49 protein-coding genes (2 of these 49 only partly in view) are annotated in these 57671 nt (G+C 59.9%); 30 read left to right on the top strand and 19 right to left on the bottom strand.

Going from position 1 to position 57671, the window contains the following annotated elements; genetic code table 11:
- Positions 1-1111, bottom strand: the 5' portion of a protein-coding gene (locus tag LRL22_RS01000; protein ID WP_111899658.1) for a beta-N-acetylhexosaminidase. 1553 nt of this gene lie to the left of the window's left edge; the window shows 1111 of its 2664 coding nt (coding positions 1-1111); its start codon is at positions 1109-1111; its stop codon lies beyond the left edge, outside the window.
- A gap of 121 nt (positions 1112-1232) precedes the next feature.
- The gene (nagE, locus tag LRL22_RS00995; protein WP_005334306.1) at positions 1233-2711 is read right to left on the bottom strand and encodes an N-acetylglucosamine-specific PTS transporter subunit IIBC; all 1479 of its coding nucleotides are present in this window, start codon (positions 2709-2711) and stop codon (positions 1233-1235) included.
- A gap of 273 nt (positions 2712-2984) precedes the next feature.
- Between nagE and nagB the strand changes: the two genes are divergently transcribed.
- The 3 genes from nagB to nagC are packed head-to-tail and all read left to right on the top strand — an operon-like array spanning position 2985 to position 6159.
- Complete coding sequence (gene nagB / locus LRL22_RS00990) at positions 2985-3785, top strand: glucosamine-6-phosphate deaminase (RefSeq protein ID WP_159143458.1); 801 nt, start codon at positions 2985-2987, stop codon at positions 3783-3785.
- A 9-nt stretch (positions 3786-3794) separates the two neighbouring features.
- Entirely contained in the window at positions 3795-4940 is a 1146-nt protein-coding gene (nagA, locus tag LRL22_RS00985; RefSeq protein ID WP_270904497.1) for an N-acetylglucosamine-6-phosphate deacetylase, read from the top strand.
- Positions 4941-4944: 4 nt separating this feature from the next.
- Positions 4945-6159: a DNA-binding transcriptional regulator NagC gene (nagC, locus tag LRL22_RS00980; RefSeq protein ID WP_005334312.1), complete on the top strand. Its 1215-nt coding sequence runs from the start codon at positions 4945-4947 to the stop codon at positions 6157-6159.
- 71 nt (positions 6160-6230) lie between these two features.
- Here nagC and LRL22_RS00975 read toward each other — a convergent pair whose 3' ends face one another.
- On the bottom strand, positions 6231-7847 hold the full coding sequence (locus tag LRL22_RS00975; protein ID WP_270904496.1) for a phosphoethanolamine transferase: 1617 nt from the start codon (positions 7845-7847) through the stop codon (positions 6231-6233).
- A gap of 230 nt (positions 7848-8077) precedes the next feature.
- Here LRL22_RS00975 and LRL22_RS00970 point away from each other — a divergent pair, with 230 nt between their 5' ends.
- From LRL22_RS00970 to LRL22_RS00930, 9 genes are all read left to right on the top strand, one after another.
- Positions 8078-9313, top strand: a complete 1236-nt coding sequence (locus LRL22_RS00970; RefSeq protein ID WP_040066103.1) for an HD-GYP domain-containing protein — start codon at positions 8078-8080, stop codon at positions 9311-9313.
- A gap of 353 nt (positions 9314-9666) precedes the next feature.
- Positions 9667-11337 (top strand): sensor histidine kinase, encoded by a 1671-nt coding sequence (locus LRL22_RS00965; protein ID WP_113738769.1) that lies wholly within the window; start codon positions 9667-9669, stop codon positions 11335-11337.
- On the top strand, positions 11334-12038 hold the full coding sequence (gene btsR, locus LRL22_RS00960) for a two-component system response regulator BtsR (protein ID WP_005350523.1): 705 nt from the start codon (positions 11334-11336) through the stop codon (positions 12036-12038). The genes LRL22_RS00965 and btsR overlap by 4 nt, the downstream gene beginning before the upstream one ends.
- A gap of 140 nt (positions 12039-12178) precedes the next feature.
- A complete protein-coding gene (locus LRL22_RS00955; protein ID WP_019445441.1) occupies positions 12179-13600 on the top strand; it encodes a carbon starvation CstA family protein in 1422 nt (473 codons plus the stop codon).
- A gap of 212 nt (positions 13601-13812) precedes the next feature.
- A complete protein-coding gene (locus LRL22_RS00950) occupies positions 13813-14151 on the top strand; it encodes a DUF3302 domain-containing protein (protein WP_042032410.1) in 339 nt (112 codons plus the stop codon).
- Between the two features lie 3 nt (positions 14152-14154).
- A complete protein-coding gene (locus LRL22_RS00945; protein WP_005344402.1) occupies positions 14155-15192 on the top strand; it encodes an HlyD family secretion protein in 1038 nt (345 codons plus the stop codon).
- 103 nt (positions 15193-15295) lie between these two features.
- Positions 15296-17056, top strand: coding sequence for a DEAD/DEAH box helicase (locus LRL22_RS00940; RefSeq protein WP_270904494.1), 1761 nt, complete (start codon positions 15296-15298; stop codon positions 17054-17056).
- A gap of 112 nt (positions 17057-17168) precedes the next feature.
- Positions 17169-18608, top strand: a complete 1440-nt coding sequence (gene dacB / locus LRL22_RS00935; RefSeq protein WP_270904493.1) for a D-alanyl-D-alanine carboxypeptidase/D-alanyl-D-alanine endopeptidase — start codon at positions 17169-17171, stop codon at positions 18606-18608.
- Positions 18609-18702: 94 nt separating this feature from the next.
- Positions 18703-18999 carry a GrxA family glutaredoxin gene (locus tag LRL22_RS00930; protein WP_224970215.1) on the top strand — a complete coding sequence of 99 codons (297 nt, stop codon included), beginning with the start codon at positions 18703-18705 and terminating at the stop codon, positions 18997-18999.
- A gap of 103 nt (positions 19000-19102) precedes the next feature.
- On the opposite strand, the gene LRL22_RS00925 is transcribed toward LRL22_RS00930, so the two are convergent.
- Positions 19103-19948 (bottom strand): endonuclease/exonuclease/phosphatase family protein, encoded by an 846-nt coding sequence (locus LRL22_RS00925; RefSeq protein ID WP_270904492.1) that lies wholly within the window; start codon positions 19946-19948, stop codon positions 19103-19105.
- Between the two features lie 107 nt (positions 19949-20055).
- Here LRL22_RS00925 and LRL22_RS00920 point away from each other — a divergent pair, with 107 nt between their 5' ends.
- Positions 20056-20280, top strand: a complete 225-nt coding sequence (locus LRL22_RS00920) for a hypothetical protein (protein ID WP_005344394.1) — start codon at positions 20056-20058, stop codon at positions 20278-20280.
- Here LRL22_RS00920 and yciA read toward each other — a convergent pair whose 3' ends face one another.
- From yciA to LRL22_RS00890, 6 genes are all read right to left on the bottom strand, one after another.
- The gene (yciA, locus tag LRL22_RS00915) at positions 20281-20685 is read right to left on the bottom strand and encodes an acyl-CoA thioester hydrolase YciA (RefSeq protein ID WP_005337875.1); all 405 of its coding nucleotides are present in this window, start codon (positions 20683-20685) and stop codon (positions 20281-20283) included.
- Positions 20686-20744: 59 nt separating this feature from the next.
- Positions 20745-21593: an NAD-dependent epimerase/dehydratase family protein gene (locus tag LRL22_RS00910; protein ID WP_270904491.1), complete on the bottom strand. Its 849-nt coding sequence runs from the start codon at positions 21591-21593 to the stop codon at positions 20745-20747.
- Between the two features lie 258 nt (positions 21594-21851).
- On the bottom strand, positions 21852-22766 hold the full coding sequence (locus LRL22_RS00905) for a hypothetical protein (protein ID WP_270904490.1): 915 nt from the start codon (positions 22764-22766) through the stop codon (positions 21852-21854).
- A 250-nt stretch (positions 22767-23016) separates the two neighbouring features.
- Positions 23017-26592: a pyruvate:ferredoxin (flavodoxin) oxidoreductase gene (gene nifJ, locus LRL22_RS00900; RefSeq protein ID WP_270904489.1), complete on the bottom strand. Its 3576-nt coding sequence runs from the start codon at positions 26590-26592 to the stop codon at positions 23017-23019.
- On the bottom strand, positions 26589-28235 hold the full coding sequence (locus LRL22_RS00895) for an NAD(P)-binding protein (RefSeq protein WP_270904488.1): 1647 nt from the start codon (positions 28233-28235) through the stop codon (positions 26589-26591). Before LRL22_RS00895 ends, nifJ begins: the two co-directional genes overlap by 4 nt.
- Before the next feature lie 176 nt (positions 28236-28411).
- Positions 28412-29164 (bottom strand): substrate-binding periplasmic protein, encoded by a 753-nt coding sequence (locus tag LRL22_RS00890; RefSeq protein WP_270904487.1) that lies wholly within the window; start codon positions 29162-29164, stop codon positions 28412-28414.
- 77 nt (positions 29165-29241) lie between these two features.
- Between LRL22_RS00890 and LRL22_RS00885 the strand changes: the two genes are divergently transcribed.
- Both LRL22_RS00885 and LRL22_RS00880 read left to right on the top strand, forming a co-directional pair.
- Positions 29242-31092 carry a hybrid-cluster NAD(P)-dependent oxidoreductase gene (locus LRL22_RS00885; protein ID WP_270904486.1) on the top strand — a complete coding sequence of 617 codons (1851 nt, stop codon included), beginning with the start codon at positions 29242-29244 and terminating at the stop codon, positions 31090-31092.
- 222 nt (positions 31093-31314) lie between these two features.
- Positions 31315-33027 (top strand): methyl-accepting chemotaxis protein, encoded by a 1713-nt coding sequence (locus LRL22_RS00880; RefSeq protein ID WP_075115480.1) that lies wholly within the window; start codon positions 31315-31317, stop codon positions 33025-33027.
- Between the two features lie 77 nt (positions 33028-33104).
- Here the strand turns inward: LRL22_RS00880 and htpX are convergent, their stop codons facing one another.
- The 5 genes from htpX to bioB form a co-directional block, all read right to left on the bottom strand.
- Positions 33105-33977, bottom strand: coding sequence for a protease HtpX (htpX, locus tag LRL22_RS00875; protein WP_069527876.1), 873 nt, complete (start codon positions 33975-33977; stop codon positions 33105-33107).
- Between the two features lie 110 nt (positions 33978-34087).
- Positions 34088-34765 carry a dethiobiotin synthase gene (bioD, locus tag LRL22_RS00870; protein ID WP_270904485.1) on the bottom strand — a complete coding sequence of 226 codons (678 nt, stop codon included), beginning with the start codon at positions 34763-34765 and terminating at the stop codon, positions 34088-34090.
- 60 nt (positions 34766-34825) lie between these two features.
- Positions 34826-35641: a malonyl-ACP O-methyltransferase BioC gene (bioC, locus tag LRL22_RS00865; RefSeq protein ID WP_270904484.1), complete on the bottom strand. Its 816-nt coding sequence runs from the start codon at positions 35639-35641 to the stop codon at positions 34826-34828.
- Positions 35634-36830, bottom strand: coding sequence for an 8-amino-7-oxononanoate synthase (bioF, locus tag LRL22_RS00860; protein WP_270904483.1), 1197 nt, complete (start codon positions 36828-36830; stop codon positions 35634-35636). The genes bioC and bioF overlap by 8 nt, the downstream gene beginning before the upstream one ends.
- Positions 36830-37915 carry a biotin synthase BioB gene (bioB, locus tag LRL22_RS00855; RefSeq protein WP_270904482.1) on the bottom strand — a complete coding sequence of 362 codons (1086 nt, stop codon included), beginning with the start codon at positions 37913-37915 and terminating at the stop codon, positions 36830-36832. Before bioB ends, bioF begins: the two co-directional genes overlap by 1 nt.
- A gap of 193 nt (positions 37916-38108) precedes the next feature.
- Here bioB and bioA point away from each other — a divergent pair, with 193 nt between their 5' ends.
- Together bioA and LRL22_RS00845 are read left to right on the top strand one after the other, a co-directional pair.
- On the top strand, positions 38109-39383 hold the full coding sequence (bioA, locus tag LRL22_RS00850; protein ID WP_270904481.1) for an adenosylmethionine--8-amino-7-oxononanoate transaminase: 1275 nt from the start codon (positions 38109-38111) through the stop codon (positions 39381-39383).
- Between the two features lie 176 nt (positions 39384-39559).
- Positions 39560-40372: a HAMP domain-containing protein gene (locus tag LRL22_RS00845; RefSeq protein ID WP_005350472.1), complete on the top strand. Its 813-nt coding sequence runs from the start codon at positions 39560-39562 to the stop codon at positions 40370-40372.
- Between the two features lie 9 nt (positions 40373-40381).
- Here the strand turns inward: LRL22_RS00845 and LRL22_RS00840 are convergent, their stop codons facing one another.
- Positions 40382-40726 carry a hypothetical protein gene (locus LRL22_RS00840; protein WP_005350469.1) on the bottom strand — a complete coding sequence of 115 codons (345 nt, stop codon included), beginning with the start codon at positions 40724-40726 and terminating at the stop codon, positions 40382-40384.
- 200 nt (positions 40727-40926) lie between these two features.
- Here LRL22_RS00840 and asnS point away from each other — a divergent pair, with 200 nt between their 5' ends.
- From asnS to LRL22_RS00820, 4 genes are all read left to right on the top strand, one after another.
- Positions 40927-42327: an asparagine--tRNA ligase gene (asnS, locus tag LRL22_RS00835; RefSeq protein WP_270904480.1), complete on the top strand. Its 1401-nt coding sequence runs from the start codon at positions 40927-40929 to the stop codon at positions 42325-42327.
- Between the two features lie 110 nt (positions 42328-42437).
- Entirely contained in the window at positions 42438-43193 is a 756-nt protein-coding gene (locus tag LRL22_RS00830) for a substrate-binding periplasmic protein (RefSeq protein ID WP_270904479.1), read from the top strand.
- Positions 43194-43566: 373 nt separating this feature from the next.
- The gene (locus tag LRL22_RS00825) at positions 43567-44910 is read left to right on the top strand and encodes an anaerobic C4-dicarboxylate transporter (protein ID WP_005337916.1); all 1344 of its coding nucleotides are present in this window, start codon (positions 43567-43569) and stop codon (positions 44908-44910) included.
- 171 nt (positions 44911-45081) lie between these two features.
- Positions 45082-45738, top strand: a complete 657-nt coding sequence (locus LRL22_RS00820; protein WP_270904478.1) for an adenine nucleotide alpha hydrolase — start codon at positions 45082-45084, stop codon at positions 45736-45738.
- A gap of 126 nt (positions 45739-45864) precedes the next feature.
- On the opposite strand, the gene LRL22_RS00815 is transcribed toward LRL22_RS00820, so the two are convergent.
- Together LRL22_RS00815 and dcuC are read right to left on the bottom strand one after the other, a co-directional pair.
- Positions 45865-47004, bottom strand: a complete 1140-nt coding sequence (locus LRL22_RS00815; protein ID WP_270904477.1) for a M20 family metallopeptidase — start codon at positions 47002-47004, stop codon at positions 45865-45867.
- Positions 47005-47138: 134 nt separating this feature from the next.
- Positions 47139-48515, bottom strand: a complete 1377-nt coding sequence (gene dcuC, locus LRL22_RS00810) for a C4-dicarboxylate transporter DcuC (protein ID WP_270904476.1) — start codon at positions 48513-48515, stop codon at positions 47139-47141.
- A gap of 285 nt (positions 48516-48800) precedes the next feature.
- Here dcuC and LRL22_RS00805 point away from each other — a divergent pair, with 285 nt between their 5' ends.
- The 8 genes from LRL22_RS00805 to LRL22_RS00770 all read left to right on the top strand — a co-directional run bounded on the left by LRL22_RS00805 (position 48801) and on the right by LRL22_RS00770 (position 56155).
- Positions 48801-49115 carry a hypothetical protein gene (locus tag LRL22_RS00805; protein WP_266134434.1) on the top strand — a complete coding sequence of 105 codons (315 nt, stop codon included), beginning with the start codon at positions 48801-48803 and terminating at the stop codon, positions 49113-49115.
- Positions 49116-49433: 318 nt separating this feature from the next.
- Positions 49434-49784: an ArsC family reductase gene (locus tag LRL22_RS00800; protein ID WP_005337930.1), complete on the top strand. Its 351-nt coding sequence runs from the start codon at positions 49434-49436 to the stop codon at positions 49782-49784.
- A 19-nt stretch (positions 49785-49803) separates the two neighbouring features.
- The gene (gene dapE, locus LRL22_RS00795; protein WP_270904475.1) at positions 49804-50931 is read left to right on the top strand and encodes a succinyl-diaminopimelate desuccinylase; all 1128 of its coding nucleotides are present in this window, start codon (positions 49804-49806) and stop codon (positions 50929-50931) included.
- Positions 50928-51617, top strand: a complete 690-nt coding sequence (locus LRL22_RS00790; RefSeq protein WP_216954216.1) for a M15 family metallopeptidase — start codon at positions 50928-50930, stop codon at positions 51615-51617. The genes dapE and LRL22_RS00790 overlap by 4 nt, the downstream gene beginning before the upstream one ends.
- Positions 51614-51760 carry a hypothetical protein gene (locus LRL22_RS00785; RefSeq protein WP_005337933.1) on the top strand — a complete coding sequence of 49 codons (147 nt, stop codon included), beginning with the start codon at positions 51614-51616 and terminating at the stop codon, positions 51758-51760. The genes LRL22_RS00790 and LRL22_RS00785 overlap by 4 nt, the downstream gene beginning before the upstream one ends.
- Positions 51761-52040: 280 nt before the next feature.
- Complete coding sequence (locus LRL22_RS00780) at positions 52041-53768, top strand: potassium/proton antiporter (RefSeq protein WP_005359340.1); 1728 nt, start codon at positions 52041-52043, stop codon at positions 53766-53768.
- A 43-nt stretch (positions 53769-53811) separates the two neighbouring features.
- Positions 53812-54915, top strand: coding sequence for a beta-N-acetylglucosaminidase domain-containing protein (locus LRL22_RS00775; RefSeq protein WP_270904474.1), 1104 nt, complete (start codon positions 53812-53814; stop codon positions 54913-54915).
- 31 nt (positions 54916-54946) lie between these two features.
- Entirely contained in the window at positions 54947-56155 is a 1209-nt protein-coding gene (locus LRL22_RS00770; RefSeq protein WP_270904473.1) for a cation:proton antiporter, read from the top strand.
- Positions 56156-56228: 73 nt separating this feature from the next.
- Here LRL22_RS00770 and LRL22_RS00765 read toward each other — a convergent pair whose 3' ends face one another.
- The gene (locus LRL22_RS00765) at positions 56229-56861 is read right to left on the bottom strand and encodes a LysE family translocator (protein WP_005344345.1); all 633 of its coding nucleotides are present in this window, start codon (positions 56859-56861) and stop codon (positions 56229-56231) included.
- 232 nt (positions 56862-57093) lie between these two features.
- Here LRL22_RS00765 and LRL22_RS00760 point away from each other — a divergent pair, with 232 nt between their 5' ends.
- Positions 57094-57671: the 5' portion of a methyl-accepting chemotaxis protein gene (locus tag LRL22_RS00760; protein WP_270904472.1), read on the top strand. Its footprint extends 1045 nt past the window's final position; only the first 578 of its 1623 coding nucleotides appear in the window; it begins with the start codon at positions 57094-57096; its stop codon lies off the right edge, out of view.

The raw sequence follows: 57671 nt of genomic DNA, 5'->3' as shown, positions 1-57671 counted from the left end.
GGCCAAGGTGCAGCACGTTGAGCTTCATGGCAGACATCTGGTCAACCAGCTTCTTCATGGTATCCAGACTGCGGAAGTGACGGGCCACGTCGGTCTGCATGCCACGGTATTCAAAGCGCGGCGCATCCTCGACGGTCATCGGGCTCACCAGCTTGTCATCAACACCCAGCAGGGAGATCAGGGATTGTGCACCCCAGAATGCCCCGTCGATGTCGCGACCCTGGATCACGGTGCCCTTCTGACCGATGGTCATGTCATAGCCTTCAGCCTGCTTGAGCTTGCTGCCGAGCTTGATGGTCACCGGGTAGCCGGTGTCGGAGAGGGTAACACCCAGCTTGGTCAGTTGAGCCTTCAGGGCCTCGGCGCGATCGCTCGGCAAGTCCAGGGCATTGAGTTTGATAGTAGAGAAGTCAACCTGCGGGCCAGCTTTGACTACCTGCTTCATCGGGGTCGGCAGGATCTGGTTGTCAATCTTGCCAGCCGGCAGCAGGGTGCTGGTCTGGTTGGCCGCGAAGCGGGTCTCGCTGTTCATCAGGATGTTCTTGTCATCCTTGGTACGCTTCCAGCCATCGGCCGGCATCGGCTTCTCGTAGGTGCTGGCATCATTGATGTTGCTCATGCTGGCCAGTACTTTCGGCTCGGCACCTTCGCTGGCGACATACCAGTTCGGCATGATGTCAGATTCGAACAGTACCCAGTATTCCACCACCAGCGGCACTTCGACCGTGGCATCCTTGGCAAAGCCCTGGAACTTCTCGGTTGGCGTCAAACGATAGAGATCGCCGGTCAGGTGAGTGATGGTGAACTGGTCGTTATCCACACGCTGGATACGACGAATGGAAGAGACGTAGATGCTCCAGTCTTTGGAGGTCACGTCCGCACCGGTATTGGTCAGGTGCAGCTTGGCAACGCCACAGCTCGCCCACTCGGAACCGAGTGCCTGACAATCGAGGCCAGCACCGGCACCGTCGTTGGTGACCACTTCATACTTGACCACCAGGTTGTTGGCGAGGGAGTCGACCACTGCCTGCTTGGCGGCATCGGCTGCCTGGACCTGGCTGACAAAAACGGTAGACATGGCAATGGCTAACAGAGAATGTTTCAAGTTCATAACTGCTGCTCTCATTTGAAGTAAAGGTTGGATTTTCTTGGCTTTTTTATATGGGGCCCCTGAGCGGGGCCCTTAGTTATGTCAACAATGGACTTAGACTTGAGGTGAGCGAGTCGCTCGATTAACGCAGGGCTTTCATCTCACCGGCGATGATTTCGGCCAATGGGCCCAGAATCACCTGCAGGTTCTGCTCACCGAGTTTGACCACACCGGCCGCACCCAAGGCTTTCAGCTTGCGCTCATCGACGATGCTGCGGTCTTTCAGAGTCAGACGCAGACGGGTGATGCAGGCATCGATGGAGACCAGGTTCTCTTGACCACCCAGCACTTCCAGGTATTGCTTGGCCAGCTCGGTACGGTTGGTAGATTGAGCGGCAGCCGGAGCACTCTCTTCGTCATCTTCACGACCCGGGGTTTTCAGGTTCAGCTTGGCAATCACTACGCGGAACACGGTGTAGTAGAGGCCGAAGAAGACCAGACCCTGAGGGATCAGCATGTACCAGTTGGTCGCCAGCGGGTTACGGCTGGAGAGCACCATATCCACCAGACCGGCACTGAAACCGAAACCGGCCATCCACTGCATGGAGGCAGCGATGAACACGGAGATACCGGTCAGTACGGCGTGGATGACATACAGTACCGGCGCAACGAACATGAAGGAGAACTCGAGCGGCTCGGTTACACCGGTGAAGAAGGAGGCAAAGGCAGCTGCAATCATGATGGAGGCAACTTTCTCTTTGTTCTCTTTCTTGGCGGAGTGGTAGATGGCCAGAGCGGCACCCGGCAGACCGAACATCATGATGGGGAAGAAGCCAGCCTGGTACATACCGACCACGCCTTTCACCTGCTCCAGGCTCTTGCCAGCGGCCAGAGCGGCATCGATGGTAGCCTGACCACCCAGGAAGTTCGGGATGTCGTTGATACCGGCCACGTTGAACCAGAACACGGAGTTCAGGGCGTGGTGCAGACCGATCGGGATCAGCAGACGGTTGAAGAAGGCGTAGATACCGGCACCGGTAGAGCCCAGGCTCACGATGGACTCACCGAAGGAGACCAGACCACCGTAGATTGCCGGCCATACGGCCATCAGGATGAAGGATACGACGATCATCACCACGGAGGTTACGATCGGTACCAGACGACGACCGGAGAAGAAGGAGAGTGCCTTGTGCAGCTCGACGCTGCTGAAGCGGTTGTACAGCTCAGCGGCGATAACACCACACAGGATACCCACGAACTGGTTGCTGATCTTGGCAAACGCGGCAGGAACCTGCTCCACCGGGATGCTCTTGATCTGGGCCACAGCGCCCGGGCTCAGCAGGGTGGTAACGACCAGGAAGCCGACCAGACCTGCCAGCGCAGCAGAACCGTCTTTATCCTTGGACATACCGTAAGCGACACCGACTGCGAACAGTACGGACATGTTATCGATAATGGCTGCGCCCGCTTTAATCAGGAAGGCAGCCAGCGCACTGTCACCACCCCAACCATTCGGGTCAATCCAGTAGCCAACCCCCATCAGGATCGCGGCGGCAGGCAATACCGCTACCGGCACCATCAGGGCACGGCCGATCTTTTGCAAATAACCGAGAATGTTCACGGTTCCTCTCCTTAGTTAATGTTTTTCTAGAAATTAAGTGCTTATCACGTTTGACGCATAAGCCATCAAGGCTTGATTGGCAGTCTAGGGCTTTTATTTCGCTGCGCAAATTAATAAACCGATAATCGTGATCGTTATCACCCAAACAAGATAAAGGTGGTGGATAGATGTGGCTTAGTTCGCAATCTTTATTTACGCTATAAAACAACTTGAATCCGTCTTAGCCAATTGCCACCGCCAAACCGGTCGCAACCCGACACAGAGGTATCCCATATGCGCCTGATCCCGTTGAAATCTGCCAGCCAAGTAGGCCTGTGGTCTGCTCGTTACATCGTTGACCGCATCAACGCGTTCAAGCCGACCAGCGATCGCCCTTTCGTACTGGGCCTGCCCACCGGTGGCACCCCGCTCAACACCTACAAGCGCCTGATCGAGTTGCACAAAGCCGGTGAAGTGAGCTTCCAGAATGTGGTCACCTTCAACATGGACGAGTACGTCGGCCTGCCGGAAGATCACCCGGAGAGCTACCACAGCTTCATGCACAACAACTTCTTCAGCCACATCGACATTCGTCCCGAGAACATCAACATCCTCAACGGCAATGCCGAGGATCTGGTGGCCGAGTGCAAGCGCTACGAAGACAAAATCAAGTCCTACGGCAAGATCCACCTGTTCATGGGGGGCGTGGGTAACGACGGCCACATCGCATTCAACGAGCCGGCCTCTTCCCTCTCCTCCCGCACCCGGGTCAAGACCCTGACCGAAGATACCCGTATCGCCAACTCCCGCTTCTTCGGTGGCGACATGGAGCAGGTGCCCCAGCTGGCCCTGACCGTGGGTGTAGGCACCCTGATGGATGCGGAAGAGATCATGATCCTGGTCACCGGTCACGGCAAGGCACTGGCCCTGCAGGCCGCGGTGGAAGGCAGCGTCAACCACATGTGGACCATCTCCACCCTGCAGCTGCATCCGAAGGGAATGATGGTGTGTGACGAGCCCTCCACCATGGAGCTCAAGGTCAAGACCGTTCGCTACTTCCAGCAGCTGGAAGCCGCCAACATCGGCCGTCTGTAAGGAGTCGTCATGTACGCATTGACCAACTGCACCCTCTACACCGGCAGCTGCGTGCTGACCGGCTACGGGGTGCTTATCGAGGGCGACAAGATTGTCGCCATCTCTCACCTGGCCGAACTGCCTGCGGACATCGATCAGATTGACCTCAAAGGCGCCAACCTGACTGCCGGTTTTATCGACGTGCAGCTCAACGGCTGTGGCGGTGTGATGTTCAACACTGACATTACGGTCGATACCCTGGCGACCATGCAGGCGGCCAACCTCAAATCCGGTACCACCAGCTTCCTGCCGACCCTGATCACCAGTCCGGATGCGGATATGAAGCAGGCCGTTGCGGTGACCCGTGACTACATGGCGGCACACCCCAACGAGGTGCTGGGCGTCCATCTGGAAGGGCCTTACACCAACCTCAAGCGCAAGGGGATCCACCCTGCCGCGCAAATTCGCCAGCCAGCGGACGAGATGATCGACTTCTTCTGCGCCAACGCGGATGCCATCACCAAAATCACCCTGGCTCCGGAGCGCAACGAGCCGGCCCATATCCGCCGTCTGGTGGAAGCGGGCATTCTGGTCTCGGCCGGTCACACTGCCGCCAGTTACGATCAGGCCATGGCCGGGTTCGATAACGGTATTCGCTTTGCGACCCACCTCTACAACGCCATGACCCCGACCCTCAACGGTCGCGAGCCGGGTGTTGTGGGCGCCATCTATGATCGCAAGGATGTCTACGCGGGCATCATCGTCGATGGCCACCATGTGCACTGGGCCAACGTGCGTCTGGCTCACAAGGCGCTGGGGGAGCGACTGGTGCTGGTCACCGATGCCACCGCAGCAGCCGGAGCGCCGGAAGGCTTTGAGAAATTTGATTTTTGTGGCACCACCGTCTTTTTACGCGATGGTCAGTGTGTCGACGAGAATGGTACACTCGGCGGTTCCTCCCTCACCATGATTGAGGGGGTGGAGAATCTGGTCAAGCAGGTCGGATTACCGCTCGATGAAGCACTGAGAATGGCCAGCCTCTACCCCGCTCGCGCCATTGGATGGGACTCACGTCTCGGTAGTATCCAGGTCGGTAAAGTAGCCAACCTCACTGTCTTCGATCAGGACTTCACGGTCCGTGGGACCGTGGTTAACGGACACTACACACAACAGTGACATCATGACTGGCGGACAAATAGCAAACGTAGATCTTATCAAGCAGGTCAACAGTGCAGCCGTGTATCGGCTCATCGACCTGCAAGGCCCCATCTCCCGGGTCAAGATTGCCGAGTTGAGTCAGCTGGCCCCGGCCAGCGTGACCAAAATAACCCGGCAACTGATCGAGCATGGCCTGATCAAGGAGACCTCTCCGCAAGCCTCCACCGGCGGGCGGCGTGCCATCTCCCTGACCACCATCAAACATCGCTTTCAGTTTGTCTCTGCCAAGCTGGGCCGCGGCTACCTGCAACTGAGTCTCTATGACCTCGATGGCAAGGAGCTCGACCAGCACGTCATTCAGGTGACCGAGATCGACCAGCAACCCGTGGTCGACATGCTGCTGCGAGAGATTGGCGCCTTTATCGATGCCAACCGCGAACGTTGTCGCAACCTCATCAGCATCGCGCTGACCATGCCGGGTCTGGTCAACCCGGAATCCGGCATGGTCATCTACACCCCCAAGTACCAGATCCGTAATCTGGGGTTGGCGAAGCTTCTTGAGAACCACTTCAACCTCCCCTGCTACGTGGGCAACGACACCCGCTCGCTGGCACTGGCCGAACACTTCTTCGGCGAGTCCCGCGACTGCATGGACTCCATTCTGGTGAGTGTTCACCAGGGGACGGGCTCCGGGATCATCACCAAGGGTCAGGTGTTCCTCGGTCAGAACCGCAACGTCGGCGAGATCGGCCATATTCAGGTCGAGCCGCTCGGCAAGCGCTGCCACTGTGGCAACTTCGGCTGCCTCGAGACCATCGCCTCCAACGAAGCGATCATCGACAAAGTGAAGGAGCTCATCAGCCGCGGTCACCAGAGCGCGCTGCAGGAGAAGCACATCACCATTCAGGAGGTGTGCAAGGCGGCGCTGGCAGGCGATGAACTGGCCCGCAGCGTGATCGAGAACGTGGGTGAGCATCTGGGACGGGCGGTGGCCATCACGGTCAACCTCTTTAACCCGCAGAAGGTGCTGATCGCCGGTGAAATCACCGCCGCCGAAGAGATCCTCTTCCCGGCCATTCGTCGCTGCGTCGAGCATCAATCCCTGCCGAGCTTCCACCGTGGTCTGCCCATCGTGAAAGCCCGCTTCCAGAACCAGCCGACCTATGGCGGCTTTGCACTGGTCAAGCGCGCCCTGCTGGAGGGAGATTTGCTGCAGATCATCATGGAGCAGAAGTAAGGCTCTGATCTTGCGAGATAACAAAACGGCAGCCAGTGGCTGCCGTTTTCTATTGTGTGCTTGCTGGCGGTTTATCCCGCCCGACACGGCTTGAACAGATCCAGCTTGTTGTCGTAAACACGGGTCTGTACATCCATGATCCCCAGCATGGAGTGAAAGAGGTTGTCATGGGAGAAGCGCTGGCTGCTCGCCTCCGCCGCCAGGCAACCCATATCCAGCTGGCGATCGGCCTGTAACTGAGGCGAGAACCAGGTCAGCAACGGCACCCGGGTCTGATCATCCGGCGCAAACTTGTAGGGCGTGCCGTGCAGATAGAGCCCCATGGCCCCTAGGGATTCACCGTGATCGGAGAGATAGACCAGTCCCACATCGTACTGGTTCTCCAGCGACTTGAGCTTGTCGATCAGCAGCCCCACCACCTTGTCGGTATAGCGGATGGTGTTGTCATAAGTGTTGACCAGCTCTTCGTTGCTGCAGTTTTCGATGTCGCTGCGCGGACAGTCCGGCATAAAGACGCGCTCGCTGGCGGGATAACGACGGAAATAGGTCGGGCCATGGCTGCCCATCAGGTGAAAAGCCACCAACTTGTTGCCCTTCATGCCGGCAATCTGCTGATCCAGTCCTTCCAGCAGCACCTCGTCATAGCAGGACTCCCCTTGACAGAGCGCAGGATAGGACTTGGGGATGATCTCGATGGTCGGTACATTGCGGCACACCCCTTTGCAGCCGCCATCGTTCTCTTTCCACAGCACCGAGACTCCGGCATGTTGCAGCACATCGAGCAGGCCATCACGGGAGCTGGCGAGTTGGTCATCGTAACCACGGCGCGTGAGGTTGGAGAACATGCAGGGCACCGAGACGGCGGTTGCAGTCCCGCAGGAGCGCACATCTTTGAACGACACCACCCCCTGCTCTTTTGCCGTAAAGCTGTTGGTCGCCTTGCCATAGCCATTGAGGGAGTAGTTCTGGCTGCGCGCCGTCTCCCCCACCACCAGGAACATCAGGGTCGGCTTGCTTCCCCGGGCCACCACCCTGGCATCGGTCCCCAACTGCTGGTAAGGGATCGGCGTAGCAAACAGCACATCCCGCCCATATTTGTAGAGGCCGTGCACATAGTTGGCAGGCACAATCTCTTTGGCCAGCGACTTGTTGTTGCGCCCGACCGAGGCGTAATCCTGATAATAAAGTGACGCGACGCCCCCGATAAACAGCAGAGAGATAGCCAGTGCACCGGCGCGCAAGGCCAACCCCTGATACCAGCGAGCGGGATAGCGGATCCGCAGTGACCAGAGCACCAGAACAGGCAGCAACCCGGTCAGCAAAAACCAGAGCGCAACGGAGCCGTTCAAATAGGCCTGCGCCTCACCGCTGTTGGTCTCTACTATGTTCTGGATCATGCCGGCATCAAAGATGACGCCATATTTGAGCATGGCGTAGCTGACGATGGAGCCGCTCAGGATCAGCACGGTAAAAAAGGGCTTGAGCACAAACCGGAACGTGAAGGGAATAAACACGGCATTAAGTGCCGCAACCAGCACCAGCGGGATCGAGATGACAAATCCGGCTTTGACATGGGTCAGTGCACTGAGCACCGTATAGAAATGCAAAAAGATTGGCCAGTTCAGTACCAGGGCGAAAAAAAGCACCAGCAACAGATTGGTCTGCAGTACACCGAGCGTTACACGCATAAACAACTCCTACATACCGGCCTGCAGCGCAGCGGGCCGGCCAAGCCAACAAAAACGACGGGGCCAGCGTAGGAAGTAAAACTTAAGCGCGAATTAAGAGGAGAAGCACGGCGCTCGTGCGCCCCATCACAGCACGGGGCGCTCCGTGGCCCCGAAATGGATTTTTAGTTGTCTATCCATCGGATTTTGCTAGCTTGTTGAGTAGGCATTCACGAAATGCAGGTTAACCGATGGCACTGATCCAAGCCTCGATAGAGCAATTGAGAGTAGGCCACTATATCCATCTCCCCACGGGATGGACCAACCACCCGTTTATGTTCAATACCTTCAAGATCAAGGATCAGCAGCAACTCGACATTCTCCGCCATCTTGATCTCACCCTGCTGATGGTCGACCCCGACAAGAGCGATCTGCCCATCGAGCCGCTGCTGCGCGGCGATATCCCGGATGCCGGGCCTGACCTTGACGAGCTGGAAGAGCTGATTGCCTCGGGCCCGCCCCCCTTTGACGAAAAGGCCTTTCGCCGCTCCATGCGCGCCGCCGACAAAGCCTTTGGCCAATCCATGAGCGAGCTGCGCGATGCACTCGGGGCGCTGAACCTCAAACCGGATGAGGGGCTGGCCAATACCGCCCAGATCGTCCGTAATGCCGCCTTCACCCTCAGTCAGCATGAAGGGCCTCTCGGGCTCCACCTTATTCGCAGCCCCCACACCGATATCCTGCTGCAACACAGCCTCAATGTGGCTTTTATTGCCATGCTGATGGCCCGCGAACTCGGCATGAACCCCATCGAGATTGAGGAGACGGGACTTGCGGGACTTATCCACGACATCGGCGAACTGAAAATCCCGAGCCAGATCACCCAAAAACGGGGGGATCTCAACAAGGCCGAGCAGAACTTCCTCAATATGCATCCCCAATACGGGCTGGAGATGCTGACCCAGCTCAACGCCTTTGAACCGAAAATCCGTCAGGTCGCCCATCTGCACCACGAGCGGCTCGACGGCAGCGGTTATCCGCTCGGGATCAAGGGCGGGGAGATCCCGCCGCTGGCGCGGTTGATCGGGCTGGTCGACTTCTACGACGAGCTGCTCCATCCCCGCAACAGCGGCAACCCGGCCGCGCCGAGTCAGGCCATAAGCCAGCTCTACAAGTTATCCCAGAAGAAGTTCGACCAAAATCTGGTCAAGTTGCTGGTCAAGGTGCTGGGGGTCTACCCGCCGGGATCCCTGGTGAAACTCTCCGACGAGAGCATTGCGCTGGTGCTCTCTACCGAACCCACCATGCCCCTCAAGCCGAAGATCCTGCCCTATATCAAGGCCCAGCGGCCGGAAGCGGTCGCCATGATCGATCTGCGGGAAGATGAACGCACCATCACTGCCTTTATCAAACAGGAGGAGCTGGATGAGGGACAGCGGCAGTTCTTCAATCTGACCCGCCGCTTCTGTTACTACTTTGCATTCTGAGTTATCCCCAGAAGCTGGGGATAACTCATTGGACAAACCGGAATAATTGCACGAATCCCCACCAACAGGTTGCCATCTGATCATGTATAAAAAACGCCCAACCAAGGGGCCGGGCGGAGCATGCCACCTCCGTGTGGCGTATCCAGTGGATACATTCATGCTCCATCCATCAATATCAACCCACTGCCGCTTACACAAATATCAATTTAACATGCTGATTTAATATGGTTTTATCCACTTGTTCTGGCAAACTGACGGCCCGTTGCGCCCAGTTGGGCCAGCAGAACAAGATCCTGATCACACTTATTCACGGGCTGAACATTTTTTCAGCTGGCTTATGAGGAGCGTTTTTTATGCAGTTGGTCCTCTCCTTGCTGCAACAGATGAGCGTCAGCCTGGTGATCGCCTATCTCTTCTCGAAAAGCCCGCTGCTGCGCCCGCTTGCCAACTATTCCGTGAGACTACCTCACAAAATACTGATATACATCATCTTTTCCAGCTTTTGTATCCTCGGCACCTATGTGGGCCTCGATATCGATGATGCCATCGCCAACACCCGGGCGGTCGGCGCCGTCTTGGGGGGATTATTGGGGGGGCCGCTGGTGGGCTTTCTGGTGGGGCTGACCGGCGGTCTGCACCGCTATACCCTAGGGGGATTTACCGATCTCGCCTGTGCCATCTCCACCACCTGTGAAGGGCTGCTCGGTGGCATAGTGCACTGGCGACTGATGCGCTCGGGGCGAACGGATGCCCTGTTTGAACCACGCATCGCCTTCTTTACCACTCTCTATGCCGAGATCATGCAGATGGTCATCATCCTGCTGGTGGCAACCCCGTTCGACAAATCCCTGCTGCTGGTGCGCACCATCGCCACCCCGATGATTCTGGCCAACTCCTGCGGCGCGGCGCTCTTTATCAGCATGATCCGCGACCAGCAGCGGATGTATGAGAAGTTCTCCCGGGTCTTCTCCGCCAAGGCGCTCAATATCGCCAACCGCACAGTGGGGATCATGAGTCAGGGCTTTACCCCGGAGGCGAGCAACAAGATTGCCCGCATCATTCAGGAGGAGACCGGCGTGGGGGCTGTCGCCATCACGGACACCGAGCAGATCCTCGCCTTTATCGGCACCGGCGAAGATCACCATCTGCCGGGTACCCCCATTGCGTCAGCCATCACCATGCAGGCCATCGCCCAGAACAAGGTGCTGTTTGCCGATGGCAACAGTCAGCCCTATCGCTGCAGTCTCTCCCCCGCATGCCAGCTGGGCTCGGTGCTGGTGATCCCGCTGCAGGGGGACAAAGGAGTGATCGGCACCATCAAGCTCTACGAGCCGAAGAAGCGGCTGTTTCTCAAGATCAACCACACCCTGGGGGAAGGGATTGCCAACCTGCTGTCACAGCAGTTGCTGGCCGGTCGGCTGGAGCAGCATCAGCGGCTGCTGGTGCAGTCCGAGTTGAAACTTATCCAGGCCCAGATCAACCCCCACTTTCTGTTCAACACCCTCAACACCATCAGTGCCATAACCCGGCGCGATCCGGACAAGGCGCGGGATCTGCTGCTGCATCTGTCGCTGTTCTTTCGCAAGAACCTCAAACGCCAGAGCGGCCTTGCGACCCTGCAGGAGGAGCAGGAGCACTGCCAATCCTATCTGGAGATCGAGCTGGCTCGCTTTGGTGATCGACTGACGGTGATAAACGAGATCCCGCCCCATCTGGCCACACTGCGACTGCCCAGCTTCACCCTGCAACCGCTGATCGAGAATGCCATCAAGCACGGCATCTCGACCCTGCTGGAGCAAGGGCGCATTCGCCTTTATACCGATGAGCAACCCGCCAGCGTCACCATCCATGTGGAAGATAATGCAGGCACCTGGCAAGCACATCCCGCTGGCGACGGTCTGGGCATGACCATTGTCGATCGGCGACTGAAAAGCGCCTTTGGCGAGCGCTATGGCGTGACTATTGCCTGCGAGCCTGAGCAGTGGACCCGGGTGTCGTTCACCATCCCCAAGGAGCAACCATGATCCGCACCCTGATAGTCGATGACGAACACTACGCCCGCGAGGAGCTGAGGCAGCAGCTGGCCTGCGATCCTGCCATCGAGATCGTGGGGGAAGCGGCCAACGCTATCGAGGCGCTGCCGCTTATTCAACGCCTCAAGCCCGACGTGGTGTTCCTCGATATCCAGATGCCCAAGCTGAGCGGCATGGAGCTGGTCGCCATGCTCGACCCCCTGCCCCGCATCGTCTTTGTCACCGCCTTTGACGAATATGCCATTCAGGCATTTGAAGAGAACGCCTTCGACTACCTGCTCAAGCCGGTGGAGCCCGCCCGGCTCGCCAAGACGCTCGCTCGCCTCAAGCAGGATATCTCCCCGCAGCCCATCGAGCGGCTGGCCCCGACTATCGAACATATTCCGGGCTATCTGCACAATCGGGTCAGATTGCTGCCCATCGCGCAGGTGGAATATGCCTTCTCCGATCTGGGCGGGGTCCATGTGGCCTGTCAGGGCGAGCTGTTTCACACCCAGCTCACCCTCAAATCGCTGGAAGAAAAGAGCCCGCTGCTGCGCTGTCACCGCCAGTATCTGGTCTCCCCCAACGCCATCTTCGAGATCCGGCTGCTGGATAACCAGCTGGCAGAGATTGTCACCCCGAGCGGCGCCCGGGTGCCGGTCAGTCGTCGCTATCTCAAGGAGCTCAAAGATCAGCTGGGGCTGGACTGAACCGCGGAGTGTGCGCCTGATCACAGCCGCCGACCACTCAGCGCGCCAAAGCGCCGCTCGGGGAGTTTCACCTGCCAGCCAGGCGCAACCGTTTTAGACTCGCTCTGCACACTAAAAAATAACAATGCAGGAGCGTAGCAATGATCTGGTTCTTCCTCTGTGTCGGCTTACTTGTGGCCGGCTACTTCATATACGGCAAATTCATCGAACGGATATTCAGCCCGAAACCCGAGCTGAAAACCCCCGCCATCACCATGGCTGACGGAGTGGACTATGTCCCGATGTCGGACAAGAAAGTCTATCTGGTTCAACTGCTCAACATCGCAGGCGTTGGCCCCATCTTCGGCCCCATCCTGGGTGCCCTCTACGGCCCGGTCGCCATGCTGTGGATCGTCTTTGGCTGCATCTTCGCCGGTGCGGTACATGACTACTTCTCCGGCATGCTGTCGGTACGCGCCAAGGGGGCCTCGGTGCCAACCGTGGTCGGTGAGCATCTGGGCACCGCCGCCAAGCACTTCATGAACCTGTTTGCCGTGGTGCTGCTGATGCTGGTGGGCGTGGTATTCGTGCTGAGCCCGGCAGGGCTGCTCGCCAACCTCACCTCCACCGATCTGGTCTACTGGATCGTGGCAATCTTTGCTTACTACATCCTCGCGACCATAGTCCCCATCGACAAGATCATCGGTCGCTTCTATCCCATCTTCGGCGCCCTGCTGGTCTTCATGTCGGTCGGCCTCATCGTTGGCCTGATCGCCTCCGGCAAAGGCTTCTACAACACCGGGATGGACTTCTCCAACCTGCACCCGACCGAACTGCCGCTGTGGCCGCTGCTCTTCATCACCATCGCCTGTGGCGCGGTATCGGGCTTCCACGCCACCCAGTCACCGCTGATGGCGCGCTGCATGCAAAACGAGAAATCCGGCCGCTTCATCTTCTACGGTGCAATGATCGGTGAAGGGATCATCGCCCTGATCTGGTGCACCCTGGGTCTCTCCTTCTACGACAGCACCGAAGCGCTCAACGCGACTATGGCCAACGGCGGCCCGGCAGCCGTGGTACACGAAGTCTCCACCAGCCTGCTCGGCACCGTGGGCGGCATTCTGGCCATCCTCGGCGTGGTGATCCTGCCCATCACCTCCGGTGACACCGCGTTTCGCAGTGCTCGCCTGATCGTGGCGGACTTCCTGAAGATGACCCAGAAGCCGCTGGCCAAGCGTCTGCTGATCGCCATCCCCATGTTTATCCTTGGCTTCATCATCTCCAAGGCTGAATTCGGGGTGATCTGGCGCTACTTCGGCTGGGCCAACCAGACCACCGCCGTCATCATGCTTTGGGCTGCGGCTGCCTACCTCATCAAAGAGGGCAAGCTGCACTGGATCTGCACCATTCCCGCCATGTTCATGACTGCTGTCGTGATCACCTATCTGGCCAACGCCCCCATCGGGTTCGGGCTGGAGATGGGGACCTCCACTATCATCGGCCTGACTGCAACTGCGGCCATTACCGTGGCCTTCCTGATGAAGTTCCGCCAACCACTGGTTAGCAATCCCAGTGAAGGGTGATGTCTGACTTGAGGTGGTAAAAAAGGGGGCCAAAAGGCCCCTTTTTAATTGACAAAAGAACCAATAAAACAACTCGTTATTCCCTTAAGCTCCTATACAGCACAAGCCCTTAAGATTCCGTGCGACCTGACGATAAATATGTGATTTTAAATTGCTTTCCCGAATATATGAATCAATGATAAAGCTGTGCTTAAAGCCAGTGGAGGTTATACATGTTCCTTGATTACTTTGCCCTTGGCCTGCTCGTCTTTGTCGCGCTGGTCATCTTCTACGGAATCATCGTGATCCACGATATTCCTTACGAAATCGCCAAACATCGCAATCATCCCCATCAGGATGCCATCCATGTTGCCGGCTGGGTCAGCCTGTTTACGCTGCACGTGTTGTGGCCTTTCCTCTGGATCTGGGCCACCCTCTACCGCCCGGATCGGGGCTGGGGCTTTAACCAACGCCTGCAAAAAGATGAAGATGATATCGCGGCCCTCAGAGAAGAGCTGGCTGAACTGAAGGGCCGTCTCAACCATATCGAACAGCAAGAGCAACAGGGATAAATCATGGACCTGCTACTGATCCTGACCTATACGGCACTCTGTGTAGCCATTTTCAAAATCTTCCGCATCCCGCTCAACAAGTGGACTGTTCCGACTGCCGCGCTGGGTGGTGTGGTGCTCATCGGCACCCTCATCATGCTGATGAACTACAACCACCCCTACTCCGAGATGGCGCGCAACTACTACCTCTCTACCCCTATCGTACCGCTGGTCAAGGGCCGGGTGGTCGAGGTGCCGGTGCAAGCCAACCAGCCGGTGAAGAAGGGCGATGTGCTGTTTCGCCTCGATGACGAGCCTTTCAGACTGAAAGTGGAGAGCCTGAGCGCTCGCCTCGATGCCAACAAGGATCAACTCAAGTCCATTGACGCCAGACTACGCTCAGCCAAACTGGACAGAGATCGCGCCAGTGACCTGATGCGCCGCGGCGTCGGCAAGCAGCGTGACCTCGACGTGACTCAGGCGAGCGTAGACGAGATCGCCGCCCAGATGGATCAGCAACGCGCCACGCTGGAAGATTTGCAGGCCCAGCTCGATGAAGCCAAATACCAGCTGGCCCAGACCGTGGTCTATGCCCCGAGCGATGGCCATGTGGTGCAGCTTGCCCTGCGTCCAGGCATGATCGCCACCCCGTTTATGTACCGTCCGGTGATGACCTTCATCCACAAAGATGAGACTGCCTATGTTGGCTGGTTCTGGCAGAACAGCATGCAGCGTCTGGCGGTGGGTGATGAGGCCGAAGTGGTGATCGACGGTATTCCCGGCAAGATCTTCAAGGGCAAGGTGACCGCCGTGATCCCGGCCATTGCCGCCGGTAACGTGCAGGCCAACGCTATGCTGCTTGACCAGAATAGCGCCATTCGTCCGGGTCGTATGCCGGTACTGATCTCCATTACCGACCCCGAATGGGCAAAGTATCAGGTAATCGCGGGTGCCAGCGGACAAGCCGCTGTCTATACCGAGTATTTCCACCATGTTTCTGTAATGCGCAAAGTGCTGCTGCGCATGGCAAGCTGGATGAATTACCTCTTCCCCTTCCACTAAGCACGCAATGTATTCAACGGGCCGGCATCATGTCGGCCCGCTGTTTTTTGGCGGCAAGATCCCTATAATGGCGCCATCCTGCCAAGCCCCGCGCCAAACCTGCATGTTCGTTCTAAGACCCTATCAGACCGACGCCGTCAACGCCGTCATCAGCCACTTTCGCAAACACCCGGATCCCGCCGTGGTGGTGCTGCCCACCGGGGCCGGCAAGAGTCTGGTGATCGCCGAACTGGCCCGCAAGGCGCGCGGACGGGTGCTGGTACTGGCCCACGTCAAGGAGCTGGTGGAGCAGAACCACGCCAAGTACGAGGCGTGGGGGCTCAAGGCCGACATTTTTGCCGCCGGTCTCGCCCGCAAGGAGGCAAGCGCCCAGGTGGTGTTCGGCTCGGTGCAGTCGGTCGCCCGCAATCTGGCGGCCTTCGACAGCGCCTTCTCGCTGCTCATCATCGACGAGTGCCACCGGGTCTCGCTCGATGACGACAGCCAGTACCATCAGGTGATCGACCACCTCAAGGCCGCCAATCCGGCCCTCAAGATCCTCGGCCTCACCGCTACCCCCTATCGGCTGGGGCTGGGCTGGATCTACCGGCGCCACTATCACGGCATGGTCAAGAGCCACGGCGAACGGCAGTTTGGCGACTGCGTGTTCGAGCTGCCGCTGCGCTTCATGGTGAAAAACGGTTACCTGACGCCGCCACGCATGGTGGATGCCCCCATCGTCCACTACGACTTCAGCAAGCTGGTGCCGCGGGAGAATGGCCTCTTCAGCGAGGCGGATCTCAACGGCGAGCTCAAGCGTCAGGAGCGGGTTACCCCCCATATCCTGAGCCAGGTGCTGGAGTATGCCTCCGACCGGCAGGGGGTGATGATCTTCTCCGCCACCGTCGAACACGCCCGGGAAATTCACGGCCTGCTTGGCGCCAGAGGCCAGCAGGCGGCCCTTATCACCGGTGAGACGCCGGGGCCGGAGCGCGATGCCCTCATCAACGCCTTCAAGGCACGCGAGCTCAAGTTTCTGGTCAACGTGGCGGTGCTCACCACAGGCTTCGATGCCCCTCATGTCGATCTTATCGTGATGCTCAGGCCCACCGAGTCGGTCTCCCTCTACCAGCAGATCGTCGGGCGGGGCCTGCGTCTCTCGCCGGGCAAGAGCGATTGTCTGGTGCTCGACTATGCGGGCAACAACTTCAACCTGTTCGCCCCCGAAGTGGGGGAGCCTCGCCCCCACGCCGGTACCGAACCGGTACAGGTGCCCTGCCCCGCCTGCGGCTTTGCCAACACCTTCTGGGGCAAGACCGACGAGGATGGCAAGGTGATCGAGCACTACGGCCGCCGCTGTCAGGGGCTGTTTGAAGATGACGAGGGCAACCGCGAAGAGTGTGACTACCGCTTTCGCGCCAAGATCTGCCCCAGCTGCGGTGCGGAGAATGACATCGCCGCCCGCCGCTGCCAGAGCTGCGATCAGCTGCTGGTGGACCCTGACGACAAGCTCAAAGAGGCGCTCAATCTCAAAGATTGCATGGTGATCCGCTGTGCGGGGCTGACCCTCACAGAAGGGCGCGGCAAACAGGGGGAGCGGCTGGAGGTGACCTATCACGATGAGGATGGATTGACCCTCAGCGAATACTTCGGATTTCACTCCCCGGGCGCACGGCGCTTGTTTCAACAGCACTTTGTGCGTCATCATTGGCCCGCCCCGGGGCTGGAGCCTGAATTTGCCACCCTGGCGAGCGTGCTGGCCGCGCAAAGCCAGTTCCGTCATCCGGATTTTGTCATCGCCCGCAAATCGGGTCGCTTCTGGCAGATAAAAGAGAAAATTTTTGATTATGAGGGCCGCTATCGTACCGCCAACTCGATGGCATGATGGCGACCGGCATACATGGCATGAATTGCGTTATCCCGTCGATCCCGCATCGGCGGGTTGAATTATCAGGGTCGGCACCACTGCCAGGCCCTTCGTCACGTTAGAGGATGTTATGCAGCGGCTGTTGATTGGTTTTTGTGCTCTCTTTTCTTCTCTGGCGGCTCACGCCGCCCCGCTGACGCCACCTCAGGGTGGCCAGTACGCCATCATAGTGCAGGGCAATAACGGCGTCGAGTTCGCCCGCCACGCGGATCAGATGATCGCCCCCGCCTCCACCATGAAGGTGCTCACCGCGCTGGCAGCTCGCCTCGAGCTGGGTGCCGATTTCCGCTTCGCCACCGATATTCAGGCCCAACCCGGTGCCAAACAGGGTGACACCATCAACGGCGATATCTGGATCAACTTCGTCGGCGACCCCACCCTCTCCCGCATGGATCTGCTGGCCCTGTTCAAACAGCTCGGCGTCACCAGCATCAAGGGCAATGTCTACGTCAACACCGGCGCCTACAACGGCTACGAACGCGGCAACGGCTGGTCGTGGGGGGATCAGACCCTCTGCTTCGCCGCTCCCGTCTCCTCGGTCATCATCGACAAGAACTGCGCCTACGGCACCATCACTGCCACCCAGATTGGCAAACCGGCGGTCGGCAATGTAGCTACCGGCGTCCCCATCGGCATCGGTGCCGACAACGTGGAGGTGATGAGCTATGGCGATATGGCGCGCCAGTTCTGCGCACTGGAAGTGGACATGGCCAAGGGCAACTTCTACGAGCTCAAGGGCTGCATCACCCCGAATAAAGAGCCGCAGGGTCTGCGTTTCGCCATCCACGATGTGGAGGCCTGGGGTTGGGACAATATCCGCTGGGCGATGAACCGGGCCGGTATCAAGCATGATGGCCTGCTGCGGGTCACCCACAAGGCCCCTGAAGGGGCTGAGACCCTCGGCACCCACTATTCGGTCTCCCTGCCGGTGATGCTGGCCAAGATGCTGAAGAAATCGGACAACCTCTATGCCGATACCTTCCTCAAAACCGTGGGCCGTCACTACTACAACAAGCCGGGCAGCTATCGCAGCGGCACCATGGCGGTGCGCGCCATCCTGACCAAGAACGGCATCGATCTGGGCAATGCCACCCTGGCTGACGGCTCCGGTCTCTCCGCTCACAATCTCATTAGCGCCCGTCAGATGATGTCGGTGCTCAACTTCATCCAGAAAAATGATGCCGAACTTGGCCTGATCAAGCTGCTGCCAAGCTCCCAGGTGGATGGCACCCTGGCGTGGCGCCGCAGCGTCACCGCTCCCATGATGAAGAACAAGGTCCACGCCAAGACCGGCACCATCACCGGCACCTCCAATCTGGTGGGCTTTATCGACACGGCAGGCGGCCAGCGCAAGGCGTTCGTGATGTTCCAGCGCGGCCTGTCCCAAGATCCGGCCACCCATGAGCGCTACCGCGCCAGCAAGGCGCCGTGGCCCTGGACTGTGTTCGAGAAGGGGGTGCTGGAGAGCATCTATCAGCAGCAGCCGATCCAGATCGCCGATGAGAGCTGAGCCAATAGGCCCACTCGAATCACGGTATCGATAATTTCGGCTTCAAGTCGCCACGAGGCAGGGCTATGCTGTTGCCTGCCTCATATCAACGGCCATACAAAAACGGCTTAAAAAACGGAGAGAAAATATGTTTGCAGTGATTTTTGGTCGCCCGGGTTGCCCCTACTGTGTCCGTGCCGTACAGATCGCCGAGCAGCTGACCGAACAGCGCGATGACTTCAAATTCCGCTACGTGGATATCCATGCCGAAGGGATCACCAAAGAAGATCTGGCCAAGAGCGCCGGCAAGCCGGTCAATACCGTGCCGCAGATCTTCCTGGACGAGCAGCACATCGGTGGCTGCACCGATTTCGAAGCCTACGCCAAAGCGAATCTGGGTCTCTACCAGTAATGCCTGCGGGTCATCCCGAACGGGTTGACCGCCAGAGCGTAAAAAAATCCGGCGCCATCAGGCGCCGGATTTTTTATGGGCAACACGCACACATCATCCCCGATCAGGGAGTCACAGACTGGGCGGCAAAGCGCGCGATGATGGGGTTGTGATCTGAGGAATCGGTCGCCGGTGAACTCACCTCAACCAGGTCCAGATTGCGGTAGTAGAGGTGATCCAGCGGGCGGCCGAAGGCGGTGCGGCGCAAATCAGGCACCGGCACGGCCTCTTGCAGACCCAGCTCGTCCACCAGCTTGTTCAGCCAGAACTGACGTTTGTCGCTCCAAGTATTGAAATCACCGGCCAAGATCACCGGCCCCTGATGGCGGCGCACCAAGGCAGTCAGGTCGTTGAGCTGCTCGCGGAAGGTCGCCATCCCCAGTTCGAAGTTGACCGCATGGATATTGATGACCATGACGCCGTCAGGATCGCCCTGCAGCGGATAGAGGCTCACCAGCCCGGATTTGGGGATGCGCAGCAAGGGCTCGGGGGAGCGCACACCACAGACGAACGCCTGCGGGGTCTTGGCCACCGTCATCACCCCAAACGAGACGCCGCCCTGGGTGAAGGCTTGCAGCTGTTGCCACTGGAAATCACCGGCCCGCAGCCACTCGAGCATATCGGGACGGGTGGCCGACTCTTGCAGCAGCACCAGATCCTGCCCCTTGGCATAACTGTCCATCCCTTCGCGCCAGTTTTTGCGCTGACCCTTGTAGAGATTCCACACCGTCACCCCGAACTCACGGGGCAGCGCCGTGGTCGCCAACGCTACCAGCGGCGGACGCTGGCAGTCGAGTCCCGGCACAATCCCTTGAGCTGTGACCAGATGGTTCTGATCCGGCACCTCAAAACAGCCTACCAACCCCAGGGTCAGCAGGGAGGTGCCAAGAATGCGATAACTATTTTTCATTGGCTAACAACCGCCCGCCTTTGCTTTTTGTTGCGACCATCACAAACGTCATCCACGCCGACTAAGCTGATAGTCCCTGTTCCACCCAACCAGAAGGACCTTGTCTCATGGCGAAAGAACTTCGGTACAACGTGACGTTTTATGATCAACAAGGAAATTGTCATCAAGTGGAGCTGTCCACCGTCTATCAGATAAGACGGGACCCTCAATGCGATCTCTGCCTGTTCGACACCCTGCAATATGTGGGCTCGGAAGAGATGCTGGAACGCATGATACGGCAAAAAACCGGGCTTGAGCAGGAAATATCCATCATCAATGCCCGGCTGATTTAATCAGGCACTCACCGGAACCGGGCGGGATTTGCCCTGTTCGTCGATGGCGACATAGGTGAAGATCCCCTCGGTCACGCAGTAGCGCTGGGCATCGTTTTCCCGCAGTACCGGCTTGACCCACACCTCCAGCTTGAGCTTCATGGAGCTGCGGCCGATCTTCATGCAGCGGCCGTAGCAGCAGACCACATCGCCCACCTTGACCGGACTGTGAAAGGTCATACCTTCGACGGATACGGTACAAATACGTCCTTTTGCCAGCTCCTTGGCCATAATGCCCCCACCTATATCCATCTGGGACATGATCCAGCCACCAAAGATGTCGCCATTGGGGTTGGTATCGGCTGGCATTGCCAGGGTTCTCAGCAACAACTCCCCATCGGGGTGACGTTTTGTATCTACCATCATTACCGCCTCTCTCTCATGGATGGCGGCATGATAGGGGGCGATCACCCCCTTGGCAAACCTCAATTGCCCGAGGCGGCGAGCTCGGCAAACCAGTGGGCCGGATCGGGCCAGCGATAGTTGAATCCCATCTGCTGGCAAATCAGCTGACCGTCGATGGGCTGAAATTCACCGGCAGGCTCGATAAAGACCGGCACGGGCAGCCCCTGCTGGCGCGCCGCAAAGGGGTAGAACTGCTCGCGGCGCGGATGCACCGGTGCGCTCAGGTTGAAGACGTCCCCATCCTTGCCCCGCTCCAGCAGCAACATACAAGCCGCCACCACATCGTCCAGATGGACCAGATTGACCGACTGGGCGCCGCCATCCAGGGTCTTGCCCGCCAGAAAACGGCCGGGATGGCGATCCGGACCATAAAGGCCGGAGGGGCGCACTATCATCACCGCCTCGAAACCGGCCGCCAGCACCGCTTGCTCCGCCGCAAGCATCCGCTCGCCACGGGCATGGCGGGGTTGCGGTTCTTCCCCCTCCTGCTGCCCTGCACCCCACACTGAGGTGGCACTGACAAACAGCACTCGCCGAGTGCCACTTGCTTTGGCAAGCTGGCAGGCCCTTGCCACTGCCTGCGGATAGTCATCGGTCTTGCTGGGCGGTACGCAAATAACCAGCGATTCGCAGGGGATGGGCCACAGTTCTTTTTTATCAGCGACGGGCATCTCGGCAGAACCCATGTTGGCAGAGATGGTCAGCGGATAGGCAGCGATCCCCTCCCCCTGCAGACGGGCCGCCTTCTCGGCGCTACTGACCGTCACCGCCACCTGCTTGCCAGCCGCCAGCAGGGCTCGCGCCAGCGGCAGCCCCAGCCAACCCGCCCCCAGAATGCCGATCGTCCCGGCGATATGTTGTTCTGTCATGGTCCCTTCTCCTGCTTGACGCTATTTGCCCCGCAGCTTACCTGCCTTGGCAGGAAAGGGAAGCCTTAACCTGCGGATAAATAAATGCTGCCAAGACAACAACATATCATTACGTTAGGGACGTTATATTTTCTCAATATTCTTTCTTGGCCAGCCCCACAGAACGCTAGCCTTTCTTCATAACTAGCTATGAACACAGCACAATTTTCAAATTACCCAGCACGAATAAAAATCCGACTATTTCATATTCACAACTTTTTATCTAGCTGAGACAGCATGTTCACACTCTGGACATGGGATGTTTTTTATTGTGTATGGCGCATCCTTTAACGCCACTTTGAATACATGGCGACACGCCTCACATAAAAACCACCTAGGATCAGATTCCTTTATATTTTTAGTTTTATTATCATAGCCAGAAGTCACTTTCTTCTTCTGAGGCACTACGACATCAATATAGCTAGCAACTTTATTTTTCAGCTTAACCTCATCAATGTTTTCATTAATAACCCTCACTCTTTCATCTAACTTCACCTTTAATTCAGACTTCTTTGCATGGGCTTCAGGATAAGATAGCCACTTTTTATTGGCTACGTTTTCAATAATCAATTGCTTTAGAGCATCTTTCGTTGTTGTATAAGTCACCTTAGATAAGTCAATTTCAATTGCATACATTTCATTCGCCCTAATCCATTTCAGTTTCTCATTATCCACAAAGTGTGTTACTGCAATTTCAATTAGATAAGGAGTTGAATTGTTATAAGCAATTATATCAGGCCTGATAACACTCAATTGTTGTTCTAACTTCACATGACTAAATTTCATTAATGATTCTTCAGTTACCACACACGTTTCTTCATGAGAATTTCCAAGTTTATCCGTTTGGGTGACTTTTACTGATAGCTTTGGGAATTTTGAAACCCCCTCTTCGCTTAAAATTTGTTTGGCCATTAAATGAATTGATGTTTCAAAAGCTGACTCACACGCCTTCGTTGTTTTAGTTGTATTGGATGGATCATGAGAAAAGTAATGTGAAACTTTTTGTCCTTTATTCGCCTGTAATTTCCCATGGCAAGAAGGACATACACAACCACAAGCAAGCCCAGATTTCACTTCTGAAACCTCGACTAAAACACCGTCTCTCAAACCAAAGGGTATCTTATTATTAGACATTGTAAAATTAAACTCCATGTTAATAATTTGTCATTTCAAACAACCATTATTGCAGGGTATTATCCTTTAATATATTTTTCTCTGTGCCACCTCACATATTTGTGATATCTAAAATATATTGCAATCTAATAGTTATAAGATAATAGAGTAAACCTTGCTATAGAGTTGTTCTGTCTAAAGACACCTCATGATCCTCGATACAAAAAAGCGGGCCAATGGCCCGCTTGGTTATATTTTACTCACCTAATCCTCACACCGGCGGATGGAACTGGCTGGCCTCGCGGGTGGCCATCTCCTCGTAGGTGGCCCACTTCTGCCACGCCACTTTTTGTGCCACCTGCATCAGCCGTTCGGCCTCCTCCGGATGGCTCTGGGCCAGCACCCGATAACGGGTCTCCTCCTGCCGATATTCAGCAAGGGGGATGGAGGGACGCAGACTGTCGAGACTGAAGGGATTCTGCCCCGCGCTGCGCAGTACCGGGTTGTAGCGCATCAGCGGCCAGTGACCGGAAGCCACGGCCCGCTTTTGCTGGGTCAGGCCAAACTCCATATCGATGCCGTGGGCGATACAGTGGCTGTAGGCGATGATAAGCGACGGGCCCGGATAGGCCTCGGCCTCACGCAAGGCCTGCAGCGCCTGCTGCGGATTGGCACCAAAGGCGATGCGGGCAACATAGACATTGCCGTAGGAGATGGCCTGCAACGCCACATCCTTCTTGGCCAGCGTCTTGCCCCCCGCCGCGAACTTGGCGACGGCACCGAGCGGGGTCGATTTCGACATCTGACCGCCAGTGTTGGAGTAGACCTCGGTATCCATCACCAGCACGTTCACATCGCGTCCGGAGGCGAGCACATGATCGAGCCCCGCCGAGCCGATGTCATAGGCCCAGCCATCGCCGCCGATGATCCAGACCGAACGGCGCACCAGCTGATCGATAAGCGACAGCAGCTCGCGAGCCTTGCCGGATTTCACCTCTTCCAACCGCTCCCGCACTTGCGCCACCCGGGTCCGCTGGGCACGGATCTCCGACTCCAGCCGCTGCGGAGCGTTGATAAGCGACTCGACCAGCTCTGCGCCCAACTCGCCCTTCATCGCCTGCAAGGCCCCTACCGCCTGACCGTGATGCTGATCGGCGGTGAGACGGAAGCCAAAGCCAAACTCGGCGTTGTCCTCGAACAGGGAGTTGGACCAAGCCGGCCCCTTCCCTTCGCCGTTCTTGGCCCACGGCGTGGTCGGCAGGTTGCCGCCGTAGATGGAGGAGCAACCGGTGGCGTTGGCCACCAGCATGCGATCGCCAAACAACTGGGTCAGCAGCTTGAGGTACGGGGTCTCGCCACAACCAGCGCAGGCGCCGGAGAACTCGAACAGGGGTTCGAGGAACTGGGCACCGCGCACGGTGGAGAAATCCACCCGCTCGCGGGCAGGCCAGGGCAGGCTCTCGAACCAGCGCAGCGCCTGCTTCTGGCCAGCCAGATGCGGCGCCTTATCCATCATGGTGATGGCTCGCTCGCCCTCGTGTTCCTCATCGGCCCCGGCCCGCACCGGACAGGCCTGCACGCACTGACCGCAGCCGGTGCAATCCTCCGGATAGAGTTGCAGGGTGTAGCGGCTGTCGGGGAAGCCCTTGGCGGTGACGGGCACCGACTGCGCTGCCTCGGGGGCGGTCGCCAGCCAGTCCTGATGGTAGAACTTGGCCCGCAGCGCCGCGTGGGGGCAGACAAAGACGCAGTTGCCGCACTGGATGCAGATATCCGAATGCCAGATCGGGATCTCGCGGGCTATATCGCGCTTCTCGAAGCGGCTGGTGGCGGTGGGGTAAGTGCCATCCACCGGCAGCATGGAGACGGGGATCAGATCGCCGCGCCCCGCCAGCATCTCGCCAGTGACCCGCTGGACAAACTCGCTGCCGCCGGGAGCCAATGGCAGCGGATAGTCGCTGATCTGCTCCTCACCGGCCGGGATGACCACCTGATGGAGGTGGGCCAGGGTGTCATCCACCGCCGCGAAGTTGCGCTCGACCACTTCGGGCCCCTTGCGGGCATAGCTCTTCTCGATGCTCTCCTTGATCAGTGCAATCGCCTCATCCCGCGGCAAGATGCCAGCCAACGCGAAGAAGCAGGTCTGCATGATGGTGTTGATGCGATTGCCCATACCGTTACGCTCGGCCACCCGATCGCCGTCGATGCAGTAGAGGCGGATATCGAGGGTGCGAATACGGGCACGCAGCCGCTCGGGCAGCTCGGCCCAGACCTGCTCAGGCTCATAGGGAGCATTGAGCAGCAGGGTCGCCCCTTCGGCGGCATGCTCCAGCAGATCGACCGACTCGACAAAACCCCACTGGTGGCAGCCGATAAAGCTCGCCTGCTCGATAAGCCAGGGGGCATCGATGGGCTCGGGGCCAAAGCGCAGGTGGGAGACGGTGCGCGAGCCCGACTTCTTGGAGTCGTAGACGAAGTAGCCCTGGGCGTGGAAGCCCTCCAGCTCGCCGATGATCTTGATGCTGTTCTTGTTGGCGCCCACCGTGCCGTCGGCACCAAGGCCGAAGAAGAGCGCCCGCACCCGGCTGGCGGGCTCCAGATCGCCGATGGGGTGCCATGCCAGGCTGAGGCCCGACACATCATCGACGATCCCCACGGTAAAGCGCGGGCGCGGCGCATCGGATGCCAGCTCCTCGAATACCGCCGCGCACATGGCGGGGGTGAACTCTTTGGAAGAGAGACCATAGCGGCCGCCACTGAGCCAGGGCAGCCGCTTGATAAGGCCGCGCTGCAAGCCGTCGATCAGCGCGCTCTGCACATCCAGCAGCAGCGGCTCGCCACCTGCCCCCGGCTCCTTGGTGCGATCCAGCACCGCCATGCGCCGCACGCTCTGCGGCAGCGCATCGAGCAGCGCCTGTGCCGAGAAGGGGCGATAGAGGCGCACAACCAAGACCCCGGTCTTGCGATCCTGTTGGTTGAGCCAATCCACAGTGGTGCGGGCGGTAGCCGCCCCCGAGCCCATCAGCACGATGACGTCGGTGGCATCAGGCGCGCCGTGATACTCCACCAGCCGATAGTGGCGGCCGGTCAGCTCGCCGAGATTGTCCATGCACTGCTGCACCCGCGCCGGTACCGCTTCGTAGAAGGGGTTGACGCTCTCGCGGGACTGGAAATAGGTGTCCGGGTTCTGGGCGGTGCCGCGCATCACCGGATGATCCGGGTTGAGGGCCCGGGCACGGTGGGCGCGCACCCAGTCGTTGTCGATAAGGGCGCGAATTTCATCCCGATGCAGGGCGGTGATCTTGTTCACCTCGTGGGAGGTACGAAAGCCGTCGAAGAAGTGGATAAAGGGCACCCGGCACTGCAGGGTGACGCTGTGGGCGACCAAGGCCAAGTCCTGCGCCTCCTGCACCGAGCCGGAGGCAAGCATGGCAAAACCGGTGCTGCGCGCCGCCATCACGTCCTGATGGTCGCCAAAAATCGACAGCCCCTGCGCCGCCAGCGAGCGGGCCGCCACATGAAACACCGCCGAGGTCAGTTCACCGGCGATCTTGTACATGTTGGGCAGCATCAGCATCAGCCCCTGACTGGCGGTGAAGGTGGTGGCGAGCGCCCCCGCCTGCAGGGCGCCGTGTACCGTGCCGGCCGCCCCCCCTTCGCTTTGCATCTCCACCACTGTGGGAATGTTGCCCCACAGGTTGGTCTGCCCCTCCGCCGCCCAGGCATCGGCCAGTTCGGCCATGGTCGAGCTCGGGGTAATGGGGTAGATGGCACACACTTCGCTCAGCTGGTAGGCCACCCGGGCCGCGGCTTCGTTGCCGTCGACCATGATCAGTTCATGTTTCATTGGGACTCCTCCGGTTGGCGCAGCTCGATGGCGTGACAAGGGCACTGGTCGTGACAGGCACCGCAGCCGGTGCAGCGCTCGGCATCCACCTGATACCCCTTGCCCGGCCCCAGCTTGGCGATGGCCTGCTCGGGGCAGCTGCCATAGCAGCCGTCACACTCGAAGCAGTTGCCGCAGGAGTAGCAGCGCGCCGCCTCGTAGCGGGCGGCCACCTCATCCAGCCCGCCGATGATCTCGCCAAAGTCATCTCGCGCCCACGCCGGTTTGACCGGCTGACTGCTGGCCGGGGCGTGGGTCTGGAACCAGAGCTGCAACTGCTCGGGCCCCACCAGCGGGTAGGAGAGCGGTTTGTGGTAGTGGCGACCGCGCAACCAGGCATCCATATGACGTGCCGCCTTCTTGCCGTGGCCGGTGGCAATGGTAACGGTGCGCTCGGAGGGCACCATGTCGCCGCCCGCAAATAGCCCCGGCACATCCGTCATCAGGTTACCCGCCACCTGCACCACTCCCTCCTTGTTGACCCGCACGCCGGGGATGCTCTCCAGCACCGAGAGGTCGACCTCCTGACCGAGCGCCAGAATAAGGGAGTCTGCTTCGAGGGTTTCAAACTTGCCGGTGGGCACCGGCTTGCCCTCGGCATCCAGCGCCATCACCTCCACTTCGATATTGGTGCTATCGAGCTGGCGGATGCTGCGCAGCCAGTTGATCTTGATCCCCTCCTCCTCGGCCTCGTCGGCTTCAAAGGCGTGGGCAGGCATATGATCCCGGTCGCGGCGGTAGATGATCATCGCCTCTTCCACCCCGAGGCGACGAGCAGTGCGGGCTGCGTCCATGGCGGTGTTGCCACCCCCATAAATCGCTACCCGCCGTCCCAGTTTAGGGGGCGGCAAGCCCTGTTCTTCGGCCAGACTGGCCTGTTCGAGGAAACTCACCGCATCGAGGATCTTGCCCGCTTCACGGGCCGGAATATCGACCCGCTTGGCCAGATGGGCGCCGATGGCCATAAAGACGGCATCAAAGCCCCCCTCGTCGCGCTCGCGCAGCACATCCTCCACCTTGTGGTTGAGGGTCAGGGTCACCCCGGCCGCCACGATGCGGGCTACCTCCCGCTCCAGCACATCGCGGGGCAAACGGTAGGCGGGAATACCGAAACGCAGCATGCCGCCAGCAAGCGGCCCCGCTTCGCGGATCTCCACCTGATGGCCGAGCCGGTTGAGGTGCCAGGCGCAGGAGAGACCGGAGGGGCCAGCGCCAATGACCAGCACCTTCTTGCCGCTAGCAGGGGCAGGTGGCGCAGGCTGCCAACCACGGGCCAACGCTTCGTCGCCGAGGAAACGCTCGATGGCATGGATGGAGACGGATTCATCCACCTGCCCGCGGTTGCAGGCACTCTCGCAGGGGTGATAGCAGACCCGGCCATGAATGGCGGGCAAGGGGTTCTCTTCGATCAGGGTCTGCCAGGCTGCCTCAAAACGGCCGGCCTGCGCCAAAGAGAGCCAGGCCTGGATATTTTCTCCGGCCGGGCAGGCGTGATTGCAGGGTGGCAGGGCTGGCCGCCAAACGGGTAGCCGAGTACGCACCGGGCCTGTTCCCGTTTTCAGGGAGAGATCCGGCAATGGGGTCATGTCCAGTTGTTTGCTCATACATTGCTTTCTTCTTTTTGTGTGACAGGCCCCACCCGATGGCGCTTGATACCGTGTAGCCGAAGCGGACGGTGGCCGGATGGGGAAGAAGCGAAAGCGTTAGAAACTGGGAACTGAGTCGATAATGGCCGCTTTTTTGTACTGATTAGCGAATCAGGATCAAAAAATGTTGCACTTTATGGTTCATAGAGACCAGAACGTGACTCAAGTAACATCTTCTCCAGCTGACCGCTGGCTTTCAGTTTGGCGAGCCCCCGATTGAAGGTTTTGATCAGTTCGTCAGCGTTGGCGCGCTTGCGACTGATCAACAGGTGACCTTCAACTTTCATCACGGGTTTTGAATGAGTTGCAAAAAGATCGACCGTGCTGGCCGGGTAGAACTGACGCAGGGAGTAGTAGCCGACATCGATGTTCTCCAGGGTCAGGTCGGCGCGGCCGGAGAGCAGCAGATCAAAGCTCTGGCGCAGCCGGGTGACGAACTGCACCTGCAGCGGCACTTGCGTGATGGCTGCAAAAAAATCTGAATTGTAGGTATAGCCACTGACCGCAGCCAGCTTGCGATCCGCCAGATCCTGATAGCCACGCCATTCCAGCGGATCGGACTTGAGATAGAACCAGACGTAGGTCTCGCTCAGGATGGGATCGCTGTAGAGATGGGTTTTGCGCCGCTCGCTCGACTCATACCAGTGGACTGTGCCATCCACCACCCCCTCCTCCGACAAGCGAAAGGCCCGCTTCCAGGGAAGAAACTGGAACTTGACGCTCACCCCTTCACTCTTGAATGCCTCGCTCACCACATGAGGGATCAGCCCCTGATATTTCAGCGTCTCGGAGCAGTAAGGGGGATACTCTCCCGTGGTCAGGGTCAGCTCCTGCGCCCAGAGCCCGTGGCAAAAAAGGCTCCCCGCCAGCAACCAGCTTATTTTCATCCCGATGCCCTCTTGTTCTGTTTTCCCAACTATAGACCGCCCCCTTGAAAGGATTGCCGGATCGTCGGGGAACCGTTATGTTCCCCTTTTTCCAGGCGATCGCGCCGCGTCACAAGGATATGAAGATGCCCAGGCTAGACAGCATTCACCTCTACCCCATCAAATCGACTGCAGGTATGCCGCTGGCTCGCGCTCGGGTGACCGAAGAGGGACTGGCAGGGGATCGCCGCTACATGGTGGTCAAACCGGACGGCACCTTTATCACCGCCCGAACCCATCCCCAACTGCAACAGGTCGTGGCTACCCCCATCGAAGGTGGCTTGCAACTGCGCTATCCGGGCTTTGAACCGCTCACCCTGCAAGAGGCCGACTTCAGCCGAGCCCCGCAAGCTACCGGAGTCTGGAGCGACCGCTTCACCGCCCTGCACACCGACCCCAAAGCCGATGGCTGGCTAAGCCGGGTGGCAGGGGAGACGGTTCAACTGCTCTGGCTGGGTGAAACCTCGGACCGTTTTCGCGAAAAGACCGGCACCCGGGTCAGCTTTGCGGACGGTTATCCGCTGCTGCTGATAAGCCAGGCCTCCCTTGAGGATCTCAATCTGCGCTCCGATGCGCTGCACCAGATGAGCCAGTTCCGCACCAATCTGGTGGCAAGCAATACCCAGCCCTTCGAGGAGGACAGCTGGGTGCGCATCCGCATCGGCGAAGTGGAATTTAAAGTGGTCAAGCCCTGCAGCCGCTGCATCATGACCACGGTGGAAGCGGGCACCGATCGTTTCAACGCTCTGAAAGAGCCGCTGGCCACCCTTACCCGCTACCGCCGTGGCGAGGATGGCGAGGTCTACTTCGGCCAGAATCTGGTGGCGCTGAACGAGGGGTGGATTGAGGCATGCAGCGAGATAGAAGTGCTGGAGCGCACCCGTCCGGTGGTCTATCCCGCCGCCGCGCCGAAGAAGCGGGAGCTGGTCTGCGTGGCCCGCGAACCGCTGGCGCGGGATCTGGAAACCTTCTGGTTCGAAGCAGCCGATGGCGAGCCCCTGCCCGACTACCTGCCGGGCCAGCATCTGCCCATCAGTCTCGATATCAAAAATGAACGGATCCAGCGGCGCTATACCCTGAGCTCCACGCCGGATCACCCGGAGCGTTACAGCATCAGCGTCAAGAAGGTGGAGGGTGGCCGCATCTCCCACTGGCTGCACCAGCAGTTGCAGGTGGGCGACCGGCTGCTGGCCGCCAACCCCGCTGGCGAGTTTCACTTAGGGTCCGAGCGCAACCTCCTGTTGCTCTCCGCAGGCTCCGGCGTCACCCCCATGCTGGCGATAGCCCGCACCCTGGTGCTACGCGGGGAGCTGGAAGAGGTTCACTTTATGCACCAGTGCCGCAGCGAAGCGGACATTCCCGCCGCCAGCGAACTGCACGCCATGGCGCAGCAGGGGATGACCCTCACCCTGATCCTGAGCCAGCCGGACAATCACTGGCAGGGGCTGCAAGGGCGGCTCAATGATGAGCATCTGCAACTGGTCAAAGGGCTGGCCGAAAAAGAGGTCTTTATCTGCGGCCCCCACGGCTTTATGGCCGATGCTGCCGCCAAAGTTGCGGCCCTCGGCGTTCCGGCCGCGCGGATCAGACAGGAGAGTTTTGGCGGCGCCATTCTCTCGGTGGCCCGCCCCCATCAGGCGGTGCAACTGCGTATCGGCGCCCAAGCCTTTACCGGCAACAATCAGGGCACTGTGCTGGATCAGGCCAACAAGCAAGGTGTAGAGCTGCCATGGAGCTGCCGCGCCGGCATCTGCGGCAGTTGCAAACGGACGCTGATCTCGGGCGAGGTGGATCACCCCGACGCCCCCGCCATCACCGCCGCCGAGCGGGCAGAGGGCAAGATCCTTGCCTGCTGCGCCGTGCCGCTCTCCGAGCTTGAAATCCTATGATCGGGTGATCGGGCCGCATTAACTCACGCCAATCCAGATGACCGGGGAATTGACCCCGGTCATCTTTTTCTGCACTTGTTCACCTGACCCGCCCTTAATTTGTCCCCACCGCCTTCATCTGTGAGTTTCCCTTCCTATACTCTCAGAGCAAAAAGCCTTGCCAGCCATTGACTTGGCGATGCTCCATACGACACTCAGCCATAGGGAAAGGATGCCCATACCATGGAACAGAACAAGCCCGCCTTTCAGCTCAACCTGCTGCTATCCGTCATCACCCTGATCCTGCTGTCACTGGTGTTTTTCGCCTACAGCTGGGCGGGTAAACAACTGGAAGAGAGTTATCGACAACAATATGTCTCCTACCTGCTGGCCGATGAGCTGCGCCAATCCTCCGATGATCTGACCCGACTCGGGCGCACCTACGTCATCACCAAGGATCCAGCCTACGAGCAGCAGTACATGCGGATCCTGGCCATTCGCAACGGCGAACAGCCGAGGCCGGATGGCTACAACCGTATCTACTGGGACTTTGTCGCCGCCAACGGCCAGAATCCCCGCCCCGACAGCAATGTTCGCCGTGGCCTGATCGACCTGATGAAGGATGCCGGTTTCACCGACGGCGAACTCGCCAAACTGAACGAGGCCAAAAACAACTCGGATGCGCTGGTCAACACCGAGGTCGCTGCCTTCAAGCTGGTGCAGCAGACCGATGGCGATCTGGTTGCCAACCAGCAAAAAGCCATCGCCATGATGCATGACAAGGCCTATCACCAGAACAAGGGGCGCATCATGTCCCCCATCGATGACTTCTACGTGATGATGGAGCAGCGCAACCATGAGGCGGTCGAGAGCGCCATCGCCAATACCGACATGCTGCGCTATCTCTTTATCGCCCTCGGTCTGGTGTTGATGTTCTTCCTCTGGCGCACCTACCGCTCCCTGCTCGATCTGGTGGGCACCTCGGTCGAACAGCTCAAGACCGATCTCCATATGATGGCGGAAGGGGACTTCTCGCGCCCCATCAAGGTGCCGCCAGGATCGAAAGAGAGCCTGATCGGTCTGCTCGGCGGTATGCAGACCACCCTCAAGGGGATCATCGCCAAGGTCTCCCACTCCACCGAGGAGCTGTCCCACTCTGCTGACAGCATCGCCCAGATCGCCGAGCAGACTGCCCAGTTTGCCACCGATCAGCAAACCAGTACCCAGACCATGGCCGCCGCCATCGAGGAGCTGGTGGTGAGCATCAGTCACCTATCCGACAACGCCACCCATGCCGACGAGCTGAGCAAGGTCTCAGCCAATACCCTGGAGGAGGGATCAGGGGTCATTAAAGAGACGCTTGGCAGCATCGAGAATATCTCCACCACAGTGGGGGATGCGGCTAGCACCATCTCCGAGCTCAACGGCCATACCCAGCAGATTTCGGAGATCATCGGGGTGATCCGCGGTATCGCCGATCAGACCAACCTGCTGGCTCTCAACGCGGCCATCGAGGCAGCACGGGCCGGTGAACAGGGTCGCGGCTTTGCGGTGGTGGCCGACGAGGTGCGCAATCTGGCCAGTCGCTCGGCAGCCTCAACCCAGCAGATCACCGGGATGATCAGCAAGATCCAGAGCGGGGCGGATGCCTCCATCCGCAGCATGGAGAACACGGTCAACAACGTCTCTCGCGGTGTCACGTTGGCTAACCAGACCGGCGAGGCGATCGCCAGCATCCAGAGCCACGCCTCCAACCTCACCGGCCTGATGGGGGAGATCAGCCACACCCTGCGCGAGCAGTCCACCGCCGCCAACGAGGTGGTCTCGACCGTCGGCAACATCACCTCCCTCTCGGAGCAGTCGGGGGATGCCGCCCGCCACGTATCCCAAGAGGCGGCCAAGCTCAAGCAACTGTCACGGGTGCTGCGCCAGGAGATGGGGCACTTCAAGCTTTAAAGAACGCTGAAAAGCAAAACGGCTGCCCGAAGGCAGCCGTTTTTTATGCGGGGTTATCCCCTGTCATCCAGCATCTATCAACCACGCAGGGCGGCGATGCGTTGCTCGATGGGCGGGTGGCTCATGAACAGCTCGCTCATGGAGCGCTTGCCGTTGATGCCAAAGGCCATCATGGAGCCTTCCAGCTGAGGCTCGGCACCGCGGGAGAGGCGCTCAAGGGCGGCAATCATCTTGTCACGACCGGCCAGCTTGGCGGCACCGGCATCAGCACGGAACTCACGCTGACGGCTGAACCACATGACGATGATGGAGGCCAGAATACCGAACAGCATCTCCAGCACGAACACGGTGATCATGTAGGCAAAACCGCCGGTGCTGCTGCTCTCTTCCTCGTTGTTGGAGCTGAAGAAGTTGCTGATAACGCCAGCCACGATGCGGGCGAAGAACATCACGAAGGTGTTCACCACCCCCTGGATCAGGGTCAGGGTCACCATGTCGCCGTTGGCCACGTGGCTCACCTCGTGGGCCAGCACCGCTTCTGCCTCGTCGCGGCTCATGCTGTAGAGCAGACCCGAGGAGACGGCCACCAGCGAGTCATCGCGGCGGGCACCGGTAGCGAAGGCGTTCATCTCGGGAGAGTCGTAGATCCCCACTTCCGGCATCTTGATACCCGCTTCGCGGGCCTGACGGGCCACAGTGCTCACCAGCCAGTGCTCGGTCTCGTTACGGGGTTGCTCGATGACCTGGACGCCATAGCTGCGCTTGGCCATCCACTTGGACATCAGCAAGGAGATAAAGGAACCCCCAAAACCGAACACGGCACAGAACATCAACAGCCCGGAAATGCTGGACTTGTTGATCCCCAGAACCGAGAACAGGATATTGAGTACCACCCCCAGCACCAGCATGACGGCCAGGTTGGTCACCAGGAATAGCATAATTCGCTTCATATAGACTCCTTGTGAGAATTAAAGACACGGAGATAGATCACTCGACCTCCCTATCTCCATGTTATGGATGAATTTTAGGGAGACTCGATGAATGTTCGCTGAATGTGACGTCACAAGAGCGGAGAGATATCAAGCCGCCCCTGCAAATCAGCCTCAAATGGATTATTTATAAAGGGAATTTCCCCCAGAAACGGGGCCGGTAACATCCCCCTCAGGGTGTCCAGATTTTCCTGATAGTGGCTCATGGCACTGTGAAGGCGATTAATAACCCATCCCGCCACTGGCAACCGATCGTTGCGAATGGCAGCAAAGGTGAGCAGTGCATGGTTGAGACAGCCCAGTTTGGCCCCCACCACCAAAATCACCGGCATGTTCTCCTGCTTCACCCAATCCGACAGCAGATGCTTGCGCTCCAGCGGCAGATACCAGCCCCCCGCCCCTTCCACTACTGCAAGCTCGGCCCCTGCCTGTTCAATCTTGCGCAGCCCCTCGCTCAGCCCCTGCATGGTAATGGGCTGGCGCGCCTCGCTGGCAGCGATATGTGGCGCAATCGGCGGCTCATAGGCAAAGGGATTGACCACCTCATAAGGCAGCTGAACACTCGCCGCCTCCTGCAACAGAACAGCGTCGAGGTTGCGCAATCCATCGGGTGTTCGGGCACACCCTGCCGAGATAGGCTTGTAGCCGGCACAGCGGATCCCCTGTGCGCTGAATTCGCGCAGCAGAGTGCGTGCCACCAGCGTCTTGCCCGCATCGGTATCTGTGCCGGTGATAAAGAATGATTTCATATGGTTCTCTCCTTGGCAGGGAGTGGCTCACTGCCCTGCACACACTGCAATTCCCAGCGCTCAGCGAGGCTTGCTGAGGCGACCGAGACACACCCGATAACTGGCGACCAACCTGCCATCGGGCTGGCGAAATGCTTCATATGCCTGAGCCAGCTGCTGCAATCTGGCGCGACCGCTCAGACCGGCCGGGGCGGCGCCCCCTTGATTGTCGTTGATCTGATTGGCCCCAATCCCCTTGAGATCGCGCAACAACTGCGGCAATTCAAGATAGGCGAGATCCCAGGTGATACAACGCAGCTCGGGAGCAGATACCCCGGCGCTAGCCAGCGCCTGCTCCAATTGTGGCAGGCTGAGGAAGCGATTGACATGGGCGCGACCATCAAGCTGCTGCCAGGCGGCTCGCAACTGCCAGAGCGACTCATCGAGCAGGGTCGAGAAAAAGATCTGGCCGCACGGTTTGACCACCCGAAGCAACTCGCCAAAAGCCTGGGCCGGACGCTCGCACCACTGCAACGCCAGACTGGAGAAAACCCAGTCGAACGAGTTATCGGCGAAAGGAAGCTGCTCCGCATCGCCGCAGAGCAGGCGAGCACCGCTGCCACGCAAGGCGGCCTGCGCCAGCATGCCGGGGGCGAGATCAAGCCCCACCAGCTGGTGACAACGGTTCGCCAGTTGGGGCAAGAAAAAGCCGGTGCCGCAGCCCAGATCCAGCCCGCTCACCGTCAGATCAGTGCCAACCAGCCTGTCTGGCATCCATTCCAGCAGCGCCTGACCCACCTCCTGCTGAAAGCGGGCATGGGCATCGTAATGACGAGCGGCGGCGCCGAAACGGCGAGCAAGCTGCGCCTTGTCGACCGTTTGAAAACGCTCAGCCATAGTGAGCCTCCCCAAGCGTTGTAACTTCAGGGCTGACCCCCAAGGCATCGAGCAGGCGATCCACATCCTGCTCGCGGTGAGCCGCACTCAGGGTGATGCGCAGCCGGGCCGTACCGACCGGCACAGTGGGCGGGCGGATGGCGCTCACCCAGACGCCGCGCTCCCGCAGCCGTTCAGCCAGTTGCAGAGCGGTGCTGCTCTCCCCCACCAGCAGCGGCTGGATCGGGGTATCGCTCGCGCCAAGCTGCCAACCCAACGCCTCTGCCCCTTGCCGGAAGCGAGCGATCAGCTGGCCAAGATGGGCGCGGGACTCATCAGCCGCGCGCACCAGTTCGATGCTCTTGCTGACCGCGCAAGCCTGCGCGGCGGGCATATGGGTGCTGTAGACATAGTGGCGGGCAAAGTTGACCAGATACTCCACCAGCTCGCGACTGCCGCCGACAAAGGCACCGGCGACGCCAAGCGACTTGCCAAAAGTGCCCATCTGGATGTGTACGCTGGCAGAAGGAACCCCCTGCGCCGCCAGGGTGCCGCGCCCCTCGGATCCCAGCACACCAAGACCATGGGCATCGTCGATCATCAACCAGTTGCCGCTTTGGGCGGCGAGGGTTGCGAGCTCGCGCCAAGGGCCCTGATCCCCGTCCATGCTGAACACCCCTTCCGAGACAATCAGTCCGCGATTTGGCTCAAGCTGCCGTTCAAGGGCCGCCATGTCGTTGTGGGCAAAGCGCTTCATCTTGCAGGGGAGCTGGCTGCCCATCTCCTGCAGGGAGGCGTGGTTGAGTTTGTCCTGCCACAGCAGATGATCCTTGCCGAGCAGGGCTTTGAGCACCGCCTGATTGGCGGAAAAACCGCAGTTGAAGAGCAGCACCGCCTCCACCCCGAGCCACTCGGCCAGGGTCTTCTCAAGCTCTTGGTGGGCATGACTGTAACCGGTCACCAGCGGCGAGGCGCTGGAGCCCGTACCATAACGCTCAATCCCCGCGTTGAAGGCGGTCTTGATGGCGGGATGATCTGCCAGCCCCAGATAGTCGTTGGCGGAAAAATTGAGGTATTCGCGCCCTGCAACCCTGAGCCGCCCGCCACTCGCCCCGTCGGTCGCGATGCGGTTGCGCAGCAGACCCGCCTGCTCGCGCTCGGCCAGCGCCGCGCCCAACCCAAAGGGGCCCGTTACTGTAGGGCCGTTCATCACCGAGCGGCCCCTGCACGGGGGCGGGTGGCGTCATAAAACATTTCGGCAGGTTCGCTCTGGCGGCTCACCTCGGCCAGCAGCTCCTCTTCTTGAACCTGATCCGGCTTCTGGGCCCGCTGAGCGGGGCGAATGCCGAGTCGCTTGAACAGCTGCATATCGCTGTTCTCGTCCGGGTTGGGAGTGGTCAGCAACTTGCAGCCATAGAAAATGGAGTTGGCCCCGGCCATAAAGCACATGGCCTGCATCTGCTCATTCATCTTCTCCCGCCCGGCGGAGAGACGCACATGGGAGGCGGGCATCATGATCCGCGCCACGGCGATGGTGCGGATAAATTCGAATGGATCGAGGTTCTCCTCGTTCTCCAGCGGCGTTCCCTTCACCTTGACCAACATGTTGATGGGCACGCTTTCGGGGTGGCGCGGCAGGTTGGCCAGCGCCATCAAGAGGCCCGCCCGATCTTTGGCCTGCTCGCCCATGCCGACGATGCCGCCAGAGCAGACCTTCATGCCGGCACTGCGCACATGCTCCAGGGTATCGAGCCGATCCTGATAGGTGCGGGTGGAGATGATCTCGCCGTAAAACTCCGGCGAGGTGTCGAGGTTGTGGTTGTAGTAATCGAGCCCCGCGGCCCCCAGACGCGCCGCCTGATCGGCGGTCAGCATCCCCAGCGTCATACAGGTCTCCATGCCGAGCCCGCGCACCTCCTCGATCATCCGGATGATGTAGGGCATGTCTTTTTCTTTGGGGTTGCGCCAGGCGGCCCCCATGCAAAAGCGTGACGAGCCGTTGGCCTTGGCTTCGCGGGCCCGCTCCAGCACCTTCTCCACCTCCATCAGCCGCTCGGCTTCGAGCCCGGTGTGGTAACGGGCGCTCTGGGGGCAGTATTTGCAATCTTCCGGGCAGGCGCCGGTCTTGATGGAGAGCAAAGTACTCACCTGCACTTCATTCGGGTCAAAGTGGGCGCGGTGGACGGTCTGGGCCTGAAACAGCAGATCGTTGAATGGCAGGGCAAACAGGGCCTGAACCTCGGCGAGGGTCCAGTCATGACGAAGGGCGTGACCGCCCGCGGTGAGAGCATTCATACATGGCTTCCGGTTGTTATTAGTGGGATCCTCCGCCCGCCATCTTGGGATGGACGGCCACAGAACCCGCCGCCGGGCCCGCGCGCTCAGGGTGATGCGCAGTGCCAAGTGGCTGAAATTGTTGGCTAGTGTAGAGAGCACGCGTAGACTGTCAACACCGACCAGATCAAACCAATTGACAACAGAACAATAAATGACCAATCAAGAATTCGACCTGCACCACATCTGGCACCCCTATACCTCCCTCACTCACCCCCTGCGCTGCTATGAAGTGGCCAGCGCCAAAGGGGTGACCATCACCCTCAGCGATGGCCGCAAACTGGTGGATGGCATGAGCTCCTGGTGGGCTTGCGTGCACGGGTATCAGGTGCCGGAGCTGGATGCTGCCGCCACCTCCCAGCTCGGCAAGATGTCCCACGTGATGTTTGGCGGCCTCACCCACGCCCCGGCGGTCGAGCTCTGCCGCAAGCTGGTGGAGATCACTCCAAAGGGGCTTGATCGGGTCTTTCTGGCCGATTCCGGCTCGGTGGCAGTGGAAGTGGCGCTCAAGATGGCCCAGCAGTACTGGCACGCCAAGGGAACGCCCAGAGCCAAATTTGTCGCCCTGCGCAGCGGCTATCACGGCGACACCTTTGGCGCCATGAGCGTCTGCGATCCGGACGGCGGCATGCATGAGCTCTACAAGGGATTCCTGCCGGAGCACTATTTTGTCGAAGCACCCAGCTGCCGCTTCCACGCCGAGTGGGATGAACAGTGCGTGGTGGAGCTGGCGACACTCATGGCCGATCATCACGAAGAGATCGCCGCCATCGTACTTGAGCCCATAGTGCAAGGGGCTGGCGGCATGCGCTTCTATCACCCCCGCTACCTGCAGTGGGTGCGCGCCCTGTGCGACGAGTTCGGTGTGCTGCTGATTGCCGACGAGATCGCCACCGGCTTTGGCCGTACCGGTCAGCTGTTTGCATGCGACTGGGCGGGGATCAGCCCCGACATCATGTGTCTGGGCAAGGCGCTTACCGGCGGCTACCTCACCCTCTCGGCGACCCTGACCACCGAGCATGTCGCCCGCACCATCTGTGACGGCAAAGCCGGCGTCTTTATGCACGGCCCCACTTTTATGGGCAATCCCCTCGCCTGCGCGGTGGCCAACGCCTCCATCGATCTGCTGCTGGCCTCACCGTGGCAGGAGCGGGTGCGCACCATCGAGCATCAGCTGCGAACAGAACTGGTAGAGCTGACCCTGCACCCGGCGGTCGCGGATGTGCGGGTGCTCGGCGCCATCGGGGTGGTGGAGATGAAAGAGCGGGTGGATGTAGCGCACATCCAGCGCAAGTTTGTCGAACTGGGCGCCTGGATCCGCCCCTTTGGCAAGCTGGTCTATCTGATGCCCCCCTTCGTCATTACCCCTGAAGAGTTGCGGGTATTGACCGGCGCCATCCGTCAGGCCATCACCGAAGGCGAGTTTTAATGCATGCAACGGGCGGCCATCGCTGCCGCCCGTTTGACTACCCACATTTGATATATAAAGAGGGCAACTTTATCCACTTCAGTGCAGTTTCACTTGCCGTAATGTGAGCAAAACACCAGACCTGAGGCTCCAAGAGGGGTAAACTGCTGCGGTTTTACCATCAAGAAAGACTGCTCATGCGCCTCTCCATTGCTGCCAAAATCAACTTTTTCCTGCTCTTCATCTTCTCCATGGTACTGGTCTTCTCCGCAGCCTATCAGGCGGTGCGCGAGCGCGATCTCATCCTGACGCTCATCAAGGAGCAGAGCCGCGAGCAGACCGAAGCCTACTTTGATGGCCTCAACATGCTGATGCTGACCGGCAAGATGGATGCCCGCGATACCCTGCGCGGCAAGTTTCTCGACCACGCCCATGTGGAGGATGCCCGCATCGTCCGTGGCGACGCGGTGAGCAAACAGTTCGGGCCAGGACGGGAGACAGAACAGGTAAAAGATGAGTTTGATGAGCTGGCTCTGGCGGGCAAAGGGAGTCTGGAGGTGGTGCACAACGGCATGCACAGCCGTCTGGTGGTCACCCGACCACTACTGGCCAAGAAGGATTTTCGCGGCACCGACTGCACCAGCTGTCATCTGGTGCCGGAGAACACTGTGTTAGGGGCCGTGCGCTTTGACTACTCCCTCGATTCGCTGTTTACCCGGGTCGAGCAGAATATTCTCACCTCGGCGCTCATTCTCACCGGCATCTTCGGGATGGGACTGCTGCTGACCCTCTGGGTCATCCGCACCTGGATCGTGCGCCCCCTCAACCAGTTGACCCGTTCCATGGAAGAGGCCACCGACCTGCACGACTTCGGCCACCGGCTGGAAGGGGATGACGGCGACGAGATTGGCCGGGTGGCGGTGGCCTACAACCAGATGCTCGACAGCGTGGAGCGACAGCTCGGCAAGCGCACCAAGGCCAGCAGGCAGGAACCGGATCAGCCCCGCTGAGGCGAGCACTTAACCGACGTAGTAGAAGAGCAAGCTGGCGATCAGCACCAATAGCAGGATGGCCAGATTGACATGCCGGGAGTCATCCTGACGGCGGCTGCGCTTGCGCTCCAGCAGCAACACCGCCAGCGTCAGGGCGCAGCAGCTCCAGAGCCCGTAGACCAGCCAGGGGGTAAGGGACGGGTCCCAATAATCGCGCACCTCGATCCCGCCATAGACCAGAAAACCGTAGGCAATTTCGGGCCGGGCATAGTGGTAAAGGGAGAGCAGCACGATAAAGCCGCCCCAGCAGAGCATCACCAGCCCCTGTAACACCCGTGTCAGCCAATCTGGCCCATGCCGCCGATCTTTCACCCACCTCTCCTGCGCCCGTGACACTCTTGTTGAGTGAACCATGCCGAAAACCCCACCAGAGTCCGACATTTTTGCTTGTTTATCAAACCCGCGCGGGTAAGATTGACGGCTTAGTCTGCCATGGTGGGCCACCTGTGCCCGGGCCAGACTCCCTAGTGTTGCAAATAGCGCTGCAAGAACAAGCTGGAGACAATATTTCGATGACGCACGCATCCGTAGTAGATGTGCTGGCCGGTAAGTATCCGGTCGGCACCACCCAAACTGTCAAAGGGTGGATCCGGACTCGCCGTGATTCCAAGGCGGGGATCTCATTTTTGGCCATTTCCGATGGCTCCTGTTTCCATCCGGTACAGGCAGTTGTCCCCAATACCCTGGCCAATTACGAGAATGAAGTGCTGCGTCTGACCACTGCCTGCTCCGTGGAAGTGACCGGCGTGGTTGCCGCCTCTCAGGGCAGCGGCCAGGCTTTCGAACTGCAGGCGACCGAGGTGAAGGTAGTCGGCTGGGTCGAAGATCCGGACACCTACCCGATGGCTGCCAAGCGCCACAGCATCGAATACCTGCGTGAACAGGCTCACCTGCGCCCGCGTACCAACATCGTTGGCGCCGTGACCCGCGTTCGTCACTGCCTGGCGCAAGCCATCCACCGCTTCTTCCACGAAGAGGGTTTCCTCTGGGTTGCGACCCCGCTCATCACCGCCTCTGACACCGAAGGTGCCGGCGAGATGTTCCGCGTCTCCACTCTGGACATGGAAAACCTGCCGCGCACCGACGCCGGCAAGGTGGACTACAACGAAGATTTCTTCGGCAAAGAGGCTTTCCTGACCGTATCCGGCCAGCTGAACGCCGAAACCTATGCCTGCGCACTCTCCAAGGTTTATACCTTCGGCCCGACCTTCCGCGCTGAAAACTCCAACACCAGCCGCCACTTGGCCGAGTTCTGGATGGTTGAGCCGGAAGTGGCTTTCAACGATCTGGAAGATAACGCCGCACTGGCCGAAGCCATGCTGAAGTATGTCTTCAACGCCGTACTGACCGAGCGTCGCGACGATCTGGAGTTCTTCGCCCAGCACGTGGACAAGGATGCCATCGGCCGTCTGGAGCGTTTCGTCTCCTCCGACTTCGCCCAGATCGACTACACCGACGCCATCGAAGTGCTGCAAAAATGCGGCAAGAAGTTCGAGTTCCCGGTCTCCTGGGGTATCGATCTCTCCTCCGAGCACGAGCGCTATCTGGCCGAGGAGCACTTCAAGTCTCCGGTAGTCGTGAAGAACTACCCGAAAGATATCAAGGCCTTCTACATGCGCCTCAACGACGACGGCAAGACCGTTGCCGCGATGGACGTACTGGCTCCGGGGATCGGCGAGATCATCGGTGGCTCCCAGCGTGAAGAACGTCTGGAGGTGCTGGATGCCCGTCTGGCCGAGATGGGCCTGAAGCAGGAAGACTACTGGTGGTATCGCGATCTGCGCCGCTACGGCACCGTGCCGCACTCCGGTTTCGGTCTGGGCTTCGAGCGTCTGGTGGTCTACGTGACCGGTATGGGCAACGTCCGCGACGTGATCCCCTTCCCGCGTACCCCGCGTACCGCCGAGTTCTGATCAGCGGCATCTTGCCACTGCATTGCAAAAGCCGACCTGTGGGTCGGCTTTTTTATTGTCACCGTTATGGGTGATACTCAGGATCAACCGGCACAAGGAACTCGTCGCCTATGGGATATCGCCTGCTGCTCTCGCTATTGCTGTCCTGCATGCCTGTTCAACTGTGGGCCGATCCCGTTCGTCTGACCACCCTGGAGTGGCCCCCCTACACCAGCCAGAGCCTGCCCGATGGCGGCCTCACCGGTCATATCGTCAAACGCGCCTTTGCCGAGGCGGGACTGGAAGTGACGTTCGACTTCTATCCCTGGCAGCGGGCAGTGCGGCTGGCGGCCGACCCGACCCAGCCTTATAGCGGCTATTTTCCCGAGTACCTCTCCGACACCCTGCCGACCCTGTGGCGCAGCTCCCCCAGCGTGGGCGACAGCGTGCTGGGCATGGCGCAGCGTTCAGGCCCCCCCATCCCCTGGCAGCAGCTCACGGATCTCGCCCCCTACCGGATCGGCGTGGTGGAGGGATACGTCAACACCCGTGAATTCGATGCCCTGATGGCCAACAAGCGCCTCAACACTGCCGCCGTCGATGCAGACCTGCTCAACCTGCGCAAATTGCAGCGCGACCGGCTCGATCTGGCGGTGATCGACCGGGATGTCTTCCACTGGCTCATCAACCATGATCGCAAGCTGAGCAGCGCCGGATTGCTGTTTCACCCGAAGATCCTCGAACACAAGAGCCTGCACATCATGTTTCGTCCCGATCAACAGGCGTTGCAGCAACGGGTGGCACAGGCCATTGCCAGATTGGATATTGCCAAGCTGAGCGAGGATTATCAGCGCCGCTATCTGCAGCAAGCACCTGCGGCCAAGTGAGCCAACCCGCTGAAGTCAGCCCTTGCTGGCAAAAATAGCCTGAGCGCTGGCTTTTTCACCCTCTTCTGCCGCAATCGAGCCCTTTTTATGCCCCTCCCCTGCAGCCCTGCTGCCACTCTGCGCAGCCACCATGACCACCCGATGGCTTGGCCCCGAGTGATACCACTTGGTGACAAAATGATGTTTTTGTTAGTACGTGGTTTTTAAGTGGTTTAATCAAAAATTCATCGAGTTATTGAAGTAACTCAATTTTTTCACTTTTTCAGGGGAGCAGAATAGCAACTAACCCTTTTGGGCTAAATAAAACAGACAATGACAATTCATGGTTCAGGCTACCCGCGGCAATATGGGTTGAATCACACGAGGTAACGGAATGATCTTGATGGAATTTTTGGTGGTACTCGGCTGCTTGCTGCTGGGTACCCGCTTTGGGGGCATGGGACTCGGTCTCATCAGTGGTATCGGTCTCTTCCTGCTGACCTTCGTCTTCGGCCTGGTGCCGGGCGAACCGCCTGTTCAGGTCATGCTGACCATTCTGGCGGTGATCGGCTGTGCCGCTACCCTGCAGACTGCCGGTGGCCTCAACCTGATGATGCAAGTGGCCGAGCGTCTGCTGCGCCGTCACCCGCAATACATCACTATCCTGGCGCCGCTCACGACCTGGACCCTCACCTTCCTGTGCGGTACCGGCCACGTGGTCTACACCATGTTCCCCATCATCGCCGACATCGCGCTGCAGAAGAACATCCGTCCCGAGCGCCCGATGGCTGTCGCCTCCGTTGCCTCCCAGATGGCCATCTGCGCCTCCCCGGTATCGGTTGCCGTGGTCTCCATGGTCTCCATTCTGGCGGCCGGTCACGGTATCGGTCAGGCTTACGGCCTGCTCGACATCCTGATGATCGCCATCCCCTCCTCCCTGACCGGTGTCATCGTGGCTGCCCTGTGGAGCCTGCGTCGCGGCAAGGATCTGGACAAGGACGAAGAGTTCCAGGCCAAGATCAAAGACCCGGAGCAGCGCGCCTTCATCTACGGCGGTGGTGAAACCCTGCTCAACACCAAGTTCCCGAAAGAGGCCTACTGGTCTACCTGGATCTTCTTCGCCGCCATCGCTGCCGTGGTATTGCTCGGTGCCAACGAAGGTCTGCGTCCGGTGTTCACCATCAAGGACAAGACCGGCCCGCTCTCCATGAACCTGGTGATCCAGATGATGATGCTGATCGCCGGTGCCATCATCCTGATGCGCTGCAAGGTCAAGCCGGGCGAGATCGCCAACGGCGCCGTCTTCAAGGCGGGCATGGTCGCCATCTTCTCCGTATTCGGGGTGGCATGGATGAGTGAGACCTTCTTCCAGGCTCACATGCCGCTGCTCAAAGAGACCCTGGCCCATGTGGTACAGGCCCAGCCCTGGACCTACGCCCTGGTGCTGTTCCTCATCTCCAAGCTGGTAAACAGCCAGGCCGCTGCCCTCACCGCCATCGCCCCCATGGGTCTGGCGCTGGGTGTGGAGCCGAAGCTGCTGATCGCCTTCCTGCCGGCGAGCTACGGCTACTTCGTGCTGCCGACCTACCCGAGCGATCTGGCCTGTATCGGTTTCGACCGCTCCGGCACCACCCGCATCGGCAAGTTCATCATCAACCACAGCTTCATCATTCCGGGGCTGATCGGGGTGGTGACCTCCTGCTCGCTGGGCTTTATCCTCACCAGCATCCTGCTTTAATCGCAGTCGCGTTTAACACATTGCCAGACAGGCCCCCGCTTCGGGGGCCTGCTTTTTTCCCCGCTCTGTGACCCCAACCCTTTTCCCGCCGCCATTTCCGGACACAATACCTTTACCTCTGCCCCCGCCGCTGGGTAGCATGCCCCCTCGTTCACCACCGGAATCTCATCCATGTCTCGCGTCATCCTGCTCTGGAGCGGTGGCAAAGATGCCATGCTGGCCCTCTGTCATGCCCGCCAAGCGGGCCATCAGGTGGTGGCACTGGCCACCTTTGCCCCGCCAGAGCCCCGATTTCTCGCTCACCCCTTGCCACTGGTGCGCCGTCAGGCGGAAGCCCTAGAGCTGCCCCATCTGCTGGTCACCATAGAAGCGCCGTTCGATCTCGGTTATGAGCGGGCACTGGCGCGGCTCAAGGAGGAGTGGCAACTCGATGGCGTAGTCACCGGCGATATCGACAGCGTGGGCGGTGCGCCTAACTGGATCCGCGAACGCTGCCGCCCGCTGGGTCTCACCGTCCATACCCCGCTCTGGCAGCAATCTCGCCAAGCCTTGCTGGCGGATATGCTGGCGCGCGGCATCGTCGCCCACCTCTCCTGCGTCGATACCCGGGTGCTGGCTCCCGAGTGGACTGGGCGTACCCTCGATGCCGCCACCCTCGTGGAATTGCAGCAACTGGCCGAGCGCGAGGGCTTCGATGCCTGCGGCGAGCAGGGGGAGTACCACACCATGGTGACCGACGGCCCGGGTTTTGCCGCCCCGCTGCGCCTCGATGGCTGGCAGGTGGCGCGGCAGGATCATCTGGCTTATCTGGCCGAGCCACAGGGGTAACGGCCTCAGGCCATCTGGCACGCTCGTTCAGGGACACGCGAAAAATCGAGATAAAAAAACGGGAGGCTACAGCCTCCCGTTTGGATTTGAGCGGGCCATGACGACCCGAACAAGGGATAAACCGGCTTATTTCGCCAGCTTGCCCAGCACCCGCTGCAGCAGGCGGATGCGCGGCTCGATGCTCTCCAGCAGCAGGAACTCCGCCTCCGAGTGGAAACCGCCCCCCATGGGGCCGAAACCATCGAGGGACGGCACACCTGCGGCGGCGGTGAAGTTGGCATCCGAGCCGCCACCGGCCTCCTGCCAGTTGAAGGGGATCCCCTCCTCTTTGGCTGCCGCCTCCACCAGCGCCATCAGCGCCTCGGTGTCACCGCTCGGGCGCATCGCCGGCTTGAAGCTCTGGCGATCCACCTCGACCCGGCAGCCCGCGAGGAAGGGGTTGTTGGCCATAAAAGTGAGCCGATCGTGTACCGCAGCGGCCTCTTCGTTACTCCAGAAGCGCAAATCCACGATCGCCTCGGCAAAGTCCGGTACCACGTTGACACCGGTGCCGCCCTGTACCACGCCGACGTTCATGGTGGTGCCCGTGGTCATGTTGACCTGCTCGTTGATGGCCAGCACCCAGTGAGCGAGTTCGGTGATGGCGGAGACCCCTTCGGTGAGGGCCGAACCGGCGTGGGAGGCCTTGCCGTGGAAGGTGATACGGTACTTGGCATTGCCCTTGCGGGCGCTGATGAGATCCCCGTTGGGACGGGCTGCCTCGGCCACCAGCACGCAGCCGCTCTGTTTGGCCTTCTCCACCAGCCAATCTTTCGACCAGGGGGAGCCAATCTCTTCGTCGCAGTTGTAGCAGACCAGCACCTTGAGCTTGGCAAGCAATGCCGGATCCATCTCTTTGAGGGCATACCAGATAGAGAGCAGGCCGCTCTTCATGTCCGAGACGCCGGGGCCAAAGGCTTGATTACCTTCGATTTTCAGCGGGCGCTTGGCCGCCGTCCCCTCGGGGAAGACGGTATCCATGTGGCCGCACAGCATCACGTCGTAGTGATCGGCACCCGGCGCATTGGTGATCTCGAGGCAGGGGCCGCACTCGGCAGCGAACTGGTGGCGAGTCACCTGCCAGCCGATGGCCTCATATTTCTCGGTCATGATGTCGGCCACCTTCGCCACCCCGGCCGGGATGCGAGTACCGCAATCGAGGTTGATGAGCGGGGCCAGATCGGCCAGATAGTTATCGAGGGAAAACGGGCTCTTTACAACTGTCATTATCTTCTCCATGCAACAATCAGCGTTGATGGCCGATCGTCTATTGCAATAATGCGACACAGTGAGAAAAAGGCGGGCAGCCATGCCACCCGCCCGACCGGTAAATTCCAAACACCACTACATAACCCACATCACTACATAAACAGCAGATAGTTGAGGGTCAGCGCCGTCAGCAGCGCCCCCGCCATCGGCACGCTGGTGCGCTTGACCACGGTAAAGGGCGATACCTTGGCAATCCCCGCACAGGCGATCAGCACCGCCGCGATGGGAGAGACGGTGCGGCCGATGCTGGAGGCGAGCTGCATCGGCAGCAGCATGGTCACCGCCGGCACCCCGAACTTGGCCGCCACCGCGGGGGCCAGGGTCGAGAAGCTGAGGAACGCCGCGTTGCCCGAGCCCATGATGACCGCCGCCACCATGATGAGGCCCACCATCACCAGGGTCATCAGGCCACTGCCGATGCCGGCGTTGCTGGCCGAGTGCAGCAGGGTGTCGATGGCGCCGATGGCCTTGAGGGATTCGGCAAACAGCTCGGCACAGACGATCAGCGCCACCACGGGGCCAAACACCTTGCCCATGCCGTCGAGGAAGCTGGAGAGCCCTGCGAAGGCGCTGCGCACCGAGCGGGTACGCAGCAGCTCGCACAGCATGCCGATAAAGACCGACAGCAGCATGGCCACCTCCACGCTCATCTTGATGTCGCTCACCAGCAGCTTGGAGAAGGTCATCATCAGCACGAAGGGGATGATGGGCAGCAGGCCGTACCAGGTCGGTACGGGCACCTCGTCTGCCCCTTTCTCGTCCAGCTCGGCGTGCTCGCCGCGATGCTGGGCCGGATCCCAGCCATCCTGGCGGTCACAGTGCCGCTGCCAGAAGAAGTGCAGCACCATGGTCACCAGCAACATGGGGGCCACCAGCCAGATCTGGTAGTCGACGAAATAGCTGGTGGGATCCATGCCGGATTGGCCGGCGGAGAAGATGGCGTTGGTCTGGGTCGGGCCGATTTCGAACGCCTGGGAGGTGGCGATGACGCCACAGGCGGAGGCCGGGCTGATGCCGAGGTTGCGCATCACGGGGTACATGGTGACCATGAGCAGCAGGCCAAGGCCGGTGGCAGAGGTGACGAACAGGGAGACGAAGACCGCCACCAGGTAGCAGATGGCCAGCATCAGGTAGCTGGACTGGATGCCCGCCACCGGTTTGACCGCCACCCGCACCAGCGCCTGGGAGGCGCCGATATGGGACATGTAGGTGGCAAAACCCGCCACCGCCATGATGGTGAGGCCGAGGCCCGCCGCGCGGTAGGAGAAGATCCCCTTGAACACTTCGAACAGGTCGAACAGGGCGAAGCCGGTGCTCTTGTCAGCGGGGAGAATGGGGTGCAGCCCCAACCAGTAGGCCACTGCAAAAATGGCCATGCCCGCCAGCGCCAGCACCGCCTGCGGGTTGTAATCCTTGATGATGCCGTAGACCACGGCGACCAGAACGAGCAAGACGAATAAAAGTTCCAATATTCACTCCTGATAAATTTATCGAGGAGCGAAATCTAGTGATCTGACTACTGTTTGCCTTTGATCCCCATCAATAAAGGTGACGACATTGGGCTTTGACAGCACAATATGTTAGCCAAGCGCCAAATTTTAGTTTTTTCACCCACAGAAAAACCTTTACCATTCTCGGAAAGAGAATTGTCTGACGCGACTCCCCTCTTTTTTGCGTTGGATCAACATACGACAGCGCCGAAGTGGCGAAGATGCGCTTCGACATATAGCGACCATTTCGCGCCGGAGAGAGTTATGACAAGCCAAGCCACCGCAGGTGTCTCGACCTGCGACTACAAGCTGTGGGACATCCTCGTCGAGTCTGCAAAGGAACGCACTACCATTCGTTATTCCAAACTGGCCAAGCAGGCCGGGCTGGAGCAGTGCCAGGATGAACTGCGCACCCTGCTGCAACGCATCCGCATGTACTGCACCGAAAACAACCTGCCGATCCTCTCCGCCATCGTGGTGGACGACGTGGGCAAATACACTGGCCTCTCTTCCAGCCTGCCTGATGCACCCTGGGAACGGGCCCGGGTCTTTGACCATGAGTGGACCACCCTGCACTGATTGAGGTACTTGATGATGCCGACCAAAACGCGCCCACTGGCGCGTTTTGGCTATCTGGCGTTTGCCCCCTTCTCTTTTTCTCCTGCAATAGTCGATCTTCTCCCGCAATACCCAACCCCATCGGGCACGCCAGCCCCACTGCTTCTGACTTTGTGCTCAAAATCGCCGTTCAGGTGTGACCAGTTCCGGTAAAACCCGCGAGCCGGACCATCGGCGTTGCCATGGGATTGCCACAATGCCAGAATCGGGCCCTTGCACTCTGTTGATTCGGATTTTCGGGCGCGGCCACGGCCAGCGCCCACAAGAGAAGGACTCCCCATGGCCATCACCCTCTATGGCATCAAGAACTGCGACACCATCAAGAAAGCCCGCAAGTGGCTGGATGAGGCCGGTATCGACTACCGCTTTCACGACCACCGCGCCGACGGCCTGAACCCGGACGATCTGGACAGCTGGCTGGCAAAACTCGGCTGGGAAGCCCTGCTCAACAGCCGCGGCACCACCTTCCGCGCCCTGCCGGATGAGGCCAAACAGGGGCTCGACACCGCCAAGGCGCGCGCCCTGCTGCTGGAACATCCGGCCATGATCAAGCGCCCGCTGCTCGACCGTGACGGCGAACTGACCCTGGGTTTCAAGGCTGATCACTACCAATCCCTCTTTTCCCGTTAAGGACAACTAAGGACAACTGATGTCGGATGTCATCGCACTGGCCAAGGATCTGATCCGCCGCCCCTCCGTTACCCCCCTCGATGAAGGGTGCCAGACCCTGATGGCGGAGCGCCTCGCCAAGCTCGGGTTTGTCATCGAGCCCATGGTGTTTGAGGACACCACCAACCTCTGGGCCCGTCGTGGCAGCGAGGGGCCACTGTTCTGCTTCGCCGGTCACACCGACGTGGTGCCCGCCGGGCCGCTGGACAAATGGCACACCCCGCCGTTCGAGCCGACCATCAAGGATGGCGTGCTCTACGGACGCGGCGCCGCCGACATGAAGGGCTCGCTGGCTGCCATGGTGGTGGCGGTAGAGCGCTTCGTGGCCGAGCATCCGGATCACACCGGGTCCATCGCCTTTCTCATCACCTCCGATGAGGAGGGGCCCTTTATCAATGGCACCACCCGGGTGATCGACACCCTGGAGGCCCGCAACGAGAAGATCCGCTGGTGCATCGTCGGCGAGCCCTCCTCTACCGCCGTGGTAGGGGATGTAGTGAAGAACGGCCGCCGCGGCTCCATCACCGGCGATCTGCTGGTACGCGGGGTGCAGGGCCATGTGGCTTATCCCCATCTGGCTGACAACCCGATCCACAAGGCGGCGCCAGCGCTGGCCGAACTTGCCGCCACCGTGTGGGATGAGGGCAACGCCTACTTCCCCCCCACCAGCTTCCAGGTTGCCAACATCTCGGCCGGCACCGGCGCTTCCAACGTCATTCCGGGCGAATTGCACGTCCAGTTCAACTTCCGCTTCAGCACCGAACTGACCGACCTGGATATCCGCGAGCGGGTCGAGGCGCTGCTGGATAAACATGGCCTCGATTATCAGCTGAGCTGGACCCTCTCCGGCCAACCTTTCCTCACCGATACCGGCGCGCTGCTTGATGCGGCCGTGGCGGCCATCGAGGCGGTGAACGGTCAGCGACCGGCCCTGCTCACCACTGGTGGCACCTCCGACGGGCGCTTTATCGCCCCCACCGGCGCCGAGGTGATTGAGCTCGGGCCGGTCAACGCCACCATTCACAAGGTGAACGAGTGCGTGAAGGCGGACGATCTGGATCTGCTGGCCGACATGTACCAAGGGGTGCTCGAGAGATTGCTGGCATGACGCAGGAACAACTGCTGGGGCTCGACGAGAGCCACCTTATTCTGGTGGGGCGCGGCCCCCATCGGCTGACCGCCGCCACCGCGGCGGCCTTCAACGACATGCAGGTGGCGGCCGCCTACGAGGGGTTCAACCTGCAGGCGGCCTCCAGCTGGCGCAGCTTCGAGCGCCAACTCGCCATCTGGAATGGCAAGTGGCGCGGCGAACGGCCACTGCTCGATGCCCACAGCCAGCCCATCGACGCCCTGCAACTGAGCGACGAGGAGCGCCTCCACGCTATCCTGCGCTGGAGCGCCCTGCCCGGCACCAGCCGTCACCACTGGGGGACCGATCTCGATATCTACGACCCGGACTGCCTGCCCGCCAATACCAAACTGGCACTGGAGCCGTGGGAGTATGAAGCCGGGGGCTGGTTTGCAGGCTTGAGCGAGTGGCTCAGCGACCATATGAGCGACTTCGGCTTCTTCCTCCCTTATGCCAAGCCGGTCGGGGCAGAGAGCGGGGTCGCCTACGAGCCCTGGCATATTAGCTTCTCGCTGGAGTCCGACGAGCAGCGACTTGATCCCGCGGCACTGGCGCTTTGCCTGCAACAGGCGGATATTGAAGGCAAGTCGACCATATTGGCCAACCTTGATGAAATTTTGGCCTGTTATGTCACCACCTGTCCTGACGAAAGGAAAATCCCATGAATCTCTGGCTGTGGATAGGGTTGCCGCTGCTGTTCCTGCTCGGGCTGTTTCTCAATGCCATCAAAGACATGAAACGGCTGGAGAAGCAGTTGCCCAACTACAAGGACAAGATCCGCGAAGTAAAGGATGACGAGGACGACTGAATCCCGCCCCCATCCCGTGGGGAGCGCCCTTGTGCTCCCCTCTCCCTCTGCTGTGCCGTTTCGCTTTTTCCCGCCCTCTCCTCCCTGCGCATCCTGAAATCGACGATCCTTTGACTCCGCTTTCGTTAACCCCGTCACAGTCAGAATATGGCGCGGCCATGCTGAAAAAAGGGATGAAAAATGTAAGAAAGTGAAAATTGATGCACAAATAAGCCACACAAGGGGGGCCTAACTGCATATAATGTGCCTACTTTGCACATTACCAGGAAGGAGTTCGCCCTTGGATGCCGCTACCATCAACAGTTTCTTTTTTGTCGCTGCCCTGTTGGTGGGAGCCAGCGTACTGTTGAGCGCCCTCTCTTCCCGCCTCGGTATTCCCATTCTGGTTATCTTCCTCGCCGTCGGCATGCTGGCCGGTGAGGATGGCCCTGGTGGCATCCACTTCGCCGACTACTCCATCGCCTATCTGGTGGGCAACCTGGCGCTTGCCATCATTCTGCTCGACGGTGGCATGCGCACCCGGGTCTCCTCGTTTCGGGTTGCACTCTGGCCTGCCTTGTCGCTGGCGACAGTCGGGGTGGCTATCACCACCGGCCTGACGGGGCTTGCCGCAGCCTGGCTGTTTGACCTCAACCTGATGCAGGGGATGCTGATCGGCGCCATTGTCGGCTCCACCGATGCGGCGGCGGTCTTCTCCCTGCTCGGCGGGCGCAGCCTCAACGAGCGGGTGAGCGCGACGCTGGAGATAGAGTCGGGCAGCAACGATCCTATGGCAGTGTTTCTTACCGTCACCCTGATCGAGGTGCTCGCCACCGCCCAGCAAGGGCTGGATGGGGGCTTCCTGCTGCTGCAACTGGTCAAGCAGTTTGGTCTTGGCGCCGGGATCGGCCTTGGCGGCGGCTGGCTGCTGTGGCGCCTCATCAACACAGCCCGCTTGGCGCCGGGGCTCTATCCGCTGCTCACCGTCAGCGGCGGTCTGCTGATCTTCGCCCTCACCACGGCGGTCGGTGGCAGCGGCATTCTCGCCATCTATCTCACCGGTCTGTTGCTCGGTAACCTCGCCCTGCGCAGCCGCAGCACCACATTGTCGGTGCTGGACGGTCTGACCTGGCTCAGCCAAATCGGCATGTTTCTGGTGCTGGGGCTGCTTGCCTCCCCCCACAAGCTGCTGCCCATCGCCCTGCCCGCGCTGGCGCTGGCGATGTGGATGATCCTGTTTGCCCGCCCGGTGTCGGTCTGGATCGGGCTGCTACCGTTCAAGAACTTCGCCCCCCGCGAGCGCTGGTTTATCTCCTGGGTTGGCCTGCGCGGCGCCGTGCCCATCATTCTGGCGGTGTTCCCCATGATGGCGGGGCTGCCCAACGCCCAGCTCTACTTCAACGTCGCCTTCTTTGTAGTACTGGTCTCGCTGATTTTGCAGGGCAGCTCGCTACCGCTGGCCTCAAAACTGGCGCGGGTGGAGGTACCGGCACCGCCGTCGCCCATCAACCGCTCGGGGCTCGAAATCGATCTCGACAGCCAGTGGGAGACCTTCGTCTACCAGCTGGGGGAAGAGAAGTGGTGCATCGGCTCGCCACTGCGGGATCTGCAGATGCCCACCGGCACCCGGATCTGCGCCCTGTTTCGTGGCCGCGAGCTGCTCCACCCCTCGGGTAGTACCTGTCTGCAGGCCGATGACATCCTCTGCGTCATCGGTCACGAACGTGACCTCCCCGCCCTCGGTCAGCTCTTTAGTCAGGCACCGGAGCAAGATCTCGGCCCCCGCTTCTTCGGTGACTTCCTGCTGGAAGCGGCGGCACGGCTGGTGGATCTCGCCCCTCTTTACGGGCTGGATGTGAGCGAGGTGGCGGATCAGACACTGGGCGATTTTATTGCCAGTCAGTTGGGCGATAATCTGGTGGTCGGTGACAACATCGAATGGCAGGGCCTGATCTGGACCGTGGCCGAAATGGACGAGAGCGTGCCGAGCAAGATCGGGGTGCGCTTTCAGGAAGAGGACCCGGTCTGACTGACCGTCCCGTATCAAGTCCCCAGCAAGAAGGGAGAGAGTTATGCCATATCAAAGTTTGCTGTCCGGCCCCCTGCCCCCCGCTGCCAATCTGGGGGTCATTGAAGGCTTTTTTGGCAAGGGATGGAGCTGGCAGGCCCGCGCCCGCTACGCACAGTGGCTGCCACGCCACGGTTACGGCTTCTATATCTATGCACCGAAAGAGGATGGCTATCTGCGCAAGCACTGGGCCCTCCCCTGGCCCGAGCAGCAGCTGGCGGATCTCGCCGAGCTGGCGCGCCAGTGCCGCGCCAACGGGCTCGCCTTCGGGGTGGGCTTAAGCCCCATGGGGGCCCATCACGACTACGATCGCAAACGCTCGGCACTGCTTGAGAAAGTGCGCCTCATCGACGAGATGCTCCAGCCCGATATTCTGGCGGTGCTGTTTGACGATATGAAGGGGGATACCCCGGACCTGGCCCGTCACCAGCTCACCATCGCCCACGATATCGCGGTCCACAGCAAGGCGACCCGCCTTATCTTCTGCCCCAGCTACTACTCGACCGATCCGGTGCTGGAGAAGGTGTTTGGCGCCATGCCTCCCCGCTATCTGGAGGAGCTTGGCGAGCAGCTCGATCGCCGTTTCGAGATCTTCTGGACCGGCCCCAAGGTCTGCTCCAGCGAATATCCGGCCAGTCACCTCAAGCAGGTGACCGAACTGCTCGGCCGCAAGCCGTTCCTGTGGGACAACTACCCGGTTAACGATGGCAGCAAGGCGAGCAGCTACCTGCACCTGCGCGCCTTCGAGAACCGCCCCGCCGAGCTGGCAGAGCTGGTCTCTGGCCACGCGGTCAACCCGATGAAACAGGCGGCGCTGTCGGCCCTGCCCCTCGCCACCCTGCCGATGAGTTACCGACTCGGCAAACAGTACGATCCCGACAAGGCGCTGCATGCCGCCCTCAACGCCACCTGCGGCCCGCAGATCTCGGCGATGATCGAGGCCGACCTGCCGCTGTTTCAGGATCTGGGGCTGGCACAGCTCCCCCCCGAGCAGATTGCCGCCCTCAAGGCGCGCTATCTGCCGTTTCGCGACCAATCCTGCGTAGACGAAATCGTGAGCTGGCTGGACGGGGAGTATGTGTTCGACCCCGACTGCCTGACCGATTAAACCACCCCTGCGGGGGCAGAAAGGAGGTTGTATGGATGCACACCTGCTTTACCAGAATCTGGCGGTGATCGCCGCCTTCTTGCTGGTCTACAGCCTGATCGCGGGGCGCTTCGAGTCAAAACTGGTCAACGGCCCCCTGCTCTTTCTGCTGACCGGCTGGTTGCTGGGGCCGGGTGGGCTGGAGCTGCTCTCCTTCTCTATCGACAGCGCTGGCATCAAGCTGCTGGCCGAGCTGACGCTGGTGATTGTGCTGTTCAACGATGCTGCCAACACCAACTGGCAGGTATTGCTGGCCAACCGCCAGCTCCCCATCCGGCTTTTGCTGATTGGCCTGCCCCTCACCCTGCTCTGTGGCGCCCTGTTTGGCCATTGGGTCTTCCCCGACTTGCCACTGCTGGAGATGGCCATCCTCTCCACCATTCTTGCCCCCACCGATGCGGCGCTCGGCAAAGCGGTGGTGAGCAACCCCGCGGTGCCTGCACCTGTGCGTGAAGGGCTCAATCAGGAGAGCGGCCTCAACGACGGCATCTGTGTGCCGGTGCTGCTTCTGCTGCTGGCTCTTATCGCCCCCACAGAGCAGCACGCAGGCACAGCCACTCTTGCCATCACCCTGATGCTGGAGGAGATCGGCATTGGCCTGCTGGTCGCCTTTGTGCTGACCAGCCTCACCATCCGGCTGCTGAAGACCTCCTATCTCAACGGCTGGCAACTGCCGCTCTGGCGCCAGCTCACCATGCCGGGGCTGGCCCTGCTCTGCTTTGCGCTGGCACAGAGTCTGGGTGGAAGCGGCTTTATCGCCGCCTTTGTCGGCGGCCTCTTTATCGGCCACCGCCTCGGCGAGCACAAGCACGCCTATATGGACAGCTGCGAAGGCTACGGCGACCTGCTCTCCGTGGTGATCTGGATGGTGTTTGGCGCGACCCTGATGCCCATTCTGCCGGAGCTGCTGCACTGGCAATACTGGCTCTATGCCTTTGCCAGCCTCACCCTGCTGCGGATGGTGCCGGTTTGGCTGAGCCTCATCGGCACCGGCCTCAAGCCCGAACTCAAGCTCTTTATCGGCTGGTTCGGGCCGCGGGGCCTTGCCAGCATCGTCTTTGCGGTGATGGTGCTGCAAAACGAGCCCGCCCTGATTGGCCAGCGCCCTATCATCGCCACCGTGCTCTGCACCATCATATTGAGCGTCATCCTGCACGGCCTCTCCGCCAACCCCTGGGTCGAGCGTTTCAAGCCTCGCTGAGCCACCCTGCGCCCATTAAAAATGCCACCGACCGGTGGCATTTTTCTTTTGTGGCGAGAGTCACTGACAGCGCTTAACCAAGCGCCAGCCAGACCCCCACCCCCAGCATCAGGGTACCGGCGATGCGGTTCATCAGGGTGACATTGCCGCTCTTGGCGAGGAAGTGGCGCAGAGTACGGCCACCGCTGGCGTAGAGCAACAGGCAGGAGAACTCGATGACCAGGATCAGCGCCACCAGCGCGCTGATCTGCGGCGCCATCGGCTTGTCGGCAGAGATAAAGGGGGGCAGCAAGGAGATCATGAAAGCCCACCCCTTGGGATTGGCGATGGCGGTGACAAAGCCCTGCAGCGCCAGCCCCATGGCGCTGGTCTGTTGACCGGCCGAGAGATCCGCCGGAATGGCCATCTTCCCCTTGGCCTGCCACATCTGGATGCCAAGCCACACCAGATAGGCGCCCCCCACATATTTGAAGGCGGCGAAGATCCCCGGATAGTTGAGCATGATGGCGGCCACCCCGATCACCGACAGTACCGAGACCAGCCCGACCCCAATCAGCTCCCCCCACATCATGTGCAGGGTGCGGCGCACCCCCAGGCTCATCCCCAGGGTCATCGACAGGGTCATGCACATGCCGGGGGTCACCGAAACAAAGAAAAAGGTCGGGATAAACAGAGCCAGAATGGCCGGATCGATCCAGCTGGACACAACACACCTCCATATGACAAGAGCGGGAAATAACGAAAACAGGACAGGATTGACATAACCCAGCCAGTTGTACCACATATTCAGGGGATAAAGCGCTCAATCATGCCTAAATGGCTCCCTTCTCACAAGAAAAAACCTTTTCTTCAGCACATTTCAGCAATAAAAGCCTGTGACAGCTCCTGACGTGCATGTGTAAGATGTCGGCTCCTCCAATTCCGGATTAGAGCCACTTATGTCATTGAATAATCTATCAATACGCATCCAGGTCTTGATACCTTTGCTGCTGGCCAGCCTGCTGATGATGGTGATGGTCGCCATCAGCAAACAGGGTCTGGATGAAGCCATCAATGACATAGATGAGACGACCCAGACCGTGGTCCAGCACAAGGACGATATTGCCAAACTGATCCATGCCACCTACCGGCTGCGCACCAGCGCTATCTATGGCCTCTACGATGCCAAGCTGTTTGCCGCTCTGCCCGCAAACCTCAACAGCGCCGAGCAGGAGATCAACGCCATCCTCGGCCGTCTGGTGCTCCCCGGTGCCGAGCAGGATAACCGTCAGGTCGCTGCCGCCCTGCAGGCCTACCTCAGCCATACCCGCAGCAACATGCTGCCGCTGCTGGCGCAAAAACATCAGGGTGGCGGCGATCCGGTCGCCTACGAGGCGGCTCGCCTCCATTTCCGCGAGCTGGGTGAACAGCTGATCAAACAGATCGACAACATGTCCGCCCACATCAATCAGCTGATCGAGCAAGAGCTGGCCGAAGAGCAGGCCCACTACGACGCCACCCTGCTGCGTACCCTGCT

Origin of the sequence: Aeromonas sp. PI_26, from assembly GCF_027854445.1 — a bacterium.
GTDB lineage: Bacteria > Pseudomonadota > Gammaproteobacteria > Enterobacterales > Aeromonadaceae > Aeromonas > Aeromonas veronii.
The sequence above is the reverse complement of the archived record's forward strand: the minus strand, read 5'-3'. Positions and strand labels throughout refer to the sequence as shown.

Bases quoted from the DNA above. Each gene is read 5' to 3' on its own strand.
- nifJ (WP_270904489.1), bottom strand. From the start codon at position 26,592: ATGAAACATGAACTGATCATGGTCGACGGCAACGAAGCCGCGGCCCGG.
- bioA (WP_270904481.1), top strand. From the start codon at position 38,109: ATGACCAATCAAGAATTCGACCTGCACCACATCTGGCACCCCTATACC.
- LRL22_RS00910 (WP_270904491.1), bottom strand. From the start codon at position 21,593: ATGACAGAACAACATATCGCCGGGACGATCGGCATTCTGGGGGCGGGT.
- bioB (WP_270904482.1), bottom strand. From the start codon at position 37,915: ATGAATGCTCTCACCGCGGGCGGTCACGCCCTTCGTCATGACTGGACC.
- LRL22_RS00920 (WP_005344394.1), top strand. From the start codon at position 20,056: ATGGCGAAAGAACTTCGGTACAACGTGACGTTTTATGATCAACAAGGA.
- LRL22_RS00805 (WP_266134434.1), top strand. From the start codon at position 48,801: ATGACAAGCCAAGCCACCGCAGGTGTCTCGACCTGCGACTACAAGCTG.
- LRL22_RS00820 (WP_270904478.1), top strand. From the start codon at position 45,082: ATGTCTCGCGTCATCCTGCTCTGGAGCGGTGGCAAAGATGCCATGCTG.
- bioC (WP_270904484.1), bottom strand. From the start codon at position 35,641: ATGGCTGAGCGTTTTCAAACGGTCGACAAGGCGCAGCTTGCTCGCCGT.
- LRL22_RS00790 (WP_216954216.1), top strand. From the start codon at position 50,928: ATGACGCAGGAACAACTGCTGGGGCTCGACGAGAGCCACCTTATTCTG.
- LRL22_RS00830 (WP_270904479.1), top strand. From the start codon at position 42,438: ATGGGATATCGCCTGCTGCTCTCGCTATTGCTGTCCTGCATGCCTGTT.
- LRL22_RS00945 (WP_005344402.1), top strand. From the start codon at position 14,155: ATGGACCTGCTACTGATCCTGACCTATACGGCACTCTGTGTAGCCATT.
- LRL22_RS00975 (WP_270904496.1), bottom strand. From the start codon at position 7,847: ATGCGTGTAACGCTCGGTGTACTGCAGACCAATCTGTTGCTGGTGCTT.
- LRL22_RS00905 (WP_270904490.1), bottom strand. From the start codon at position 22,766: ATGTCTAATAATAAGATACCCTTTGGTTTGAGAGACGGTGTTTTAGTC.
- btsR (WP_005350523.1), top strand. From the start codon at position 11,334: ATGATCCGCACCCTGATAGTCGATGACGAACACTACGCCCGCGAGGAG.
- LRL22_RS00925 (WP_270904492.1), bottom strand. From the start codon at position 19,948: ATGAAAAATAGTTATCGCATTCTTGGCACCTCCCTGCTGACCCTGGGG.
- yciA (WP_005337875.1), bottom strand. From the start codon at position 20,685: ATGATGGTAGATACAAAACGTCACCCCGATGGGGAGTTGTTGCTGAGA.
- LRL22_RS00890 (WP_270904487.1), bottom strand. From the start codon at position 29,164: ATGAAAATAAGCTGGTTGCTGGCGGGGAGCCTTTTTTGCCACGGGCTC.
- htpX (WP_069527876.1), bottom strand. From the start codon at position 33,977: ATGAAGCGAATTATGCTATTCCTGGTGACCAACCTGGCCGTCATGCTG.
- LRL22_RS00970 (WP_040066103.1), top strand. From the start codon at position 8,078: ATGGCACTGATCCAAGCCTCGATAGAGCAATTGAGAGTAGGCCACTAT.
- LRL22_RS00845 (WP_005350472.1), top strand. From the start codon at position 39,560: ATGCGCCTCTCCATTGCTGCCAAAATCAACTTTTTCCTGCTCTTCATC.
- LRL22_RS00825 (WP_005337916.1), top strand. From the start codon at position 43,567: ATGATCTTGATGGAATTTTTGGTGGTACTCGGCTGCTTGCTGCTGGGT.
- asnS (WP_270904480.1), top strand. From the start codon at position 40,927: ATGACGCACGCATCCGTAGTAGATGTGCTGGCCGGTAAGTATCCGGTC.
- LRL22_RS00965 (WP_113738769.1), top strand. From the start codon at position 9,667: ATGCAGTTGGTCCTCTCCTTGCTGCAACAGATGAGCGTCAGCCTGGTG.
- LRL22_RS00885 (WP_270904486.1), top strand. From the start codon at position 29,242: ATGTTCCCCTTTTTCCAGGCGATCGCGCCGCGTCACAAGGATATGAAG.
- LRL22_RS00955 (WP_019445441.1), top strand. From the start codon at position 12,179: ATGATCTGGTTCTTCCTCTGTGTCGGCTTACTTGTGGCCGGCTACTTC.
- dacB (WP_270904493.1), top strand. From the start codon at position 17,169: ATGCAGCGGCTGTTGATTGGTTTTTGTGCTCTCTTTTCTTCTCTGGCG.
- bioD (WP_270904485.1), bottom strand. From the start codon at position 34,765: ATGAAATCATTCTTTATCACCGGCACAGATACCGATGCGGGCAAGACG.
- LRL22_RS00815 (WP_270904477.1), bottom strand. From the start codon at position 47,004: ATGACAGTTGTAAAGAGCCCGTTTTCCCTCGATAACTATCTGGCCGAT.
- dapE (WP_270904475.1), top strand. From the start codon at position 49,804: ATGTCGGATGTCATCGCACTGGCCAAGGATCTGATCCGCCGCCCCTCC.
- LRL22_RS00880 (WP_075115480.1), top strand. From the start codon at position 31,315: ATGGAACAGAACAAGCCCGCCTTTCAGCTCAACCTGCTGCTATCCGTC.
- nagA (WP_270904497.1), top strand. From the start codon at position 3,795: ATGTACGCATTGACCAACTGCACCCTCTACACCGGCAGCTGCGTGCTG.
- LRL22_RS00770 (WP_270904473.1), top strand. From the start codon at position 54,947: ATGGATGCACACCTGCTTTACCAGAATCTGGCGGTGATCGCCGCCTTC.
- bioF (WP_270904483.1), bottom strand. From the start codon at position 36,830: ATGAACGGCCCTACAGTAACGGGCCCCTTTGGGTTGGGCGCGGCGCTG.
- nagB (WP_159143458.1), top strand. From the start codon at position 2,985: ATGCGCCTGATCCCGTTGAAATCTGCCAGCCAAGTAGGCCTGTGGTCT.
- LRL22_RS00800 (WP_005337930.1), top strand. From the start codon at position 49,434: ATGGCCATCACCCTCTATGGCATCAAGAACTGCGACACCATCAAGAAA.
- nagC (WP_005334312.1), top strand. From the start codon at position 4,945: ATGACTGGCGGACAAATAGCAAACGTAGATCTTATCAAGCAGGTCAAC.
- LRL22_RS00950 (WP_042032410.1), top strand. From the start codon at position 13,813: ATGTTCCTTGATTACTTTGCCCTTGGCCTGCTCGTCTTTGTCGCGCTG.
- LRL22_RS00775 (WP_270904474.1), top strand. From the start codon at position 53,812: ATGCCATATCAAAGTTTGCTGTCCGGCCCCCTGCCCCCCGCTGCCAAT.
- LRL22_RS00940 (WP_270904494.1), top strand. From the start codon at position 15,296: ATGTTCGTTCTAAGACCCTATCAGACCGACGCCGTCAACGCCGTCATC.
- LRL22_RS00785 (WP_005337933.1), top strand. From the start codon at position 51,614: ATGAATCTCTGGCTGTGGATAGGGTTGCCGCTGCTGTTCCTGCTCGGG.
- LRL22_RS00895 (WP_270904488.1), bottom strand. From the start codon at position 28,235: ATGAGCAAACAACTGGACATGACCCCATTGCCGGATCTCTCCCTGAAA.